This is a genomic window from Cognatazoarcus halotolerans (genome assembly GCF_009800965.1).
In the GTDB taxonomy this organism is placed as follows: Bacteria; Pseudomonadota; Gammaproteobacteria; order Burkholderiales; family Rhodocyclaceae; genus Cognatazoarcus; species Cognatazoarcus halotolerans.
In genome coordinates, this window is sequence record NZ_WUAF01000007.1 from 1 (window position 1) to 57671 (window position 57671).

Annotated in this window: 47 protein-coding genes; 17 read left to right on the forward strand and 30 right to left on the reverse strand. The window is 67.1% G+C overall.

The features are described from left to right. Positions 1-195: 195 nt before the first annotated feature. The 6 genes from GQB03_RS10455 to GQB03_RS10480 all read right to left on the reverse strand — a co-directional run bounded on the left by GQB03_RS10455 (position 196) and on the right by GQB03_RS10480 (position 9795). Positions 196-1932, reverse strand: a complete 1737-nt coding sequence (locus GQB03_RS10455) for a CHAT domain-containing protein (RefSeq protein WP_159688546.1) — start codon at positions 1930-1932, stop codon at positions 196-198. 353 nt (positions 1933-2285) lie between these two features. Then, positions 2286-5720 (reverse strand): DUF7379 domain-containing protein, encoded by a 3435-nt coding sequence (locus GQB03_RS10460; protein ID WP_159688549.1) that lies wholly within the window; start codon positions 5718-5720, stop codon positions 2286-2288. After that, entirely contained in the window at positions 5713-6675 is a 963-nt protein-coding gene (locus GQB03_RS10465; protein ID WP_159688551.1) for a hypothetical protein, read from the reverse strand. The genes GQB03_RS10460 and GQB03_RS10465 overlap by 8 nt, the downstream gene beginning before the upstream one ends. Further along, positions 6672-7742 carry an AAA family ATPase gene (locus GQB03_RS10470; protein WP_159688554.1) on the reverse strand — a complete coding sequence of 357 codons (1071 nt, stop codon included), beginning with the start codon at positions 7740-7742 and terminating at the stop codon, positions 6672-6674. Before GQB03_RS10470 ends, GQB03_RS10465 begins: the two co-directional genes overlap by 4 nt. Continuing rightward, positions 7732-9048 (reverse strand): toll/interleukin-1 receptor domain-containing protein, encoded by a 1317-nt coding sequence (locus tag GQB03_RS10475; protein WP_159688556.1) that lies wholly within the window; start codon positions 9046-9048, stop codon positions 7732-7734. The genes GQB03_RS10470 and GQB03_RS10475 overlap by 11 nt, the downstream gene beginning before the upstream one ends. A gap of 84 nt (positions 9049-9132) precedes the next feature. Continuing rightward, positions 9133-9795 carry an ankyrin repeat domain-containing protein gene (locus GQB03_RS10480; RefSeq protein WP_159688559.1) on the reverse strand — a complete coding sequence of 221 codons (663 nt, stop codon included), beginning with the start codon at positions 9793-9795 and terminating at the stop codon, positions 9133-9135. Positions 9796-10038: 243 nt separating this feature from the next. On the opposite strand from GQB03_RS10480, the gene GQB03_RS10485 reads away from it, so the two are divergent. The 6 genes from GQB03_RS10485 to GQB03_RS10510 are packed head-to-tail and all read left to right on the forward strand — an operon-like array spanning position 10039 to position 17166. Continuing rightward, the gene (locus tag GQB03_RS10485) at positions 10039-11772 is read left to right on the forward strand and encodes a pyrroloquinoline quinone-dependent dehydrogenase (RefSeq protein WP_159688561.1); all 1734 of its coding nucleotides are present in this window, start codon (positions 10039-10041) and stop codon (positions 11770-11772) included. Further along, positions 11769-12359, forward strand: coding sequence for a c-type cytochrome (locus tag GQB03_RS10490; protein ID WP_159688564.1), 591 nt, complete (start codon positions 11769-11771; stop codon positions 12357-12359). Before GQB03_RS10485 ends, GQB03_RS10490 begins: the two co-directional genes overlap by 4 nt. A gap of 57 nt (positions 12360-12416) precedes the next feature. Then, positions 12417-13754: a hypothetical protein gene (locus tag GQB03_RS10495; RefSeq protein ID WP_159688566.1), complete on the forward strand. Its 1338-nt coding sequence runs from the start codon at positions 12417-12419 to the stop codon at positions 13752-13754. 36 nt (positions 13755-13790) lie between these two features. After that, the gene (locus GQB03_RS10500; RefSeq protein WP_159688569.1) at positions 13791-14525 is read left to right on the forward strand and encodes a toll/interleukin-1 receptor domain-containing protein; all 735 of its coding nucleotides are present in this window, start codon (positions 13791-13793) and stop codon (positions 14523-14525) included. 41 nt (positions 14526-14566) lie between these two features. Next, complete coding sequence (locus GQB03_RS10505; protein ID WP_159688572.1) at positions 14567-16045, forward strand: glutamate--cysteine ligase family protein; 1479 nt, start codon at positions 14567-14569, stop codon at positions 16043-16045. 5 nt (positions 16046-16050) lie between these two features. Next, positions 16051-17166, forward strand: coding sequence for a M14 family metallopeptidase (locus GQB03_RS10510; protein WP_159688574.1), 1116 nt, complete (start codon positions 16051-16053; stop codon positions 17164-17166). Positions 17167-17203: 37 nt separating this feature from the next. Here GQB03_RS10510 and GQB03_RS10515 read toward each other — a convergent pair whose 3' ends face one another. Beyond that, on the reverse strand, positions 17204-18109 hold the full coding sequence (locus GQB03_RS10515) for a LysR family transcriptional regulator (RefSeq protein ID WP_159688577.1): 906 nt from the start codon (positions 18107-18109) through the stop codon (positions 17204-17206). A 161-nt stretch (positions 18110-18270) separates the two neighbouring features. Here GQB03_RS10515 and GQB03_RS10520 point away from each other — a divergent pair, with 161 nt between their 5' ends. Both GQB03_RS10520 and GQB03_RS10525 read left to right on the forward strand, forming a co-directional pair. Beyond that, on the forward strand, positions 18271-18492 hold the full coding sequence (locus GQB03_RS10520) for a DUF1127 domain-containing protein (RefSeq protein WP_159688579.1): 222 nt from the start codon (positions 18271-18273) through the stop codon (positions 18490-18492). Between the two features lie 88 nt (positions 18493-18580). Then, on the forward strand, positions 18581-19492 hold the full coding sequence (locus GQB03_RS10525) for a glutaminase (RefSeq protein WP_159688582.1): 912 nt from the start codon (positions 18581-18583) through the stop codon (positions 19490-19492). Between the two features lie 9 nt (positions 19493-19501). On the opposite strand, the gene GQB03_RS10530 is transcribed toward GQB03_RS10525, so the two are convergent. From GQB03_RS10530 to GQB03_RS10570, 9 genes are all read right to left on the reverse strand, one after another. Further along, positions 19502-19648, reverse strand: a complete 147-nt coding sequence (locus tag GQB03_RS10530) for a hypothetical protein (protein WP_159688585.1) — start codon at positions 19646-19648, stop codon at positions 19502-19504. Next, complete coding sequence (locus GQB03_RS10535) at positions 19645-20307, reverse strand: tetratricopeptide repeat protein (protein WP_159688587.1); 663 nt, start codon at positions 20305-20307, stop codon at positions 19645-19647. Before GQB03_RS10535 ends, GQB03_RS10530 begins: the two co-directional genes overlap by 4 nt. 11 nt (positions 20308-20318) lie before the next feature. Further along, positions 20319-21134 carry an SDR family oxidoreductase gene (locus tag GQB03_RS10540; protein WP_159688589.1) on the reverse strand — a complete coding sequence of 272 codons (816 nt, stop codon included), beginning with the start codon at positions 21132-21134 and terminating at the stop codon, positions 20319-20321. Beyond that, positions 21131-21790 carry a TenA family transcriptional regulator gene (locus GQB03_RS10545; RefSeq protein ID WP_159688592.1) on the reverse strand — a complete coding sequence of 220 codons (660 nt, stop codon included), beginning with the start codon at positions 21788-21790 and terminating at the stop codon, positions 21131-21133. Before GQB03_RS10545 ends, GQB03_RS10540 begins: the two co-directional genes overlap by 4 nt. Continuing rightward, positions 21777-23264 (reverse strand): AMP-binding protein, encoded by a 1488-nt coding sequence (locus GQB03_RS10550; RefSeq protein WP_159688595.1) that lies wholly within the window; start codon positions 23262-23264, stop codon positions 21777-21779. The genes GQB03_RS10545 and GQB03_RS10550 overlap by 14 nt, the downstream gene beginning before the upstream one ends. Then, on the reverse strand, positions 23261-23950 hold the full coding sequence (locus tag GQB03_RS10555) for a thermostable hemolysin (RefSeq protein ID WP_159688597.1): 690 nt from the start codon (positions 23948-23950) through the stop codon (positions 23261-23263). The genes GQB03_RS10550 and GQB03_RS10555 overlap by 4 nt, the downstream gene beginning before the upstream one ends. A gap of 227 nt (positions 23951-24177) precedes the next feature. Next, entirely contained in the window at positions 24178-26766 is a 2589-nt protein-coding gene (locus tag GQB03_RS10560) for a tetratricopeptide repeat protein (RefSeq protein WP_159688600.1), read from the reverse strand. A gap of 119 nt (positions 26767-26885) precedes the next feature. Beyond that, on the reverse strand, positions 26886-27359 hold the full coding sequence (locus GQB03_RS10565) for a type 2 periplasmic-binding domain-containing protein (protein WP_159688603.1): 474 nt from the start codon (positions 27357-27359) through the stop codon (positions 26886-26888). 10 nt (positions 27360-27369) lie between these two features. After that, positions 27370-28422, reverse strand: a complete 1053-nt coding sequence (locus GQB03_RS10570) for a hypothetical protein (protein WP_159688606.1) — start codon at positions 28420-28422, stop codon at positions 27370-27372. A 39-nt stretch (positions 28423-28461) separates the two neighbouring features. Between GQB03_RS10570 and GQB03_RS10575 the strand changes: the two genes are divergently transcribed. Then, on the forward strand, positions 28462-30234 hold the full coding sequence (locus GQB03_RS10575) for a sensor histidine kinase (RefSeq protein WP_159688609.1): 1773 nt from the start codon (positions 28462-28464) through the stop codon (positions 30232-30234). A 10-nt stretch (positions 30235-30244) separates the two neighbouring features. Continuing rightward, positions 30245-31609 carry a sigma-54-dependent transcriptional regulator gene (locus GQB03_RS10580; RefSeq protein ID WP_159688612.1) on the forward strand — a complete coding sequence of 455 codons (1365 nt, stop codon included), beginning with the start codon at positions 30245-30247 and terminating at the stop codon, positions 31607-31609. Between the two features lie 36 nt (positions 31610-31645). Here GQB03_RS10580 and GQB03_RS10585 read toward each other — a convergent pair whose 3' ends face one another. Then, positions 31646-33382, reverse strand: a complete 1737-nt coding sequence (locus GQB03_RS10585) for a diguanylate cyclase (protein ID WP_159688614.1) — start codon at positions 33380-33382, stop codon at positions 31646-31648. 175 nt (positions 33383-33557) lie between these two features. After that, complete coding sequence (locus GQB03_RS10590) at positions 33558-34841, reverse strand: cation:proton antiporter (protein WP_159688617.1); 1284 nt, start codon at positions 34839-34841, stop codon at positions 33558-33560. Positions 34842-35066: 225 nt separating this feature from the next. On the opposite strand from GQB03_RS10590, the gene GQB03_RS10595 reads away from it, so the two are divergent. Beyond that, complete coding sequence (locus tag GQB03_RS10595) at positions 35067-35699, forward strand: MarC family protein (protein WP_159688620.1); 633 nt, start codon at positions 35067-35069, stop codon at positions 35697-35699. Positions 35700-35733: 34 nt separating this feature from the next. On the opposite strand, the gene GQB03_RS10600 is transcribed toward GQB03_RS10595, so the two are convergent. From GQB03_RS10600 to GQB03_RS10615, 4 genes are all read right to left on the reverse strand, one after another. Continuing rightward, a complete protein-coding gene (locus GQB03_RS10600) occupies positions 35734-37167 on the reverse strand; it encodes a TolC family protein (RefSeq protein WP_159688623.1) in 1434 nt (477 codons plus the stop codon). Beyond that, positions 37164-39320, reverse strand: coding sequence for a peptidase domain-containing ABC transporter (locus GQB03_RS10605; protein WP_159688625.1), 2157 nt, complete (start codon positions 39318-39320; stop codon positions 37164-37166). The genes GQB03_RS10600 and GQB03_RS10605 overlap by 4 nt, the downstream gene beginning before the upstream one ends. 11 nt (positions 39321-39331) lie before the next feature. After that, a complete protein-coding gene (locus tag GQB03_RS10610) occupies positions 39332-40594 on the reverse strand; it encodes an HlyD family secretion protein (protein ID WP_159688628.1) in 1263 nt (420 codons plus the stop codon). A gap of 82 nt (positions 40595-40676) precedes the next feature. Further along, positions 40677-40895 (reverse strand): hypothetical protein, encoded by a 219-nt coding sequence (locus GQB03_RS10615; RefSeq protein WP_159688631.1) that lies wholly within the window; start codon positions 40893-40895, stop codon positions 40677-40679. 353 nt (positions 40896-41248) lie between these two features. Between GQB03_RS10615 and GQB03_RS10620 the strand changes: the two genes are divergently transcribed. Then, the gene (locus tag GQB03_RS10620; protein ID WP_159688634.1) at positions 41249-41476 is read left to right on the forward strand and encodes a DUF3079 domain-containing protein; all 228 of its coding nucleotides are present in this window, start codon (positions 41249-41251) and stop codon (positions 41474-41476) included. Here GQB03_RS10620 and GQB03_RS10625 read toward each other — a convergent pair. Further along, entirely contained in the window at positions 41457-42371 is a 915-nt protein-coding gene (locus tag GQB03_RS10625) for a pirin family protein (protein ID WP_159688637.1), read from the reverse strand. The genes GQB03_RS10620 and GQB03_RS10625 overlap by 20 nt on opposite strands. Before the next feature lie 239 nt (positions 42372-42610). Here GQB03_RS10625 and GQB03_RS10630 point away from each other — a divergent pair, with 239 nt between their 5' ends. Then, the gene (locus GQB03_RS10630) at positions 42611-43213 is read left to right on the forward strand and encodes a 2-hydroxychromene-2-carboxylate isomerase (RefSeq protein ID WP_159688640.1); all 603 of its coding nucleotides are present in this window, start codon (positions 42611-42613) and stop codon (positions 43211-43213) included. Between the two features lie 52 nt (positions 43214-43265). Here the strand turns inward: GQB03_RS10630 and GQB03_RS10635 are convergent, their stop codons facing one another. The 3 genes from GQB03_RS10635 to GQB03_RS10645 all read right to left on the reverse strand — a co-directional run bounded on the left by GQB03_RS10635 (position 43266) and on the right by GQB03_RS10645 (position 48452). Next, positions 43266-43826 carry a hypothetical protein gene (locus GQB03_RS10635; RefSeq protein ID WP_159688643.1) on the reverse strand — a complete coding sequence of 187 codons (561 nt, stop codon included), beginning with the start codon at positions 43824-43826 and terminating at the stop codon, positions 43266-43268. A gap of 169 nt (positions 43827-43995) precedes the next feature. Beyond that, positions 43996-45954, reverse strand: a complete 1959-nt coding sequence (locus GQB03_RS10640) for a GMC family oxidoreductase (protein WP_200832178.1) — start codon at positions 45952-45954, stop codon at positions 43996-43998. Next, positions 45951-48452 (reverse strand): hypothetical protein, encoded by a 2502-nt coding sequence (locus GQB03_RS10645; RefSeq protein WP_159688646.1) that lies wholly within the window; start codon positions 48450-48452, stop codon positions 45951-45953. The genes GQB03_RS10640 and GQB03_RS10645 overlap by 4 nt, the downstream gene beginning before the upstream one ends. Positions 48453-48876: 424 nt before the next feature. Here GQB03_RS10645 and GQB03_RS10650 point away from each other — a divergent pair, with 424 nt between their 5' ends. After that, positions 48877-49260 carry a hypothetical protein gene (locus GQB03_RS10650; protein ID WP_159688649.1) on the forward strand — a complete coding sequence of 128 codons (384 nt, stop codon included), beginning with the start codon at positions 48877-48879 and terminating at the stop codon, positions 49258-49260. Between the two features lie 76 nt (positions 49261-49336). Here GQB03_RS10650 and GQB03_RS10655 read toward each other — a convergent pair whose 3' ends face one another. Continuing rightward, positions 49337-50677: a Fic family protein gene (locus tag GQB03_RS10655; RefSeq protein WP_235027022.1), complete on the reverse strand. Its 1341-nt coding sequence runs from the start codon at positions 50675-50677 to the stop codon at positions 49337-49339. Between the two features lie 228 nt (positions 50678-50905). Here GQB03_RS10655 and GQB03_RS10660 point away from each other — a divergent pair, with 228 nt between their 5' ends. Continuing rightward, the gene (locus tag GQB03_RS10660) at positions 50906-51742 is read left to right on the forward strand and encodes a transposase (RefSeq protein ID WP_159688655.1); all 837 of its coding nucleotides are present in this window, start codon (positions 50906-50908) and stop codon (positions 51740-51742) included. Positions 51743-51896: 154 nt separating this feature from the next. Beyond that, positions 51897-52373 carry a hypothetical protein gene (locus tag GQB03_RS10665; RefSeq protein WP_159688658.1) on the forward strand — a complete coding sequence of 159 codons (477 nt, stop codon included), beginning with the start codon at positions 51897-51899 and terminating at the stop codon, positions 52371-52373. Positions 52374-52614: 241 nt separating this feature from the next. Here GQB03_RS10665 and GQB03_RS10670 read toward each other — a convergent pair whose 3' ends face one another. From GQB03_RS10670 to GQB03_RS10680, 3 genes are read right to left on the reverse strand one after another with little or no spacing between them, the layout of a single operon-like run. Continuing rightward, positions 52615-53502 carry a hypothetical protein gene (locus tag GQB03_RS10670; protein ID WP_159688661.1) on the reverse strand — a complete coding sequence of 296 codons (888 nt, stop codon included), beginning with the start codon at positions 53500-53502 and terminating at the stop codon, positions 52615-52617. Further along, positions 53499-54161, reverse strand: a complete 663-nt coding sequence (locus tag GQB03_RS10675; RefSeq protein ID WP_159688664.1) for an RNA polymerase sigma factor — start codon at positions 54159-54161, stop codon at positions 53499-53501. Before GQB03_RS10675 ends, GQB03_RS10670 begins: the two co-directional genes overlap by 4 nt. A gap of 16 nt (positions 54162-54177) precedes the next feature. Continuing rightward, on the reverse strand, positions 54178-55962 hold the full coding sequence (locus GQB03_RS10680; RefSeq protein WP_159688667.1) for a vWA domain-containing protein: 1785 nt from the start codon (positions 55960-55962) through the stop codon (positions 54178-54180). 205 nt (positions 55963-56167) lie between these two features. On the opposite strand from GQB03_RS10680, the gene GQB03_RS10685 reads away from it, so the two are divergent. Further along, complete coding sequence (locus tag GQB03_RS10685; protein ID WP_159688670.1) at positions 56168-57577, forward strand: TonB-dependent receptor; 1410 nt, start codon at positions 56168-56170, stop codon at positions 57575-57577. Positions 57578-57671 lie beyond the last annotated feature (94 nt).

The following is a 57671-nucleotide window of genomic DNA, read 5'->3' on the forward strand; positions in this document are numbered from 1 at the left end:
TAACGTCCTCTTCCCTTGTAGGACCTCCATCACCAATGCGCTCTTGCGCCTGGCCGTCCAACGCTTGATTTCGTCTTCCATTTCCGTACCCATGTGTCCTTCCTTTCAAGGCTAACACCTGAGCAGGCTTTTACTGGGTCAATACACCATCGCCTCCGGTCGCCAAATCGAAAAGCTGATGTTCAACGTACAAGCTCAGGGACACGCCGATTGCGGTGCTTCTCCAGGCGCATCCTTTTGGGCAATTCTCGAGATCCGGTAACCTCCGTCGCCGTAGCAGCGTACCCACAGTCCCGAAGCCATATTGAATGGTGACTCATGGGCTAAGGTACGGCGAGCTCCCACTAGTGATCTAAAGGTCGATTCTCCTGCACCAACCAAGCGATAGAACTCTGAAAAGAATTGCCGTATAGCGTCGTCATCTGCTGGTCCACCGAGCGTCAGAAAAACACTACAGCCTCCCTTGAGCGCGACCGGTGCCCAACTAGTTAGTTGCATCGCGCCAACCGACAGGAGCTCTGGAGCCATATCAGCGGCCATAACCTCATGAATCGATAGCGCTACCCCCTCGCCAATCATTAGACCAGTGAGTTGCAGGCTGGACTCCCCGTCTGTCTGCAGCGATACCTCGGGGCTCCAATGATCTACCCCATGTCCGACAAGATGCACAATGCACCAACTGGTAAGGGAAATCGCTAGCACTGCTTCTAAGGGACCGACGTCGGATACTCTCCGGACGCCAAAACCCGCTTGTTGAATCAGTGTGGCGACCTCATCTGCCTCCTTGCGTGCGCCTGGCAGATCAATGAAAGGAGCGTCCATCGCACCAACGAAGACCAAACACTCCTGTTCATCCCTAGACGCGCTGTGTCCCATTTTTTGATCAGTGTCTCTGAACTGACGTATAACGCCCTTCGACAGGCCAAACGGCAGAGCGTTACCCTTCGGTTTCAGGAACTCCCAAGGAATCTTGTCAGCTTCCGGATCAAGCTGTAGCAGCAAAGCTCTCGCGCTTTCCATAACCTGGCGAATAGGTTTCGGCACAACCAACTGGTACAGAAGTTCGCCCAATTTCATGACTGTCTCTGTGTCGCGTGGGTGTATCAGCTGGCCCAATATCTCATCAAGAACGGAATGGCCGACCACAGAGGTTCCTACTGTGGAAATTTCTCCGAAAAGCGTTTGACTATTGATTGCTTTGTGTTCGAAAGTCCAGCGGTCGCCAGTTCTTGTAATATCGACAACCGTTGGTGCTATTTTTTCCGCCGATTTTAGATCTAAGGCTATCGCATCAGCTAAAAGCGAACGAAGATCACCAAAAGCTGACGACCGATGATCTAAGGGGAAAGCTTCAAGAATGTTTAAATCGGATGGAGGGGGTCGATTACCCGATACGGATGCGTCTCTATGTGAGTGCTCATTCGATCCAGCGCCGCTCCCTAAATCTTCCTGTGCTTGGATGTTGTCTCGCTCAATAGTGAGACCACGTAGAGCCGTGATTAAGTCATCGAGGTCAGCCTCGAAATGCTTATCTGTAAGCACATAAGCTTGTCGTTTCGTTAAGGCCTGCAGCTTCTCCGGCAACTGGTTCTTTGTCGGTAGAGTCGCGTGCCCTACAAGCACGGGTACAAGCCAAAGACCTAGATCTATCGCACTCTCGATTTCTTGCCGCACGATGTCATCTTCTTCTAGTAACCGACGGCGGTGGCTTCGTCCACTAATCGCACTCCACATTTGCCCAATGACCACAAGGACGACGGTGCATTCAGACAACTTAGCCTTGAGTGTGTTAAGAAAGTCTGCGCCTGGAGGTATGCTTGGAATATCTCGAAAGACGTTGTCACGACCAAATACTTCAGTGAGTCTCTGATCTATGGTGCGGACCCAGCCCCCGCTGTCAGCGCGACGGTAACTCAGGAATATCTTAGGCACGACAAGAACTCCTAGAATTGTTTCGAGGCTGAACAACAGCCATCACAGGCGACAAATCGCGACACACCCAAGCGCTTAAATCGAGCCCATTTGTGGAATTCCTCACATGTCTCGGTACGGGCAAACGCTTGGAATCCGAAGGCTCTTGATGAAGTCGCTTCGTCGGCGGCTAGTGAACTGTCATTCTAGCCCTGTGACCGGCTGCTTTGTGGCAGGTTTGGTGTCGGTCTGCTTCTGGCCGAAGGCACTGGTTCACGAGTGGCAGCTTCGGGGAAAGCTGAATGACCGGATTGGGTCGCCAGCCGCCCAAACAGGGGTGTCGCAGGCCCCACTCCCGCTATACACGAAAGCCTCTACCGGGCCTGACGTCCTCCTCCCGCATCGAGCAGCCGCAACACCACGTCCCGCACCTCGTGCCATGTCGCGGGATCCTCCAGCGGCTCTGGACGCAGCCCCTGGACGTCCCGCAGACGGGCGAGCAGCCAGTCGGGCAGCGGGGTGCCGGTGCTCGGGTCCATCGCCTCGAACAGGTCTGGCACCATCCAGACCGGCAACAGTGAACAGCCGCCGTCGTCGAGCCGCCGCTGCAGGGTGCGCAGCGAGTATTGCAGGCCGGCGGAGCGCAGCAGGCCTGGGGTCAGCAGCAAGACCAACACGCGGGTGCGCGCGAGGGCCTCGGTGAGCGGTCCTCGCATCCCGTCGTTGCGCAGCATCGGGCCATCGTCGGGGGTGACTGCGAGGCGGATCCGGCCCTCGTTCTCGAGTGGCGCGAGGGCGGCGGCGCACTGCTCGAGCGCATCTGCGGGCTGCGAAGCATCGTGCACCACCAGCACGCGCGGCGCCGGGCTGCGCTGGTCCTGCACGATCTGCCAGGCCGACCCGGGTGAATCATGAATCAGGCGGTCGACCACGGTGCGGACCACCTCGCCCTGCTCGAGGTAGGAGAAATGATTGATGTCGCCACCCTCGAATCGCACGAAACGAGCCGGACGGGTGCGCGCAGCGCCCCCGAACATCGACGCGGTGGGCACCAGCAGGTCGTTGTCGTCATCCACCAGCAAGCCCAGCACACCGGCCTTGAGCCGCCCGGTCAGAGAGTCGGCGCGGAAGGTGCCGGCAACCACGGCAAGCGCGCTGTCCACCCGCACGCCCGGACGGTTGAGCATGCGGATCAACGGGGAGCTCGGGTCCATCGCCCGCAGGCCGGGCACCCGCGACGGGTCGACGATGGCATCGAGCAGCTGCAGGGGCAGGCCGCCGGCCACGCTGCCGACCCTGCTCATCAGCCGTGCGATGCCGCCGAACACCTGCTTCGCACGCACAGGGTAGGTGGTGCCGCGCACCGGGCAGGCGATGCGCACGAAGTCCGCCACACGCAGGGATCTGGCCATCATCTCCTTGGAAAGGCGCTCGAGCGTTTCGCGCGCGGCGCCGTCGAACAGCCCGAAATCGGCCTCGTCGAAAGGCGCCACCCTCTCGTTCCCTCGACCAGATCCGTCCCAGAAGTCATCGTCCTCCCATTCCGTCATGTCGGCGACGCGGCCAGCACGGCACAGCAGCTCACCAATCAGTCCTCCGTCGGACACGCTCAGCAGGGTGAGTTCGATACCGAAAGGCAAGGCCCTCACGAGCTCGAGCGCGTTCTCCAGCGGCGAACGCGACAGTCCCCAGTGTTCGAAGCACAGCATGCGGCCGGAATACGCCGAGGCGAGCTCCCGCCAGGCCGCAAGATTGTCGGGCGACCACATGCCGGCGAAGCTGCCGAGCATGCTCGAGCCCATGCCATGGATGAACAGCAGCGCCCGCCCGTGCACCGGAGCGGAGCCGTCCATGCCGTGCAACTGCGGCGGTACCGGCGAGGCGTCGAGCGCGTAAAGCCCAGGCTGTGGCACGCTGCGCTGCTCGAGCGCGCGGATCGCGCGCAACTCGTAGGGTTCGGTCGGCCTGGCCTTTGTGGCTTTGGTGGCGGCTTTCTTCCGCCGGGAAACCTGCGGCAGGCGGTATTCCCCGTCGCCATGTAGCTGGAAGGCTGCCCACGAGAGCGAATCGGGATAGCGGCGACGGGTCTCGAGACGGGCAATGAGGGCGGCTTCGGCCGCCGTGCTGCCCGCGGTGAGGGCTTCGTAAAAACTGTCGAAGAATGCGGAAGCAATGCTGTCGGTCACCTCCCAATCGTTTACCAGGACCGCCGACACAAGGCCTTTGCACAGGCTCTTGCCCCACGAGCCCCCGAATCCACCGCCAATCCGCGAACGGCCGCGAATCACCACGAGCTCGGGCATGACCAGAAGCTGCTCGAGATCGCCCGGCGTCAGGGCGGTTCCGTCACCGATCGGCAGCGCCGGAGCGCCATCACGGAAGTCCGGATTGCGCGCCGGATCGAGCTCGCTCTCGAGATGCAGCACCCGCCATGGGTGACGATGCAGATATGCGAGCAGCGCCTCTGCCGACGCGCCGGGGAGTGCTTCCACGTCGAACCGAGCCGCCCGGAAGATCCCTTCCAAGTTTGCAGGACTCGGCCGTCCGGGATCGCCAACGGCCGCCAGCAATACCGCGTGTCCCTCCGGCGCGCGCCCGCGCTGGCCAACACCGTCGCTTCCACCCCGCACCACCCTGCCGTTCACACCGAGTTCGCCGAGCATGTACTCCCACGGTAGCCTGGCTGCCTCATCCTCGAGGCGTAGTTCGATGTCGTCGTCGGGCCGTAGCGCGGTCAACACTCGGGAACTCAGGAGCGGGCTTTCGTGGCCCTTCTCAAATACCCTTGAAATCCAGTAGGCCAGGTCGGCCTCGTTGGTCAATTGCGCCAGACTCGGACCACGACGCGGTCCGAGTTCATCGATGGAGCCACCGATGAAGTCAAATTCTGTTCCGTGTCCATCCACGTCGCTGCGCTTCAAGGTCAGCATGTAACCTTCTCCCATGCCTTCGCGCTGCCCATGTTGCAAGTTGAGCCTGCAGTAGGCCGCACCACCCCCGGCCCAGCGCTCAAAGCCCGGAACTTCGAACGTTTCGCCGAGGGCATTGACTAGCTGCACCCGGGCGCGGCCGACCTCGATTTCCTGCGTCGCCCAGGCTCCAATTGCGTGTGGCATCCGCTGCAGCGCTCCATCGTCGTCCTGCAACAGCACTTCCACTAGGCGAGGCTCGCTATCCGGCACCGGGAGAGCGAATCCCGCACGCCACTCCGCCGCACCAAGGATGAGCACCGGGCCGCGACGGGCGATGCCGAGGCGGGCGGGTGGGAGGTCCGAAAGGATCTGCGCCGGCGATGCGGCTTCGGGTTGCGTGCCCGTTTCGCGTCCCGCCCACGCGGCGAGGCCGGGGCGGGAGGCATCCAGCACGCCCTTGACCGCGCTGGCGAGTGCCGCCTCGATCTCGTCGAGCTCGCCCATCACCGCAGCCCATGCAACCCGCTCCTCGAGCGCCAGCGCGGGCGAGAGCCCGGCGTGCGCCGAGGCCATGACTCCGCGTGCCTCGAGGATGCGCTCACGCTCGCCTGCGCCGTCCTGTTGCCAGGCCGCGGCAAGCTGACCGCGCAGACGCTCGCTCACCGCCGGCTCGAAGCGCAGGCCACTCGCGCTGCGGGCCTTGACCAGGGGGCTGTGCCACAGCTCGGCCTCGATCCAGGCGCCGCTGCCGGGCAGCAGGGCGAGCCGCATCGAGCGGATCAGCGCCGCATCCGCCGTGACTGCCGGTGCGAGCAGCCGGGCCAAGGTCAGCGCCTCGGGACAGCGCCGCGCCAGCGCGTCGAGTTGCGCATCGGCCCAAGCCTCGCGCTTACCCATCGTGGCGCTCCAGCAGGCGGCGCACTTGTGCGGCCGAGGTCGGCCGGTCCCATTCGACCAGGGCGATGCGTTCGGCCAGCGCCGCCGGCACGCGGGCGCGTGGCCACGGCGACAGTACCGTCAGCCGCGAGCCGCGGGCGGCCAGCTGGCCGGCCAACTCGAGCCACTCCTGCACGCTCGCGCGGGCGAGATGGTCGGCCGGTGCGCCGAGGCCCAGGTCGCTTACCGCGATCACCGGCACGCCCGGTTGCGGAGGCTGCCAGACCTCGGTATCGGCTTCGGCGAAGACACCGCGCAACGGACAGTCGGCGAACAGCCATTCCTCGACGTGCGCCTCGCCCACCGCCTCGGCAAAGTGCTCGGACAGCGCGATCTGGTCGGCCGCGAAGGGCTCCATGCCGGGCGCGACGTCGATCAGCAGTTGCACGCCGAGGCCGAGGGTCCAGCGGGGCAGCCGCGGAATCCGCTCGAGCGGATGGCCGCCGGCCAGATCCCGCACCAGCCGCACTTCGTCGATGGCCCTGCCCGGTTGAAGTCGGGCGGCCAGCGTGGTCACCAGGGTGCGGGCCCATTCGGGGCGGAACAGCTCGGGCGGCGACATCGCAGCGCGGGTCGCGGTGTCGGCGCGGGCCAGCGCTTCGACCGCCTGCCATTCACGTTGTGGGTCGCGCCCGTACAGCGGCTCGCTCGCGCGCGGTAGATCAGACACGAAGTATTGCTGTTTAGCCCCAGCGGGCGATACTTCCACCGGCGGTGGATGTCGGGCAGTCGTCTCCGGGGCCGGGGGCGCGGGGGGTGTGGCGGAGGGTGCGGCGGCCGGCGCCTCCGGCTGCACGGTCGCCAGCTCGAAGCCGAGCAGCCGCGCCATCGCGGCACGGGTCGCCTCGTCGCCGGGCGCGAGCGCCTGCCAGCTGCTCAGCAGATCGCCCAGCCAGATGTCGCCGCCGTGTTTCATGTCGCCTGCCAGTCGTCCTTGAGCAGGGTGGCGCGCTGCAGCGCCTCCCATGCCGGGCCGCCGCCAACGCCGATGCCGAGCGTGAGCGCGGCGCGCACCGCATCGAGGTATTCCGCGGTGCCGGGCAGGCGGCGCCGGCTCTCGGCGCGCTCCCCGCGCAGGGTGTCGAGACGCTTGGCGATTTCGCGCGCGAGTTTTTCCTGCTCCTCGCCAAAGGGTCGTTTGGGCGGACGGTTGAAATGCAGCCGCGCGATGTCGACGAGGCGTTCGATACCGGGGTGCTCGAGGCGGTGCACGATGCAGCGGCGCACGAAGGCGGGCGGCAGTTCGCGTTCCTCGTTGGTGGTGATGACCACCAGCAGGCGGCTCATCGGCTGGCCGCTCCTGCCTTCGGCCGGTGTCGCGCCGCCGGCCAGCGCCACCTTGACCGGCCGGTCGCGGATGTCGGTGACGTCGAAGGCCATCGAGCCGAGCGGCACCAGCAGGGCATTGGGCAGATCCGGGTCGGCCTTGTCGAGCTCGTCGATGAGCACCACCGCGTGGTCCGCGGCGCGGGTCGCGTTGAGTGCCGCGTTGGGCTCACCTGCCGGGGCCGGTTCGGGGCAGGTGCTGTCGGCCTGCCATCCGCGCCGTGTGGCCGATGCGCGGTCGAAGACCCACCACAGCACGCCGGGTTCGATGTAGTCGTAGTCGGACAGCGGCGTCGGGTCGTCCTGCGCGCCGCGGGTCTGGGCGTCGGCCAGACGGCGCACCAGGTCGTACTTCCAGAGCAGGTCCTGGGCGCTGCTCTGACTGGTGATCACCGTCTCGTAGTAACGGTAGCCGAGATTGCGCGCGATGAAGGCGGCCAGCGAGGACTTGCCCGAGCCCGGCTCGCCGCGCAGCAGCAGCGGCCGGCCGGTGGCCAGCGCCACCTCGACCGCCATCTGCAACTGCGGGTCGTAGTCGTAGAGGCGGCCGTCGCGGCGATCCGGCGCATCGAGCGCCTCGCCGCTGCCGGGCGGCAAGGCCTCGTTGGCGAGTGGAGCGATCAGGCCGGTATAGACCAGGGTGGTGTCAGTGCTCATCGGGAACTCCGGGGGCGAGATCGAGAATGGAGGACTTGCCGAGGTAGGCGGCATCCTCGCAGGCGTCGTCAAGGGCGGGCAGCAGCCGCACGATTTCGGCCAGCCCGGCGGGGGCACGGCCGAAATCGCGGCCGGCAAGCTGCAGGCAGGTGGCGGCGGCGAGCGCGGTGTCCATGGCGAGGCCATTGCAGAAGTGCTGTTCGAGCACCGCGTCCTCGCCGAAGACGACGAAGAAGGGGCGGTCGCGCACCCGTTCGGCGAGCAGGTGCATGCGCCGCGGCGGCACCCGCAGCCGGGTGGCGATGCCCGCCTTGAGGCTGGCGAGCGCCTCGGCGGCCTGGCCTTCGCCCAACGGCTCGTCGAACTCGAGGCGTCGGTTTGCAAGCCAGGGCGGGCAGCACCAGGCGCGCCGCAGGTAATCGTCGGCGACTTCGGGATCGTCGGTGTTGAGCGCATAGGCGTGCCAGTCGCCGCCGGGCAGCACGGCGAGCGAGGCGGCGGCGGCGGGATCGACCCACATCGGCAGGAGCTTGTCGGCGAGGCGCGCGAAGGCATCGGCGTTGTGGGCGCTGAGTACCGTGACGATGCGCTCGAGCGCCTTGCTGGTGCGCTGCAGCCCGGCCCGAAGCAGGTAGTGAGCAACGGTGCGGGCACGGTCGTCGAAATGGGCCCAGTCGTCGTCAGCGATGCCGAGCGGCTCGCGGGTGCGGGCGAGGATGTCGTCGCCGAGCGGCTCGAGGATGCGGGTCACCTCGGCGATCCACTGGCGCATCTCGTCGTCCTCGTCGGCAAGGACCATGTCCTCGAAGCGTGCGGCGATGCGCGCCGCAAGTGCGTCCGCCTCGGCACGCGAGAAATCGACCGTGCCTTCGACCTTCGCCGCCTGGATGTCGGAGATCTGCAGCGGCCCGAAACCGGCCTCTTTCAAGGCCTCGTCGGCAAGGCCGCCCAGACGCACCGGGATCAGCCGGAAACCGGCCCGCAGGTGGCGCCGCCAGGTCAGCACCGTGGCTTCCTGCAGCACCCATTTCGACTTGATCGCATCTTCGCTGAGCAGCAGCACCGCGCCATCGCAGTCGCCCAGCCAGCGCAGCAGCTTGATCGGCCAGCGGTCGCCGGGGTCGAGCAGCTTGCGGTCGAGCAGCACTTCGAAGTCGTCGCCAAGCAGGCGCTCGACCTCGTCGCGGATGTAGCGGGCGTACTTGAGGCGCTTCTTGCGCGGGTCGGCCTCGGCCTCGAAAGGTACGTCGTCGGCGATTTCGACGTCCTTGCAGCTGTGGCTGATGAAGATTCGTGTTCTGGTCATGAGGCCCGGGCGACGGAGCCCACCGGCGCTTGCGTGTGGCGCGCTGCGGCCGATCGGCCGCAGCGCATGGCGCGGTGGTGCGCGTCAATGCGCATCCAGCACCTCCGCTACCTCGGGGTGGCCCGCCTGGCGTGCGATCTCGGCCGCCGTCAGGCCGCGATCGTCGCGCAGCCCGGCCTCGGCGCCACGTGCTTTCAGCGTTTGTACGACGGTCAGGTGTCCCTGGCCGGCCGCCCACATCAAGGCGGTGAGCTGGTGTTCGTAGGGCTCATCGATCGCGACCCCGTTGTCGAGCAGTAGTTTGACCAGCTCGCCGTGGCCCTGTCCTGCCGCATAGACCATCGCGCTGCGGTGCAGGCGGTCGATCGGTTCGGTATGCGCGCCGGCCGCGATCAGCCGCCGCGCGATCTCCAGATGACCGCCGTAGCAGGCCGCCATGAGCGGCGTCACACCTTCGAGCGAGGCGAGGTTTACATCGGTACCGGCCTGCAGCATCGCTTCGGCGAGGGCCTGGTTGCCCTTCTCCGAGGCCATCAGCAGCACGGTCTTGCCGATACGGTTGCGTGAGTTCGGCGCCGCGCCGCGTGCAAGGGCCTGGCTCACCTGTGCCAGGTCGCCCTGCCGTCCGGCCACCAGCAACTGTGCGTTCAGGTTCGGATTGCTGGGCGCCTGCGCGGCGGCCACGCCCGACAGCAGGCACAGGCCGGTCAGCCAGCAGGCCGCGATCCATCGCAGCGTGATTGCCATGGCGAACGTCTCCTTGTGTTGCGGCGGCCCGATCGCGGCACCGCGAACGCGATTGCTTTGTCCAAAATTAGCACTAATCTGGGGTGAGAGGCGACGAGAGTGGCATGGCAGTGTCGCATCCACGACTCGCGCCCGGTAATCGCCCGGCCGCTCACCATGCGCCGATGTTCCCGGCACGGGAAGCGGGTTGACCTTGGGAATGGCCTCGACGATTCGATTACAAGAATGAACGAGGAGACAATCATGGCCCGAGTCAATCGGAGTGGCTGTTCACGCGTGCTCAGCATCGGCGCGGTGCTGGCCCTCGCAGCGCAGGGCGTGCACGCCCAGAGCGAAATACAAGGTGGCGCCGATACCGCCGGGTCGCCGGTTCCGAAGGCGGTTTCGGTCACCCAGGCGCAGCTCGATGGCGGTGATCGCGACGGTGCGAACTTCCTGCTCTCGAACATGAGCTACGCCCAGACGCGCTACTACCCGGCTTCGCAGATCAACAGCAAGAACGTCGCGCAGCTGCGACCGGTGTTCAACTTCCAGACCGCCGTGCTCGAATCGATGGAGACCGCGCCGATCGTGGTCGACGGGGTCATGTACATCACCACCTCCTACAACCACGTCTATGCGCTCGACGCGAAGACCGGCAAGGAGTTCTGGCACTACAAGCACAAGATGGGGCCGGTCACCACCTATTGCTGCGGGCCGAACAACCGTGGCGTGGCGATCATGGGCGATCGCGTCTTCATGGGCACGCTCGACGCGCGGCTGGTGGCGCTGGACGCCAGGACCGGCAAGGTGGTGTGGAACGTCGAGATCGCGGACCCGGAACTGGGGTACTCGGAGACCATGGCGCCGGTCGCGGTTGACGGCAAGATCCTGATCGGCACCAACGGCGGCGAGTACGGCATCCGCGGATTCGTGAAGGCTTTCGACGCTGCCGACGGCAAGCTGCTGTGGACCTTCAACACCATCCCGGAGCAGGGACACGAGGGTGTGTGGGCAGTCAATGACGCGACGGGCCGCAACATGCTCCGCGACATCGCGGCCGAGAAGGCTCAGCTCGCCAGCCACGGCGGCGATTTCTACAAGACCCTCGGCGGCGGCGTGTGGATGGCCCCGGCGGTGGATCGCGAGAGCGGCACGGTGTTCTTCGTGGTCGGCAACCCGAGTCCCGACCTCTACGGTGCGGAGCGGCCGGGGGACAACCTCTACACCGATTCGATCGTCGCCATCGACCTCAAGACCGGCGCCTACAAGTGGCACTACCAGTACGTCGCGCACGATGTCTGGGACCTCGACGCGGTCTCGCCGGTGATCCTCACCGAAGCCCGCGACAAGGCCGGCAAGATGCGCAAGGTGGCGATCCACGGCGGCAAGACCGGCCACGTCTATGTGCATGACCGTGCCACCGGCGAGCTGATCCGCTTCAGCGAGGCGATGGTGCCGCAGGAGAACATGTGGGTGCTGCCGACCAAGGACGGCTCGCGCATGCTGCCGGGTGCCAACGGCGGTGTCGAATGGAGTCCGATGGCGGTCAACCCGACGACCCGGCTTGCCTATGCCGCCAACCTGCACCAGCCGATGACCTACCACGTCGAGGAGGCCAAGTATCCGGGCGGCAAGCTGTGGCTCGGCGGCGCCTTCAAGGTGATCCCGGGCGAGAAGCAGTGGGGACGGCTGGCGGCGGTCAATATCGATACCGGCAAGATCGCCTGGAAGGTTGATACCGAACAGCCGCTTATCGGCGGCGTGCTGGCCACTGCCGGCAACCTGGTGTTCAACGGCGAGGGCAACGGCTACTTCCGCGCCTTCGATGCACACACCGGCAAGAAGCTGTGGCAATACCAGGCCGGGGCGGGCGTGAACGCGCCGGCGGTGTCCTACATGGTGGACGGCAAGCAGTATGTGGCGGTGGCGGCCGGCGGCAACACGCAGATCGACTTCAAGCGGGGCAATTCGGTGATCGTCTTCGCCCTGCCATGAGGGCGGGCCTGACGCGCCTGCTGGCGGCGGGCCTGTGGCTGATTCCGGTAGCGGCGGGTGCGCAATACACGGCCGAGACCTCGGCCACGGCGCCCGCCAAGGCCGCGCTCTGCACGCCCTGCCACGGTGAGGGCGGGCGCTCGAGCACGCCGTTGATCCCGATTCTTGCCGGGCAGACCGCCCGATATCTGTACCTCCAGCTGCGCGACTTCCAGGCCGGCCGGCGCAGCGATCCGCAGATGTCGCCGATGGCGGCCGGCCTCAGCCGCGACGAGATGCACGCGCTGACCGACTGGTTCTCGACGCAGAAGCCGCCGCCGCAGGATTTCGTCGCCGATCCCGAGAAGGCCCGGCTGGGCAAGCAGAAGGCCGAGGAGACGCTGTGCACCATGTGCCACCTCGGCGGCTTTTCCGGGCAGAACGAGATCCCCCGCGTCGCAGGCCAGAATCCGGCCTATGTGATCAAGCAGTTGCAGGACTTCAAGGCCGAGCGCCGCACCAATGACGCCGGCAACATGACCGCGGTTGCGCGCACCCTGTCGGATGCCGATATCGAGAACCTGGCGAACTACATCGCCGGGCTCTGAGCAGGCCCCGCCCTCGGCACGGTTTCGGCCGGCCGGCCGCGGGCGTAACATCGCGTCATGACAGTACGCTGCCTGCTTTCAATGATATGGGCATGTGCGTTGCTGCTTGTCCCTTCATCGGGCAGCGGGGCGCAGGCGCCATTACAGATCGACAGTGCGCTGTTGGCGGTGAATGCAAGCGTCAGCCTGAGCGCGATCGAGATGCGACTCAAGCGCAGCATCGACGATGGCCAGCGGGCCGGCTCGCGTCCGAGCGGCGTTGCCGGTCTCGAAATCAGCTACCGAACGGACGTGCCGCGCCTTGCGCTGGCGGCGCGTGGCGCGGAGCTGCTGGTGACTGTGCCGGTGCGGCTCGCACTGCTTGTCGGACGAACCGCTTCGCGATTCGACAGGCTGGCGCTCGACGCGATGCTCGGCATGATCGGTCGGTCGGGCTGTGCGTCGATGGTGGTGCACACCGAAACCTTCGTTCGCCTGTCGGTGCGGGACCACAAGCTGGCCGCGACGGTGCGTCAGGGCGAGGCCCGCGGGGACGGCTGTGCCGCCATGCTGGCGGGGCTTGGTGTGCCGGTGAATGCCTTGCTGCGCGACACGATCGGCGCGCCGGTACGCTCCGCGATCGAGTCGGCGCTCGCGCCGGCGCGGCTGGCCGCCCTGGTGGCAAGTTTCCAGGCGCAGGCCATCGCCCGCTTTTCCAGTCCCCAGGCACTGCCGCTGGAAGGCAGCGCACTGGCGCTCGATATCGACCCGACGATGCTGCTCGACAGCGTGGTGGTGGAGCCCGCGGCGCTGCGCATCGGCCTGCGTGCGGCCGTGTCGCCGCAGCTCGTCTTCGATGGCATTTCGCGGACCCCGGGTCCGGCGGCCGGCAGACGCGGTTTCGCCGTGCCGCTCGAACTCGTGATACCGCTCGGCGCCGAACCGGGGCGAGGCAAAGGCAAGGCGCTGGACATGACGATGCCCGGCGGTGCCGGACGCTTGCGGCTGTCGCGGGTCGATGTGCCCGCCGGGTTGGTGCGCCTCGATCTGCTGAACGGGACGGGCGAGCACGTCCTGCTTTACTTTGCGCTGCAGGATCAGCCGGCGGCCCGCCCGGTGCTCGATGGCACGCTCGACGAGCTGTTGTCGGAGGCCGCCGCGTGGCTGGCGGATCCGGCCAGCTGGCCGGCCGAGGCGCGGGGCGACAGTGCTCGCCTGGCACAGCAGGTGACGATGTTCAGAGGCGCGCTGACCGATGCGATGACGCAGCTCGACGACATCCCGCTGCGCCCGGGGCTGTCGTTCTCGCTGCGGCAGCCGCAGATCCGTCTCGGCAGCGGTCGCTACGAGAAGGGGATGATCCGCATCCCCGCGGAGCTGTCGGGTTTTGCCACGGTGGACATGGTCGTCGATTGATTGCCGGGATCTTTACCGGGATGGGGAGACAGGTACATGAAGGGGTTTCACTGGCTGGCCGACCTTCTGTTCGGCTTCGACTATTTCGTGTCCTATGCGCATGCGGACGGACAGAACTACGCGCGCGAGCTCACCCGTCGGCTCGAGGCGCTGGGCTTCTCGGTGTTCCTCGACGAACGCGTCTATGTGGCCGGCGACGATCTGCACAGTGCCACGCGGCGGCGCATCCGCATGAGCAAGAAGCTGGTGGTCATCGTCCGCGAGCATGCACTGCGGTCGGAATGGGTGGGCCGCGAGATCGAGGTGGCGCTGGCGGGGGGGCGTGCGCCGATCGCCATCGACATCAACGGCACGCTCGCCGCCGCACCGGCGGACAATCCGCTCAAGCGCGCGTTGAGCGACAAGATCTTCATCGCCGAGACACTCGAGGATTCCGACGGCGAACCGGCTGCCGAGGTCGTCATGAAACTCGCCCGCAGCTTCGAGGCCACCCGCCAGCAGACGCTGCGGGTCCGTGCGCTGGCATCCGCAACCGTCGTTTTCGCGGTGGTGGCGTTGTTGGCGCTCTGGCAGTATCGTGAAGCGAAGGCGAACGCGATCGAGTTCTACACCCTGTGCGTGGAAACCCGGAAGCAGGTCACCGACGGCATCGCCAAGCTTCAGAACCTCGGTCGGCAATCGGAGTTCGGGCGGCTCGTTTCGGGGATTGCCGAAAAGGTTGCCGCGCTGCCGGACCCGGCCACGCTCCAGTGTGGCAAGGACCCGCGCTGAATCGCATCGCCGCAGGTTCACAGGCGCAACGGGCATCGGCCATGGGCATCGAGATTTCCGAAGCGGGTTTCAGCCCGCAGATGTACAGCGCGTTTTCAGACAAGCTGCGCGACAATCTCGCGGCGCTCCGCCAGGTGCTGGCGCGGCCGGGCTTCGGCGTGGGAGCGGCCTCGCTCGGCGCCGAACTCGAGCTGTACATCATCGACGCCGACGGCCGGCCGCTGTCGGTCAATCAGCAGATCCTCGACGCCGCGGGCGACCCCCAGCTCACCCTCGAGCTCAACCGCTACAACCTCGAATACAACCTCTCGGCGCATCGCCTGTCGGCAGGGGCTTTCGACGCGACCGAGCGGGAGATCCTCGACAAGCTCGCCGAGCTGCGCACATGTGCCGCTGCCCTGGGTGGGCGCATCGTGACGATCGGCATCCTGCCCACACTTGGCCCCGACGATTTCGGTCCCGGCTCGGTCTCCGCGCGCAAGCGCTACCGGGTACTGGCCGACAGCCTCAGGCAGAGCCGTGGCGCGCAGTTCGAAGTGAACATCGACGGACGCGATCCGCTGCGGCTCAGCATGGACGACGTGACCCTCGAGGGGGCCAACACCTCGTTCCAGATTCACTACCGGGTGGCCCCGCAGGACTACGCCGCGACCTTCAACGCGGTGCAGCTGGTAACCCCGCTGGTGCTCGCGATCTCGGTCAACTCGCCGGGCCTGTTCGGCCACGAGTTGTGGCAGGAAACCCGGGTGCCGCTGTTCAAGCAGTCGATCGACACCCGCATCAAGGACCGCTATCGCTGGCACCAGAGCCCGCGCGTGGGCTTTGGCAACGGCTGGGTGCGTGAAGGGGCCTTCGAGCTGTTTGCCGAATCGGTGCTGCTCTACCCGCCCTTCTTCCCGATCTGCGGCGAGCACCTGCCGCTCGACGAAGTCGCGCAAGGACATGCCCCGGCGCTCGAAGAGCTGCGCCTGCACCAGAGCTCGGTATGGCTATGGAACCGTCCGGTCTACGACGCCGCCGACGGCGGCCATCTGCGCATCGAGATGCGTGCCCTGCCGGCCGGCCCCACGGCGGTCGACATGGTCGCAGGCGCGGCGCTGTTCATCGGCCTCGCCGAAGGACTGCGCCCGCGAATCGACAGCCTGCTGCCGGCGCTGCCCTTCGCGCTGGCCGAATACAACTTCTACCGCGCCGCCCAGGACGGACTTGCCGCCCGGCTGGTGTGGCCTGACCCCGCGCAGACCGGCTGCGGCGAGTGCGCGGTGACCGAGCTGCTGGCGCGGATGCTGCCACTCGCGCATGACGGGCTGTGCTCGATCGGGGTCGGCGCGGCCGAGGCAGACCGCCATCTCGCCATCATCGAACGGCGTCTCGTCGCGCGCCAGACCGGGGCGAGCTGGCAGCGCGACATGCTGCGCCGGCTCGGTACACGCCTCGACCGCAACCGGGCCGCTCATGCAATGCTGGACCGCTATTACAATCTGAGCCTGTCGAACCTTCCGGTCGGCGAATGGAACTGAACACCATGCAGTCATCTGCAAGCATCGAGGGCGAGGCCGCCCACCTCGTCGCCGGCTTTCACTACCTCGAAGACCCCGCGCCCGAATCGCTCGGCGAAACCCCCGAAGCCTTGCTGGCTGCGCTACCCGGGCCGACGCTCATCTACCTGAATGGCGAGGATCCCCGTCGCACCCGTGCCCTGGTGACCCTGCTGCACGGCAACGAGCCTTCGGGTCTGCGTGCGCTGCACCGCTGGCTGCGCGGCGGCGTGCGCCCGCAGGTCAATATCGTGTGCCTCATCGCGTCGACCGAAGCGGCACGGATGACGCCGCTGTTCAGCCATCGTGTGGTGCCCGGGCGACGTGACCTGAACCGCTGCTTCCGCGCACCTTTCGACATCGACGCCGAGGGCCTGCTGGCGCAGCGCATCCTCGCGGTGCTGACCCGATACCAGCCCGAGTCGGTGATCGACATCCACAATACCTCGGGCTCGGGCCCCTCCTTCGCGGTGTCGATCAACGCCGACGCCCGTCATCTCGCGCTGACCACCCTGTTTACCCGCCGCATGGTGCTCACCGACCTGCGCCTCGGTTCGCTCATGGAGATCAGCGAGCACATGGTGCCGATGGTCACCATCGAGTGCGGCGGGCGCCTCGACGATGCCGCTCACAGCCTGGCCTGGGCAGGCATCGACCACTATTTCCGCCGCGCCGAGGTGCTGCACGACGAGCGCGCCGAGATACCGGTCGAGGTCATGCAGAACCCGGTGCGCCTGGAGCTCACCGCTTGCTGCACGCTGGCCTATGCCGACGCGCCGCAGGACGACGTGCACCTGACGCTGCGGCCGGGCATTGAGCACTACAACTTCGGCGTCACCCCGGCAGGCACCGAGCTCGGCTGGGTACGCGGCGCGGCGCTCGGCGAGCTGTTCGTGGCCCGCAACAATGCCCGCACCTGCCTGCTGCGGGATCTGCTGGTGCTCGACCAGGGGGTCCTGCGGACCCGCCAGCCGCTCAAGCTGTTCATGATCACCGGCAATGCCGACATCGCGAAATCCGACTGCCTGTTCTACGCGGTGCAGGCCGATGGCCGCGAGCTGGTGCCGGGCGATAGCGCCGATGGACCCGACAACGCGCCCTGATTCCGCTACGGGCCGTGGCGCGCCGGGCCGCGGATGCTCAGACCGCCTGCTCCTGCACGGGTAGCGCGAGCGACCAGACCCGCGACAGCTCGGCCACCGCAGCGCGGATGACGGGATCGTTCGCGCGGGTCCTGAGGTGTGCGAAGCGCAGGCTCACGGTTGGCAGTTCGAGCGGCAGCGCGTAGATCGGTGCCGATTTTGCGGCCTCCTCGATATCGACCCGGCGCAGGATGCCCAGGCCCACCCCGCCAGCCACCATGGTCCGCAGTGCGTCGTCCTGGTTGGCCATCACGGTTTTCACCGGTGCGCAGTCGTGGGCCTCGAACAAGGCGCGCATGACCCCGTAGTATGCGCAGTCCGGCGAGGTGAATACCCAGGGGTGACGCGCCAACGCATGGATGTCCGCCGGACCGATGCTCTCGCGCATGCGCTCCGGGACGGCCACCGCAAGTTCCTCTTCGCACAGTACGTAGGATTCGAGGAGGGGATCGTCGCACTCGCCGCTGACGAAGGACGCGTCGAGCTTGCCCACCCGCAGGGCCGGGATGTTGGCACCGGTGCTGCCCGCGTGGAACTCGATCTCGAGCCGTGGATGGCGCTCGCTGAGCCCACCCTGCAGCTCGAGCAGGCGCAGGAAGCAGGCATCGGTGTTGAGACCGATGCGCAGCGTGCCGATCAGTTCGTCCTTGATCGACCGGGCGTGCTGCAGAAAATCGCCCGCCGCGGCCAGCGCCTGACGAGCGCGATCGAGCAGCAGGGCGCCGGCGGGGGTGAGCTGCATGCCGCGCGGCGTGCGCTCGAACAGCGTCACGCCGAGTTCTTCCTCGAGCGCCTTGATGTGCGCGCTGATCGCCGGCTGGCTGGTGAACAGGCGCTCCGATGCGCGGGTGAGGTGTTGCTCCTCGGCCACCGTGACGAAGGTTCTGAGGTGATACAGCTCCATGGCGAATTCTCCGCTTGCGCTTCCCGGTGATCAGTAAAGCGCAGATGCGCGAACGACGCCATCACAATTCCTGAACGCTCGAATCCGCTAAAACGATTGGAAGGATTCGCCGCCGGCAGCCAGTCTTCAGCCATCGAACCGCTGACTGAAGGAGACGCACCATGGCCCAGTTCATCCACTCCGTACACCATCCCGTCCCGGCCCTGCGCAGCCTGCGCCCGGCCCGCCTGGGCAGCGCGATCGCCTCGATGGTCCGCACCTGGCTGGCGCGTGACCGCCAGCGCCGCGAGCTGCGCGAGCTCGACGATGCGATCCTGCGCGACGTAGGCATCAGTCGTGCCCAGGCCAGTTTTTCCGCCGACAAGCCCTTCTGGCGGCCATGAAGCTTCGCGCCGGTACGGGCTCCGCGCGCAAACGTGGCACCATCGCTGCGGGCCGGCGAGAGCCGCAACGACGCGAGGGAGCGCAAGAATGGATTTTCAGGCAGTACTCGACGAGATCGTCGCGACACTCGAACCCGAACTCGGCGCCGGCACGGTGGCCAGCTACATCCCCGCGCTGGCGCGAGTCTCGCCGCGCCAGCTGGGCATTGCCCTGCGCACCCGCGCGGGCGAGGAGTTCTGTGCCGGTGATGCCGCCACCCGGTTCTCGATCCAGAGCATCTCCAAGCTCTTTTCGCTGACCCTGGCAATGCGCCACGTCGGCGATGACCTGTGGCAGCGCATCGGCCGCGAGCCCTCGGGCAACCCCTTCAACTCACTGGTGCAGCTCGAATCCGAGCAGGGCAAGCCGCGCAACCCCTTCATCAACGCCGGCGCGATCGCGGTGGCCGACCGGCTGGTGACGCATTGTGCGAATGCCCGCGCGGATGTGCTGACGCTGCTCTCCGGTCTGTGTGGCGAGGCAGTGGGTTTCGACGAGGAAGTGGCCGCCTCGGAAGCTGCCACCGGCTTTCGCAACGTCGCGCTGGCCAACTTCATGAAGAGCTTCGGCAAGATCGACAACGACGTGGCGGCGGTGCTGGACCTCTATTTTCACCAGTGCTCGGCGGCGATGAGCTGCGTCCAGCTGGCCCGCGCCACCGGCTACCTGTGCCGCGACGGCGCGCATCCGCTCGGCGGCGCCGAGGTGGTCAGCGAGCGGCAGGCGCGCCGACTCAACGCACTGATGCTGACCTGCGGCACCTACGACGCGGCCGGCGAGTTCGCCTTTCGAATCGGCATGCCGTGCAAGAGCGGCGTCGGCGGCGGCATCGTCGCGGTGGTGCCGGACACCCTCAGCCTGTGCGTGTGGTCGCCAGGTCTGGACGAAACAGGCAACTCGCTGCTCGGCATGAAGGCGCTGGAGCTGTTCGTCGCGCGCACCGGGCTGTCAGTGTTCTGAGTCGCTGCCTCAGAACGACATGCCGGTCAGCGTGCTGTAATACATCAGGTAGCCGGCAACGGCACACAACGCCGCCACCGCACAGAGCAACGCGTCGACCAGGTCGGCGGCGGCCGGCAGTTGCCGCGAAGACCGCCCCTCGTTCACCGCGCTCATTGTGCCGCCACCTGTTCCGGATGGCGGTTGTGCAAGGTGTCGAGCAAGGCACGCGCCTCGGCACGACGGCCGGCATCGGCATCCTCGCGGCCGGGGCGCGGCGGCGCCTCGAGCGCCCGGCGCAGATGCTCGGCGGCCTTGGCGTATTCGCCCTGGTCGGCCAGCAGGTCACCGTAGAAGTAGTTGGCGTCGATGCCGTTGGGATTCTTGGCGAGGGCCGTCTCGAGATAGCCGCGGGCCTTGTCCTTGCTGCCGAAGCCGATTGGCCAGCCCGGCACCTTGGCGTAGAGGCTGCCGAGGCTGGTGTAAACCGAGCCGTTGAGGGTGTCAGGGTCGATCTTCTCCGCGGCGAGCAGCAGGTCGCGCGCCTGCTTGACCGCCGACAGCGCGCCGAGGCCGCCGTTGGCCTTGGCGTAGCTGGCCAGCACGATTGCTTCCCACACCTTCGGCTGCGCCGCATCCGGCGCGCCGGCGGCCAGCCTGGCGGCATCGTCGGCGAGGGCCTTGAAGGCGGCCTCCTGCTCGCCGCCCGGCGTCTGGTAGGTGATCTTTGCCCAGCGGTGCGCAATCCCGGCGACCTCCGGGCTCATCGGCGCGCTGGCGGCAAAGGCGCCGGCGCTCAGCGCGGTGCAGAAAATGGCTGCGAACAGACGTCTCATTGCAGGGTCTCCTAGTTGGATTCGATGGACTCGACAAGCGGGCCACGGGTGAAAGGCCGCATCCGGCGGGCCTGGCGGACCAGCGCGCCATCGATCAGCCGGGGCAGGACGGCATTGATGCGGACGAAGAGCTTTTCCGGCCAGCCGAGGTAGGTATCGGCGCGCTTGCCGCGTACCGCGGCGAGCACCTGCTCGGCGACGCGCTCGGGGTTGTCCTGGTTCATCCCCAGCGCCTCGGCCATGCGTGCCACGGGGGCACGGTTGAAGCCGGTCCGGGTGTAGCGCGGTGCCACGTAGTGGACTTTGACCGGACCGTCGGCGAGCTCGCGCCGCAGCGCTTCCGAGTAGCCACGCAGCGCGAACTTGCTTGCCGAATAGCTGGCGAAGCAGGGAAAACCGATCGAACCGAAGATCGAGCCGACATTGACGATGCGGGCCTCGGGACGCGATTTCAGATGGGGCAGCAAAGCCTGGATCAGCTGGATGGGCGCCACCACGTTGGTTGCGAACAGCTGCGCGGTGCCGCCCGCCGTCTCGGCTTCGGCGTCGCCGAAGTACTGCACGCCGGCACAGTTGACCAGCATGTCCACCGCGCCGAAGGCTGCGATCGCCTGCCCCGCGATGCGTGCCGGATCGTCCTTGACGAGGTCTGCGAGCAGCACCACGGCCGCGCCGCCCGCGCCTTCCACGGCCTTGGCCACCCCGGCCATGGCCGTGGCGTTGCGACCGACGAGGATCAGCCGCGCACCCTGGCGGGCGAAAGCGGTGGCGATGGCGCTGCCGATGCCACCGCTCGCTCCGGTAACCAGAACCACCGGCGCGCTCATGCCACACCTCCTGCCGGCACGCTGCGGATCACGTCACCGTAGAGTCGGAAGAAGCGTCCGGCCGCGTGGATCAGCGCGTCGCGATCGGCCGGGTCGTCCAGGCGGTTGATCAGGTCGCGGAAATGGCCCATGTGGGAGACATCGAGGCTGCCGTGGCTGCTCAGGTAGCTGAAGGCCCGCGGCGGCAGGTCGAGGCAGTTCTGCAGGGTTTGGGCCACCTCGGTGGCGAGCGCCACGCTGGTCCCTTCGAGCACGTACACCATGCCGAAGAAGCCAACCGGGTTGCCGCGCTGGACCACGTCGTAGGCGTAGGCCACCATCACTTCGGTCTCGAAATTCGGTGTGCCGTCGCGCACCGCCGCGGCGTCGCCGCCAGCCGCGGCGATATCGTTGAGGATCCACTCCTGGTGACCGAGCTCCTCTTCGATGTAATGCGCCACCGCCTCGCGCAGCCACTCCAGGCGCGGTGGCAGGCGGGCGCCGCAGGCCATCAGCAGCGGCACGGTGTGGCGTACGTGGTGGTAGGCGCGTTCGAGGAAGGCGCGGTACTGGCCGCGATTCACCTTGCCGGCGAGCGCGTCGACGATGATCGGCGCTTCCAGCAGGCGGGCTCGCGCCCCGGCGCTGGTGTGCACCAGTTGGTCAAAGAATTCCATGGGATTCCCTTTCGTGGCGTTGTTCAATCCGTGTTCGATAGGCGGCGGCAATCGCTTCGCGGCGCAGTCGGCCGTTCTGGGTGAGCTGTCCGTTGGCCGGCGTGAACGGCGTCCCCGCGCGCAGCCATGCGCCGACGCGGGCGTAGTCGGGCAAACCACGGTTGGCTGCGGCAACCGCCTCCGCCAGCGCCGCATCGTCGGCCCCCGGGCGCGCCACCAGCACGGCGGTATTGACCGCGCTGGCCTCGCCGAACACCGCGGCCTGGGCAATCGCAGGTTCGAGCAGCAGTTCGCCCTCGACCCATTCCGGCGAGACGTTGCGACCGAAGGCGGTGATGAAGACGTTGCGCCGACGACCCCTCAGGTAGAGCCTGCCATCCGCATCGAGTCGCCCGATGTCGCCGGTGTCGACCCACGCGTCGCTGGTGCGCGGCGCCTCGCCGAGGTAGCCGAGGAAGCCCGCACCGCGCACGCTGACCCCGCCGTCACTGGCGATTCTCAGCTCGGCATGCGGCAGGACGCGGCCGACGCTGCCGGGCTGCGCATCGCCGGGACGATTGAGCGCCACCACCGAGGCGCACTCCGACAGGCCGTAGCCTTCGCAGGCTGGCAGCCCGAGCGCCTGTGCGGCAGCGAGCAGGCGTGGCGAGACCCGCGCACCGCCGACTGCCAGGTAGCGCAATTGCGCCGGCAGCGCCGCACCGGCACGCCGCGCTGCGACCAGCGCCAGCAGCAGTTGCGGCACCAGGATGGCACTGCTGGCGCGCGCCGCGGCGAGGGCGCCGAGCATGCGGATCGGGTCGCCCCCGGAGCTGCCCTGCAGCCCCACCTCCGCGGACGGCAGCAGCACCGTGGTCGCGCCGGCCAGCAGCGGCACATACAGACCGCCGACGTTCTCGAGCAAGGTGGACAAGGGCAGCAGCGCGAGGTGACGGTCGTCTGTCGTCGCCGCGCAGGCCTCGCACAATGACACCGCCACCGCCTCGATCGCCTCTCGCCCGAGGCAGACACCCTTGGGCGCGCCGGTGCTGCCCGAGGTGAAGGTGATCTTGAGGGTACCGGGCGGAAGCGCCACCGCCGCACCAGCCAGGCGGATGACGCTCAGGCTGTCGAGGAAGGGCGTGGCAGCGCCTGCGCCGGGCAGCCCGGCAAGCAGCGCAGGCCGGTCGGTGAGCAGCAGATCCACCCCGGCACGTTCTATCGCGTGGCCAAGCTGGGTAGCGCTGAAAAAGGTCGGCAATGGCACGATCGGCACGCCGGCCGACAAGGCCGCGAGATCGGCCAGCGCCCAGTCGATGCCGTTGTCGGCGAGCAGGCCGATGGTGCGGGCACCGCTGTTGCGGAGGCTTGCGGCCAGCGAGGCGACGCGGGTGGCGAGTTCGCGGTAGGCGATACGCCGGGTCCGATCCTCGAGGGCCGGCGTGTCGGGCCTCTGCGCGGCATGGCGGGCGATGGCGGAGATCACGCGGCTCATGCCGGCAGGTCTCTTGTGGCCCGCGAGGTCAGCGCCAGGAAGCCCTCGCCGACGTTGCCGCACAGCACTCGCGGCGAGTGTGCGTAGTAGCTGCCCCAGTGCTCTCGCTCGGCCTCGTCGAGGCGGGTCGGCTCGGCCGGGCCAAGCTCGCGCGGCGCCAGCCCGAGGCGCGAGAAGGCATTGCGTAGCGCGATCGTGCCGGTGAACACTACCCAGGCCTGACCTTCCCGGTGCAGCATTGCGGTGAGCCGGACGATCAGGTTGCGAAACGCACCTGCACCGCTGCCCGCGAACTGTCCTACCTCGATGATTTGCCTGCGCGTGACCGACGCGTCGCAGGCCGCGCCGATCGCTGCTTCGACCGGCACATCGAGGTAGCGCTCGAGAAACAGGGGGTGGGATTCGGCGTGGCGCAGTCCGCAGGCGGCCAGCGGCACGCCGTCATCGCCCTGCAGCGCAAGCAGCCGCGGCATGAACTGCACCACCCGTGCCTGGTAGGCACGCTCGAAACGTTCGCGGATCATCGCCTCGACCGTGCCGCGGGCTGCACCATGGCGTTCCACCAGGCTCAGCGCATTGTGGCCGGGATCGTCAGGCCCGCGGGCGCGCCCTTCAAAGGGCGGAAAGGGGTACCGATCGAGTTGCGATCGCAGCAGCGATCCGAGTGGCAGTGGATTGAGCGACACGGTGGTGCCTCCGGGGAAACGGGGTCAGGCGGCATGAAAGACCGCAATGACGTCCCCTTAGGCAAGCGCGATGCCAGCTCCCCGGAGTGCCGCGATATTTATCGCATCATGTTGATAACAAAAGACAAGGCAGGAATCCGTGCGGCAGCCGCACCGCTTGCGGGAGACTGCAAGGATTTGCAGTGCTGCAAGAATGGTGGACAGTTTCTGCAGCCTGGCGGCTGCGCTCATTCCTGCGTCGGAGCCTGTCCGTCGGGGACTTGCGGCTCGCCGGTACGCGCGGCGAGCTCGCGGATCAGCTCGCCCAGTCTGATCGTGCGCGGGTCGTCGTCACCGTGATTTGCCACGCGGATGTCGTGGGCGGTCCGCAGGTAGGGAATTGCCAGGGCATCGGCGCCCCGCAGCATGAACAGCGTGGCAAGGCAGAAGGCCAGATCGCCGCGCTCGGGATGTCCGGCAGGCAGACCGGATTCAAGCACTTGTGCGATCCCGCGAAGCATTTCCGCCGCCGGATCGGGTTTGCCGACGAGGGTCAGCATCAGCAGGCAGTAGCGCAGTTTCTGGCGTGCGCCGGGAAGGGCCGGTGGCCTGGCCGTGGTCCACACCGCGAGTGCCTTGCCGAGCAGCGCTTCCGCGCCCGCACGGTCCCGTAGACGGCCTCGCAGCACGGCGAGATCGCAATACACCTCGCCCTCGAGAGCACTGCGCTGCGCAAGCGCGAGCTCCGCGGGCAGTCGTGCCAAGGTCTCGCGCAGCATCGCTTCCGACTCTTCGGCGTGCCCTTCGTCTGCCAGCTGCGAGGCAGCGGCCCGCATCTGGACCGCCTGCATCCAGCTGAACACCTGCCGATCGACCGGCGCCGCGTCCGTTGGTGGCAGCACCCCTGCCTCGTACATCCGGGTGAACATGTGCCTGGCCGCGGCGAGCGCTGCCTGATCGACCGTCTTCTGAAGAAAATGCACCTCGATCAGTTTGAGCAATGCGCGTGCGCGGTGATTGGCGCGCGTGCGCAGCGGCGAGTTCACGAGGCACCGCCCCTCAGCCTCCGACCAGTGCTCGGAGAGCCTGAAGAGGCGTGTCAGGAAGGAGGCATGCAGTTCCCCGGCAATGCCGACCTCGAGATGGATTACATATTCGAGTTCGAGGAAGAACACCGCGAAGACATCGATCGGCAGCAGATGTGCTTCGTGTAGCCGGAAGATCTGTCGCATGCCTTGTGCATAGGCATCGATGTGACGCAGTGACAGTGCCGCGAAGCCGCCGGCGGTGGCGCGCGCCAGCCGCAGCGTGTGCATCCTCCAGATGGTCTGCTGGTAGCGCTCGGTCGCGCCCGCATTGCGTGCCAGCAGCGCGATCAGCGCGCGCTCGAGCTGGTCGTGGAGGCGGTAGTGTTCGCCATCGCCGGCCCGCACGAAGAGGGCGTCGCGCGCCACCAGGCTGTCGAAATCGGAAATCGCGAATCCGCTCACGAGATGTTCGGTGACCAGCGCTTCGAACAGCCGGCGGTCGAACCAGCCGGTCAGTGCGATGACGTGGATCGCCTGTTTCAGTGCCGGTGGGACGCTGCGCAGGAAGGTTTCGAAGATGTTCTTCGCGTGGCGCGCGGCCGATCGCTCGTTCAACGGTCGCCTGCGCTCGCGTATTTCCTCGATGCACAGGCGCAGGCGCAGCGGCGAGTAGCGATCCGCGCCGGGGCTCGCCGCATCGTCCCGCGAGACGGTCAGAATCTGCGCGGCCGAGGCCCGCAGGGCCTGCGCTGCGGCAGTCTCGCCGGCGGCGTCGAGCAGGCTGTCCGCCTGCCTGACGAGCGCCTGCGCCGCGGCAGCGTCCAGCCCGGTCAGGGGCACCTGGCGGATCAGCTCATCCCACGAACCGGTCGCATCCTCATCGTCGAACAGCTCGTGCCAGCGCAGGCGCTCGCGGCCGAAGGTGACGAAGCGGATTGCCGCACCAGGCGCCGGATCGGCAAACATCAGGAAGCGCAGCAGGGTCTCGAGCGCCCGTTCTGCCGGCGTCGCTTCGGCGATCGCCTGCGGGTCGGCCTGAATTCGGTCGAGCGCGTCGATCGCGATCAGCAGCGGCACCCCCTTTCCGGCAAAAGCGATCAGATCGGCGGCGAGAACCTCCGGGGCGATCGCGAGCATCGTCTCCAGGTTCGCCTTGGCCGGATCGAAGCCCTCGCGCTTGAGCCGCTTGCGTGCGGCGTGCTTCTTGAACGCCTGGGCCAGCTTGATCAGTAGCTGGGCGCTCTTGAGCGATCTTGCGAGATCGGCGGCCCCTTCGGCGAGATCCTTGAATACCTCTGCATCGAAGGTCGCATCGAGGTATTCGGCGAGTCCCTTGTCGCTGCCGATCCCGGCAAGCCGCTCGATCGGCTCCGCGCGGGCGCCCAGGGAGCTGAGCAGGGTCGGGAGCGAGATCACCACGCCGGGCATGACGAAGCGGGTGAAATAGCTCACGTAGTACAGATCGAAGAGCGGTGTCGGCACCGTCGCCCGCCGCAACGCGAAGCGCAGCGACCAGAGCGCATCCGGTGCGCTGGTCCGCGGATCGAAGCTGTCGACGTCGAAGCTGGCGGTCGCCAGCCGCGAGGACTCCTTCGGTGCCGCCGTGGCGGCAAACTGCGCCAGCAGCGAGGACTTGCCGATGCCGGGCGGTCCGACGAAATGCAGCAGCCATGTCCTGTCGGGTGCTGACCCGAGTGCTGCACGGTAGTCGCGCAGCTGCCCCAACGCATCCGCGTAACCGGCAAACAGCGCCAGGCCCCGGCTTGGGGCCTGGCCTGCATCGACCGGGCGGTGAGGGTTGATCGGCATCGGCTGTTCGGCTCAGCTGTCAGGGCGACGCGGGTGTGTCGGGTTCATGCCGGCGAGCCATGTCGGGCAGGGCCGCCGCCGTGCTTTCAAGATAGTCCATCCCGCGGCCCGCCGCGCCCTCACGGCGTGGCTGCCTGCCGCGGGCAGGGCGGGCCGTCGTCGAGGCGCATCACTTCGCTGACACGCCGGTCGAGCAGGCAGCTCGACACATAGCCGATGGCGCCCGGCGTGGCGCTGACGAAGCGGATCATCGCTTCCTGCGAAGCCACCACGTAGGGCGGCAGTTCGCCATGGAAATACTGATCGCGCCAGTAGTCGTCGAGCTCTTCCGGGGTGTTGCGCAGGACCGCACCGGAAAATGCCCGCCGCAAGGGGTCGCCGGCCGGCAGGTTGACCGGGGCAATGCGCGTGCCGTCCGGCCAGAAGTGTTTCTTGCGCTTGAAGATCGCCGCCAGCTCGCGTCGGTCGACCGTTCCGCCATGGGCATTGCGGGCGACGATCACGGCGATGCCGTCGCCGCTGTCGGCATGTCCGGCGCCGTGCCAGCAAAACAGCAACATGGCGGCGGCACGGAGCACGATGGCGAGGCGCACCGGCGGCACCTCAGAACAGCACGCTGACCGAAGCCAGCACGCCCTGCGACACGCCGTCGGGCAGACGGCTGCCACGCAGCCATTCGGCCTTGAGCGAGATCGCGCGGGCGTAGCGGTAGTTGAGCCCGAGCACCGCGATGCGGCTGGCCGCTCCGCTGCCGGCAACCCGCAGGCTCTCGATGCGCCCCACTCCATAGAGGCGCCCGCCGAGCGGCATCACCGCCTGCAGGAAGCCGCCCTTCTCAACCTGCTCCGCCCCCTCGCTGGAGTCGCGATAGACCGCTTCGCCGCTCAGCTCCCGGCCTGCCCGGCGCCACATGAAATCGAGCCCGAAGAGGTGTTTCCGCTCATCGCGGCGGCCTTCCTGCTCGAAACCGGCGAGCGACAGCCCGATCTGCAATGCCGAATCGAGCGGAACGTTGAGGCGCAGCCCGCGGGCCTCGCTGAACGGATCCTCGGCGGGCTTGCGGCGCCACTCCGTCCCGAGTGCCTGGAACACCGCGTATTCCACCTCGCGGTCCGCGATCGGCAGCGTGCCGAACAGCATCGCGCCGGTGGCGGTGCCGGGGAATACCGCATCGGTGACCAGCGGGCGCGAAGTGGTCCACACCAGCGGATCGGCGTGGATCTGGTTCCAGCGTCCGATCGGCGTCAGGAACTTGCCGGCCCGCACGGTGATGGCGTCGCTGAAGGCATAGTCGCCGTAGAAGCGCTCGAGGGCCAGGAAGCGCTCGTCCTCGACCCGTGGGCGCCGGGTCGCGAAGGCATCCTCGAGGTCGGCCTCGGTGAAGAACCTGAAGCGTCCGCTGCCCTGCCACCACAGCATCAGGCTCAGGTGGCTGAAGGCCGCGCGCGGGTCGGCCCTGTCGGTGTCCTCGGCACGCGCCGTGGCATAGCCGCCCAGCGTGAAGCCGCTGTCGCCGAGCGCCAGGCCGCGGCCCAGCTCGTAGCCGCCGAGGCGCAGCACGTCGTCGGGCTGGCCGGCGATCGCCGGCCGCAAGACGCAGGCGAGCAGCAGCAGGCACGGCAGCGCCAGGCGTTTTGCGTATACTCGAAAGCCCATCTGAGTGCAGCCCCCTTACTTGATGCGTCGCCTTCCATCGTGACGATCCGCAAGACCCTGCTCGGCGCCTTCCTGCTGGTCGCGCTGGCGCCCGCCATCCTTCTGGCGGGGCTCGCATTTGTCAAGGCACGCGCGGCGCTGCAGTCGGAAATCGAACACAGCCTCGCCACCCAGGCGGAGGCGATCTCGGCGGAAATGGACAGGGTCCTGTTCGAGCGGCTGCAGAACGCGGTGGTGTGGAGCCAGCTCGACGTGATGCAGGATCTGCAGGTGCAGGACGTCGATCGGCGTCTGTCGAGCTTTCTGTCGCGGGTCGCCGAAGGCTATGGTGGCGTCTATCGCGACCTCTCGGCGCTCGACGCGGCTGGTGAGGTGGTGGCCAGCAGCGCGCCGGCAGCGCTCGGGACGCGGTTTGCCCCGGCCGTGCCGTGGCAGCGTTTCAGCGTTGCGGGCGTGCGGGTCAGTCTTGCGCTGCCGGAGTTTTCGGCCGACGGCGAATCCGGCAGCGTGGTGTTGCGCACGCCGGTGCGTTCGCATTTCGGCGACGCGACGCTTGGCGAGCTGCTGCTGCGGGTGGACTGGAAGCAGTTCGACGCTTTGCTGGACAGGGCCGCGGGCGGCGGTCGGAGTGCCGCGGTGGTGGACGCGGAGGGCCGCATGGTGGCGGCCTCGCGCAGTCTGCGCGAGCGCGGCATGTTGCTCGGTCGCGACCTTGCCGGCTGGCCGCTGCCGCGCGCGGCCGGCGGGGCCTTCACCCTCGACGGAACCCCGCTCGGTACCGACCGGGTGCTGGTCGGCGTGGGTCGCGCCGCTGCCTTTGCGGGCTTCGAGGGGCCGGGCTGGCGCACGCTCGTCATCCAGCCGCTCGACCTGGCGCTGGCGCCTGTGCGTCGCATGGCGGCGATCTCGCTGCTGCTGGTGGCGGCGCTGATCCTCGTGACGCTGGCAATGGCGACCTGGGTCAGTGGCAAGATCGCCCGGCCGGTGGTGGCGCTCACCGAATTCACCCGCCACTACCGGCGTGACCGCAGCCTCGGCAACCGGCCGCCTGCGGCGGACGGCGAGGTTGGCGAGCTGGCCGGGGCCTTCGTCGACCTGGTGGAGGACATCGATGCCTCGCAGCGCAAGCTGGTGCGTGCCTCCAAGCTCGCCGTGGTGGGCGAGATGTCATCGCTGATCGCCCACGAGGTGCGTACCCCGCTGGGCATCATGCGGTCCTCGGCGCAGATGCTCAAGCGCGAGCCCGGGCTGAGCGAGGACGGGCGCGAGCTGACCGGCTTCATCGAGAGCGAGACCGAGCGGCTCAACCGCCTGGTGACGACCATGCTCGATGCCGCGCGTCCGCGTGCGCCGCGCTTCGTTTCGCTTGATGCGCACCGGCAGATCCGCCAGACGCTCGCCCTGCTCGCGGGCCAGGCCTCGGCCCGCGGCCTATCCCTGCAGGAGACGCTCGAGGCCGCCGATCCGGTGGTCGAGGCCGACGAAGAGCAGCTCACCCAGGCGCTGCTCAACCTGGTGATGAACGCTCTGCAGGTGCTTCAGCCGGGCGGCGAGGTGCGGGTGTCGAGCGCCGATGCGGACGGGGCGCTGGCGATCACCATCGAGGACAACGGCCCGGGCATTCCCGAGGACGAGCGTGAGCGCATCTTCGAGGCCTTCTTCTTCCGTCGCGAGGGCGGCGTGGGTCTCGGGCTGGCGATCGTCCAGCAGATCGTCCAGGCGCACGGCGGCAGCATCGTCGCGGGAGTCAGCCGGTCGGGCGGCGCGGCCTTCGCGCTGCGCCTGCCGCGCCGGCACGAGGCGCCGCAGTGAGGAGAACGCAATGAGCAGCAAGTACATCCTGATTGCCGACGACGAGCCGAACATGCGTCGCGTGCTCGAGATCATGCTGCGCAAGATGGGCCATACCGTGTTTGCCGCGGCGGACGGCCAGGAGGCTTTCGAGCTTGCCCGCGGCAACGCCATCGACCTGGTGATCACCGATCTGCGCATGCCGCGCATGGACGGCATCACCCTGCTGTCGACGCTGCGCGAAGCGGGCATCGATGCGCCGGTGATCGTCATCACCGCGCATGGCACGGTGGAGTCGGCGGTGGACGCGATGAAGCGCGGCGCCAGCGACTACCTGCTGCGACCTTTCGACCTCGATGCGCTGGAGCTGGCGATCGAGCGGGTGCTCGGCGGGGTCGAGGTGGCGCGACAGAACAGCTTCCTGCGCGAAGAACTCGATCGTGGCTGGCAGGGCTTCATCGGCACCAGCGCGGCGATGCAGGCAGTCTACGAGCAGATCCGCCAGGTCGCGCCGAGCCGCGCGACGGTGATGATCACCGGCGAGACCGGCAGCGGCAAGGAGGTCGCCGCGCGGGCGATCCATGCCGCCTCGCCGCGCAAGGACAAGCTCTTCGTGCCGATCAACTGCGCTGCGATCCCGGCAGAGATGCTCGAAAGCGAGCTGTTCGGCCATGAAAAGGGCGCCTTCACCGGTGCTGTGCGCGAGCGCGTCGGCAAGTTCGAGCTCGCCGATGGCGGCACCCTCTTTCTCGACGAGATCACCGAGATGCCGCTGGCGCTGCAGGCCAAGCTGCTGCGCGTACTGCAGGAAGGCAGCATCGAGCGGCTGGGCTCGAACCGCACGCTGCAGCTCGATCTGCGCCTGATCGCCGCCACCAACCGCGATCCGCGCACTTCGATCGCCGAGGGCCATCTGCGCGAAGACCTCTTCTACCGGCTCAACGTTTTCGCGCTCGAACTGCCCGCGCTGCGCCAGCGCAAGGAGGACATCGCGGCGCTGGTCCGGCACTTCGCGGACAAGCATCGCCACGCCGGTTTGACCGGCCAGGGCTTCGAGACCGGCCTTTTCGAACATCTCGAGGCCTACGACTGGCCCGGCAACGTGCGCGAACTCGAGAACACCGTCGAGCGCGCGCTGGTGCTGGCGGGCGGCGCGAAGCTCGGCAAACGGCATTTCCCGCTGGCCGCGACGGCGCCTGCGGAAATTTCCCCGATCGACGCCGAGACCTTGCCGGAAGGCCCGCTGAGCGAGGTCGTGGAAGCGCTCGAGCAGCGCTTGATCGAACGCGCGCTGCTGCGTAGCGAGGGCAACAAGACGCGCGCCGCGGCGCTGCTCGGCATCAGCGAGCGCACGCTCTGGTACAAGCTCAAGAAGCTCCGCGGCGATCAGGCCTGAAGCGGTAACGGCCCGCCCGGCGGGCCGCGGTCGGGCTCATTGCTCGGCGCCGTCGAGCAGCGCTTCGGCTCCGATGCCGCTCCGCGGGGGGCTGCAGACCCGGTTCCGGCCTGCCGCCTTGGCACGGTAGAGCTGGGCGTCGGCGGCCCTGATCAGCACTTCGAGCGAATCGCCGGGGTTGCGCCCGGCCAGCCCGAAGCTGGCTGAGAGCGGGTGTGGATAGGATGCGGTGATGTGTGCCCTGCCGAGCGCGACGCGCAGGCGTTCGCCGAGCGCGTGCGCCTGCGACAGCCCGGTCTCAGGAAGCAGCAGGATGAACTCCTCGCCGCCCCAGCGTGCGACGAGATCGCCTTCGCGGCGGGCCCCGAAGAGAAACTTGCCGAAGGCCGCGAGCACATCGTCGCCCACGGCGTGCCCGAATCGGTCGTTGATCGACTTGAAGTGATCGATATCGACCATCAGCAGCGACAGTGGCCGGTCATTGCGCAGGGCGGTGCTCCACAGCGGCGCGGCGCGTTCGAGAAATGCGCGCCGGTTGAGCAGGCCGGTCAGTGAATCGATGCTGGCGAGATGTTCTGCGCTTTCACGCGCGCGGCGATGTTCCCGCACCCGGTGCGCGAGGCCGAGCGCCAGCAGAATGCCCTCGAGCGCCACGCCGAGTTCGGCCACATGCAGGGTCGCGAGCGAATAGGGCAGCCCGCGCCACACGCCGAGCGCGGTGGCAGCGGCACCGGTCATCGCGGCGAGTGCCGCGGCGAGCAGGTAACGGCCGGCGGCCACGCCGCGTCTGACCGCGTCGAGGCCGAGCGTGACCATGATCAGTGAGGTCGACAGTACGAACAGGAAGGCCACCAGTGCCGCCATCCCCTGAGAGCGCAACACGACCGCGGCACCGATCGCGACGAGCCCGGCCTGGGCATAGCGCTGCACCGACCGGTCCAGTCGCGGCGCGGAGTCCTCGAGGCGCAGGAAACCTCGCGCGAAGCGCAGGCCCAGGGCGCAGAAGACCACCATCATCACCAGGATGACGAAGCGCTGCAGGCCGGCCTGCGCGGGCCACAGCAGGGCATAGCCGTGGCCGGTGTAGGCCAGGTCGGTGAGGATGAAAGCGCCGAGGTAAAGCGCGTAGTCGAGGTAGCTGCGTTCGCGCAGGCCGGCATACAGCATCGCGTTGTAGGCCACCAGTGCAAGCAGGAAGCCGTACAGGGCGCCGTAACCGTAGGCCCTCAGGGTACGCTCGTGCAGCAGGCTCGCGGGCGTGAGCAGGCGCACCGGGAGCGGCAGCGGATCGGCGGTTTCGGCGCGGATCAGGACATCGGTAAGACCCGGCGCAAAGCTGGACTCGAAGACGTAGCCCAGCCCGGCTTCGGGGTGCTGCAGGGCCGCATCGCCGTCGCCCGCGGCAATGCGGACGTGCCGACCCGATTCATGGCGCAAATGGACGTCGAGCCGATCGATCCAGCTCACGCCGACGATCAGGGCCCGCAGCGCCGGCAGATCGTCGGTGTTTCTGAGGGCGATGTGAAACCACACCGGCGCGGCACCGATGCCGAACTTGGGTACCGCCTCGGATAACGGCCGGAACTCGCCGGCATGCAGGGCGGCGAGTGCCTCCTCGAAGTCGAGCGGCCGCTTTCCCTCGACGAGGATCTGGCCGGATCGACCGACGAATTCGTCGGTCAGCGCCTGCAGTTCGACCGCGTCGCGCGCACCCGCGTGCGCCACGCCCGCGAAGCACGCGCACAGCAGGAAGAGTGCAAGGCACCCGAGCATCCGGCCGAAGCTGTCGGATGCTCGGGATGGAAAGACCCTGCGGGCAATGAGGTTAGGCCACATTGCGCCGAGAATACCGTACTTTCAGGGTGTTTCGTCCGCTTCCTGTCGGGCGCAGAACGCCGCTGGCCGGGCAATCCGGGCCGGTGAACAGGCAATTCCGCGCTCGCCGCCGCTACGGGCTGCGGGGCGGTGGCGGCGCGGTGGCCGCCGGCTGACGCAGCGGTGCGGTGCCGAACACCCGTCGCGCGATGCGGCCGATGGTGAGCCCTTGGGCGAGGATCGAGAACACCACCACGCAGTAGGTCAGTGCCAGCACGATCTCGCGGCTTGGCCCGGCGGGCAGGGACAGCGCCAGCGCGACCGAGATGCCCCCGCGCAGGCCGGCCCAGGTGAGCAGGCGCCAGCTGCCGCGCGGCAGCTCCAGCAGCCGGCCCATCAGGCTGAGCGGTGTGGCGACGCTCACCGCGCGCGCGAGCAAGGTGATGAGGATGGTCAGGACCGCCCCCAGCAGCATCCCGAAACTGAAGCTGACGCGTACCACCTCGAGTCCGATGAGCACGAACAGGACGGTGTTGAGCAGACCGTCGATCAGGTCCCAGAAGCGCCCGAGATGATCGCGCGTGCTGTCCGGCAGTGCGCCGCTGCGGCTCTTCGTGCCGACCACCAGGCCGACCACCACCATGGCCAGCGGGCCGGACACGTTGAGTCCGTGGGCGAGTTCGTAGCCGCCCATCACCACTGCCAGGGTGAGCAGTACTTCCACCTGGTAATTCTCCACGTCGCGGAGCAGCCGGAACAGGATATGGCCGAGCAGCAGCCCCAGGACGATGCCACCGCCGCCTTCGCGCAGCAGCAGCCACAGCCCTTCGTGCAGGCCGGGCTGGCGGCCGGTTTCGACGAAGGACAGGGCCAGCGAGAACAGCACCACGCCGACCGCGTCGTTGAACAGCGATTCGCCCGAGATGATCGCCTCGAGCTGCTTCGGTGCCTCCGCCGACTTGAGCACGCCGGCCACCGCCACCGCATCGGTGGGCGAGATCAGCGCCCCGAACACCAGGCAGTAGGCCAGCGGCAGCGGGATATTCACCAGCGGCAGGAGTTTCCACAGCGCGGCACCGACGAGCAGTGCGGTCATCGTCGTGCCGAACACCGCGAACACGCCGATCGGCCAGCGATACAGGCGCAGCCGCTCGATCTCGACCTGCAGCCCGCCGGCGAACAGCAGCAGCGCGAGCATGCCGCGCATGAGCATGTCCGGGAAATCGACCGAGGCCATCATCGCCGCTTCGTAGTCCCGCGGGGCACTCCAGCCGAGCTGGTCGAGGCCGATCAGCGCCACCGAAATCGCCAGTGCGATGGTCATCACGCCGACGCTGGTCGGCAGGCCGACGAAACGATAGTTGATATACGCCAGCGCGGCGCTGACGATCAGGCACCAGATTGCGATTTGCAGCATGGTCGAGGAAGTGCGAAAACGGGCGGAAGGGATCGAGGTCGAGTGGCCGGGTGCGAGCCGCCCGAAGCGCCCCGCCGCCACGGCGATACTGTGCCTGAGCCGCCCTTGCGTTGCCAGTGCCACGATTCACCCGGCATCCGGCTTGCGCGATCCATGCTAGGCTCGGACGCTTTTCGGCATGCGCCGCCACGTCTTGCTGAGCGGGCGGCGCCGGGGAGGCGCAAGGTGTCGGGTTGGTACGCGTGGCTGAACATGTTCATTGGCCTGGTGGTGATCGTCAATCCGCTGCTGGCGGCCTCGTCGATCGCCACGCTGGCCATCGACGAGGGACCGGCCGAGCGCAGGAACACCGCGCGCATGGCGGCGCTCACCGTGGCGACGGTCATGACCATCTCCGCCGTCGCCGGGCAGGCGGTGCTTGCGCTGTTCGGCATCGGCATTCCCGAGTTTCATGTCGGTGGCGGCATCCTGTTGCTGCTGATCGCCATCTCCATGCTGCACGCCAAGGTTGGCGGCACCCGCCACACCGCTGAGGAGGCCGACGAAGCCCAGGGCCGCAGCCAGGTCGGGGTGGTGCCGATCGGCATCCCGCTGCTCGCCGGGCCGGGGGCGATCAGCACCGCGATTCTCTATGCACACAAGGGCAAGGGCTGGGTGGACCTGGTGGTGCTGGTCGGCGAGATCTGGCTGGTCGCCTGTCTGGTGTGGATCGCGCTGCTGGCCGGCGACCGCGTCATGAAGCTGCTCGGCCAGACCGGGCTCAACATTGCCAGCCGCATCATGGGTCTGCTGCTCGCGGCGATCTCGATCAGCTTCATCACCCAGGGCCTCAAGGTGCTGTTGCCCGGACTCGCCTGACTCCGCTGCGCCGCGGCCCGAGCCGTGGCGGCACTTAGGGGGACGGCGGGGCGACGCTCCAGAATCCGAGCTTGCCGAGGCTGGCGGCGAGCCGCAGGCGCGCCAGCCGCCAGTTGGCGAGCGTGCCGATGCGCTGCTGGGCGGCGTCGGCCATGACGCGCTGGGCGTCGAGCAGCTCGAGCGTGCTGCCTACCCCCGCCTTGTAGCGGCCCTGGGCGATCTCCAGTGACTTGGTGGCGAAATCGAGCAGCTTGCCGGTGTTCTCGACGGTCTGCGTCTCGGTCTGCAGCGCCTGCCAGCTTTGCCAGACTTCGCGCGCCACGCTCTGCTCGGCGTCGTCCAGCTCGGCGGTTGCCTGTTCCATCTCTGCCCGCGCGGCGCGCACCTGGTAGTGGCGGCCGAAGCCGTCGAACAGTGGTATGTCGATGCGCACGCCCAGCGTCTCTGCGTTCTTGTCCAGCGGGTCGGACTGTCCCTTGTAGTCGGTGCTGTTGCGCGTCGCGTTGGCCACCAGCGAGACGCTCGGTGCGTGGGCGCGCTCGGCGGCGGCGAGGCGCGCCCTGCTGGCATCGAGACGTGCCCGCGCGGCGCGCAGGCCGGGGTGTTTTTCGCGGGCCGCGTCGAGCATCTGGCCGACCTCGGTGATGAAGGCGAGGTCGGGCAGGCGGGCATCGTCGGGATCGACCGCCAGCGGCAGGGTCGGTGCCTCGCCGATGCGCAGCGCAAGCCGCCCCTGGGCGTCGCGCAGCGCGCCCTCCGCCTTGCTGCGGCTGAGAATCGCCTGCGCGAACGCGGTCTGCGTCTGGAGCTGCTCCGACAGCGCGCCGACGCCGGCGCCGTGCTTGGCCTCGGCGGCGAGGAAGCTCTGCAGGTTGATGCGCTCGACCTCCTGCGCTACCGACAGCGTGCCCTGGGCGAGCAGCAGGTCGTAGTAGCTGGTGGCCGCGTCGAGAAACACCTGCTGGAGGGTGGCGTCGCGGCTCGCGGTGGCGGCCAGCAGGGTGCGGCGGGCGCTGTCGACCGCGGCGCTGCGCTGGCCGAAATCGAAGAGCGTCCAGCTCAGGTCGAGCGACAGGTCGCGGCTGTGCTGGTCGCTGCGGCTTGCCGCGACGCCCTGGGAGAGGCGCTCGCCATAGCGGTAGGTCGTCGCGGTGGCGTCCACCCGCGGCAGCCAGGCCGCCCGGGCGATGCCGAGTTGCGCCGCCTGCAGGCGCACGGCAGCCCAGGTCTGGCGGGTCCGAGGGTCGGCGCACAGGGTCCGCAGTACCACCTCGTCGAGGCTGATGTTGCCCGCGTCGGGGGCGCGGGCGCCGGGGCATGCGGTGTCCCCGGCGAGTGAGGGGTCGAGCGGCGCGCCACCCATCGGCGGTGGCGGCGGCAGGCTGCGCACCGTGTCGAGCGGGTCGAACCCGAGCGCGGTGCCGGGCAGCACGTAGAGCGCCAGCAGGAAGGGCAGCGCGCGCTTCATGGGGCCGCGTTGTCGGCGCTCGCGGCCCGCGCGACGAGCGCCTCGATCGGCATATCCTCGGCGATCCTGCCGCCGTGCAGCACGATCACCCGCTCGGCGCTGCGGATCGTCTCGGGGCGGTGGGCGATCACGATCCGGGTCAGCGCGAGTTCGCCGATGGCCCGGTTCACCGCCTGCTCGCTGTCTACGTCGAGGTGGCTGGTGGCTTCGTCGAGGACCAGGATGCCCGGCCGCTTGTAGAGGGCGCGGGCGAGGAAGAGGCGTTGCTTCTGGCCGCCCGAAAGCACCGTCCCCATGTCGCCGACCAGGGTGTTGTAGCCCATCGGCAGCACCGAGATCTCCTCGTGGATGTAGGCGATGCGGGCGCACTCCTCGATGCGTTTGCGGTCCGGCGTGGGGTCGAAAAAGCTGATGTTGTCGGCGATCGAACCGGCAAACAGGGTGTCGTCCTGCATGACCGTACCGATGCCGTCGCGCACCACGTCGGCGCCGTTGCGTTTGAGGCTGGCCTGGCCGATGAAGATGTCGCCCTCATCGGGCGGAAAGACGCCGAGGATAAGGTTGATCAGCGTGGTCTTGCCGCAGCCCGAGGGGCCCACGATTGCCACCGACTGGCCGGGCGGGATCTCCAGGTCGATGCCGTCGACGATGTAGGGCTCGCCCTCCGCGTAGCGGAAGCGTACGCCCTCGAGACGCACCGCCTGCGGCGTCGCCGTGGCCTGCGTGAGCGGCAGTCCGCGCGCCGATTCGGGCTTGCTGAGCACGATGTCGGCGAGGCGCTCGCCCTGCAGTCGCAGCATGCGCAGCTCGAAGAAGCGCTCGATGAGGCCCGACAGGCGGCCGTCGAACTGGTCCTTGTAGGCCTTGAAGGCGATCAGTGCGCCGACCGAGAGCGCGCCATCGAGCACCTGCTTGGCGCCGAGCCAGATGATGGCGATGCCGACCAGCCCCGAGAGCAGGCCGCTGGCGGCCTGAAAGCCGATGTCGAGGCGTTGGGTGCGCACCGAGGCATTCATCTGGTCGGCAACCAGCGTCAGCCAGCTCGAGCGGCGTTCGTCCTGCCGCCGGAACAGCTTGACCGCCTTGATGCCGCGGATGGTCTCGAGAAAGTGCGATTGCTGCTTGGCATCCTGCACGATCTCTTCTTCGGTAGCGGTGCGCAGCGGCGAGAACCACAGCGTGCGCACCAGGGCGTAGCAGAGCATCGCGATGAGCGCCAGCCAGGCGAGCGCCTGGCTGTACATGAACATCATACCCAGCGTCACGATCGACATCAGGCCGTCGAGCAGGCCGGCGAAGAAGGCGGTGGTGAGGACGCGCTGGATCTCGTCCACCGCGCCGAAGCGCGACACCACGTCGCCGAGGTGGCGACGCTCGAAGTACTGCACCGGCAGCCGCACCAGATGCGAGAACACGTTGGCCCGCCACTGCAGCTTGAGGTTGGTGCCCAGGTGCAGCATGATCCAGCTGCGCAGCGCGGTGAAGAGGCGCTGCAGGATCAACAGCATGCCGAAGCCGAGCGCCAGCGTGGTGAGCAGGTCGCGATCGGCCGACACGAGCACGTGGTCGATGGTCCATTGCAGGTAGAACGGTGCGACCAGCGCGAACACCTCGAGCGCGAGGGCCAGCAGCAGAATCTGCGCAGCGGCGCCGCCGAGGCCGTCCACCCGGCCGATGAGGTCGCGGAAACGCACCGCCGGGGGCGGCGCGGCGCTGCGGAATTCGGCGGTCGGCCACAGCTCCAGGGCGACGCCGGTGAACGCCCTCCCGAGTTCGTCCATGCCGATCTTGCGCTGGCCGCCCGCCGGGTCGTGGATCACGATGCCGCGCGGCGTGACCTTCTGCAGCACCACGAAGTGGTTCATGTTCCAGTGCAGCACGCAGGGCAGGCGCAGCTGCGGCAGATCCTCGATATCGAGCCGCAGCGGCCGGCTTGCGAGGCCCAGCCCGTTGGCCACGGAAATCAGCTGGCCGAGGGTCGCGCCGTGCTGCGAGATGGTGTGCTGGCGCCGCAGCGACGGCAGGTCCATGCGGTTGCCGTGGTAGGAGGCCACCATCGCGAGACAGGCCAGGCCGCACTCGGTGGCCTCGGTCTGCAGGATGATCGGCAGGCGCCGGCCCAGGCCGAAGGAGAGATCGGGAATTCGTGACATGGATCGAGGGCTCAGAGCTTTCCGGTAATGCTGATGAGGGGCTCGAGAACCCATTCGTAGAGTTTGCGTGTTTCCTGCATCACGTCGGCCTCGATGAGCATGCCCACTTGCAGCGGCTGTGCTTCGCCGTAGGCCTTGATCGTCTGGGCAGGCAGGCTCACGGTGATGCGATAGAGCGGCTCGTTGGCGACCTCCTGCGCGTCGAGGCCGAGGGCAGAGAGTTCCTGGCTGGTCAGCGCAACCCGCGCCACCTGGCTGACACGGCCTTCGTGATGGCCGAACTTCTGGTAGGGGAAGGCGTCGTAGCGCACCATCACGCGGTCGCCGGCACGCACGAAACCGACTGCACGGCTCGGCGCGAACAGATGCGCCTCGAGTTTCGCGCCGCGCGGAATGATGGCCAGCAGGGGACGGTCGACCGGCGCGTTCTGCCCCAGCTCCGCATTCGCCGCGGTGGCGATGCCTTCGCGCGGCGCGGTCACCACGATGCGTCGGCGCAGCTCGCTCTCGGTGAATTCCTGGTCGGCGCTCGAGACCCGGCGTTGCAGCTCGGCGATCTGTTTCTCGAACTCGATGGGCAGGCGCTCGAGCTCGTCGCCGAGCGCGCCGATTTCGCGCTGCAGGCCGACGCGCTCGCGCTGCAGACCCTGGAGCCGCGAGCGCTGGTCGATCAGATCGGCCTCGCGCAGCTGTACCTGCTCGCCGGCAATGTAGTCATGCGCGAGCAGGCCCTTGTATCGTTCCAGCGTATCCTCGGCGAGGCTTACGCGGGTCTTCTGGCCCTCGATGGAGCGTTCGATGACGGCGATCTCCGCGCGGTAGGCCCGGCGCTTGCTCTCCAGCGAGGCGAGCTGTTCGGCAAGCAGCTCGCGGGTGTGGGCGATTTCGCCATCGAGGCTCTGGCGCCGCCGCTCGACGAGCCGTCCGATGCCGGCGATGCTGCTGTTATCCGCCGTTTCGCGATCGAGGCTCAGGACGTAGAGCAGCTGTCCCGCACGGACCGCCTGGCCTTCCTTGACGTGTTTCTCGATGACGATGCCGCCCTGCTGCGGATAGACCTTGGCCCAGCCGCTCTCGGGCAACAGCTGCCCGCGCACGGTGACCCGCTTGGTGTAGCTCGCGAAGCTCAGGAAGAGAATCAGCGCACAGGCGCTCAGCACCGCAATGGCGGTGAACAGGCGGAACGAGAACGGCTGGGTGAGCGTGACCGTACCCAGCCAGCTCGTTCGTTGCGCATCGATTGCCTCGCGGCGGAACAGCTCTTCATCGCTCATGGGACCTGAATATCAAAATGGGCCACCTTGAAGAAGGTGACCCATCACGATCCGTCAGAAACGGATCAAGAACGCTGCGGAATTAGCGGCAACCGGAGTAGCTGGTCGAACCGCAGGTGCTCAGTGCCGGTTCGCAGGTGGTCGGCGCCGGTGCGCAGGTGGTGGTGGTCGAGCAGGACGAGCCCCAGGAGAACAGGCTCTTGATCAGGCTCAGCTTGAAGCTGAAGAGACCGCCGAGCAGGCAGAAGGTACCGCCGGAAACGGCTTGGACTTCGTTGGACGAAAGTTCGCGAATAGCCATGACATTGACCTCGATATTTTTGATGGTATTGGTGACATCGGCATGAAGTTTCTCGTGCCGAGGCTGCCCGATCTGATCGAACAGCGGACCGAGTGTAGGTAGCCGGGCACCGTACGTCCATGGCAAAGAGCGGGGCTTGCGCCACCCGTAACAATTGGTGACAGTCCGCGGCGATTGGCCGCACGGGTGATATCCAGATCGCATCGATGAGCCATCCCGGGACGCTTCACGGCAGCGCCTCAAGCCGCGCCGGGATCATCCGGGAAGGTTGAGCGGGATCAAGTCGTCCCGCTCATACCTGAGTAAAATACTCGGCCATGGCCCGATTGGTGCATTCCCGACAGAGCCCAAGAATGCAAACCGCAAAGCGATTCCCACTCCATCCCAGACATCCCGAGCGAATATGCTGGGGCTGCGACAAATACTGCGCAGCCGATTCCCTGCAATGCGGGAACGGCTCGGGCCGCACCATGCATCCGGCCGAGATGCTTGGCGAGGACTGGTACGAATACGGCGATTGGGGACTGGACCTGCCCGACGACGGGACGCTGCCCGCAGCGATCATTCCGGCAGGGGAATGAACTCGGTCTCGTCTCCCGGCACCTTCGGGAAGCGCCCCGCCGTCCAGTCGGCCTTGGCCTGCTCGATGCGTTCCTTGCGGCTCGACACGAAGTTCCATTCGATGAAGCGCGGCCCCAGGCGTTCGCCGCCGATGATCGCAATGCGCGATTCGGTCAGGGCTTCGACGATGACCCCGGGTGCATCCGAGAACACTGCCATGGCATGCTCGGGAATGGTCGTTCCGGCTGCCTTGAGGTTGCCCTGGGCGACGTACACCGCGCGCTCGTCCGCGTCCGGCAGCACGAGGGTCTGACCGGCCTGCAGATGCGCTTCGACATAGAGCGTGTCGGCAAAGACCCGGACCGGCGAGCTCACGCCAAAGGCCGACCCCATCATCACGCGCACCGCGACACCGGCGACCGATGCGGATGGAATCGTCGCGGCGGGATAGTGGTAAAAGGCCGGTTCCGCTTCTTCATCCTTTTCAGGCAGCGCCAGCCACAGCTGCAGGCCGTGGAGGCGGTGGGGTGCAGCGGTTACCTCGGGGCGCTCGCGCTCCGAATGGACGATGCCGTGGCCGGCCAGCATCAGGTTGATGTCACCGGGCCGGATCGCCTGCAGGCTGCCGAGTGAGTCGCGGTGCAGGATCTCGCCCTCGAAGAGATATGTGACGGTAGCGATGTTCACATGGGGGTGCGGGCGCACGTTGATGCCTTGCCCGGCCGGAAAGGACGCAGGCCCCATGTGATCGAAGAATATCCACGGTCCGACCATCCTGCGCTGCAGCGTCGGCAACAGACGCCGAACCGAAAAGCCGCCCAGATCCTTGTCGCGTGGCCGGATCAGGAGCTCGATGGCGTCGCATGCGCCCGGTGCCTGACAATCCTGCTCGAGTTCCGCTGAAAGCATGCTCATTCGTATCGACTCCTGTCCATTCGATCGACAACCGGATCCGCTTGGGCGCTCGCGCGCTGCGGCCGGGTTCATTACCGCGGTCATTGCAGCACAAGCTTGCGGCGATTGCGAGGCTGCGCCCGGGGAGCCGGACGAGGCGCCCGCTGGCGCGTTGCCGCGGCCTTGTGCAAGCATGCGGGCTGCGGGGCGGCGGGCCCCGGTAGCGAAGTGCGCCCCCGCCCGTAAAGGAGGATCAAGTCATGAGCCGAAAGTTCGATTACTACTTTTCTCTCAACTCCCCGTGGAGCTATCTTGCCGCGCGGCAGCTCGGAGGGCTCCTCGCCCGTACCGGCGCAACGGTTCAGCTCAGGCCGGTCCGGGTGGCGGATCTGTTCGCGGCGACCGGCGGTCTGATGCTGCGTGACCGGCCCCCTGCCCGGCAGGCCTACCGGCTCCAGGAACTCGCCCGCTGGAGCAAGTGGCTGGGCGTGCCGATGCATCCGCTGCCGGCGCATTTTCCGGTCGATGAAAGCCTGGCTGTTGGCACCGTGCTGGCGGCGATGGAGGCTGGATTCGATGCCCTGCCGCTGACCGCCACGCTTGGCCGGACACTGTGGACCGACAATCTCGACCTCGCCGACGAAGCCGTGCTTGCCGGGGTGCTTGCGGAACGGGGGCTGCCTGCCACCCTGCTGGACGACGCCCGCCAGCCGCGGCACGCTGCGAAGCTGAAGGCCAACACCGAGGCGGCGATTGCCGCCGGGGTATTCGGTGTGCCGACCTGTGTCGTGGACGGCGAAGTGTTCTGGGGGCAGGATCGGCTCGATTTCGTCGAGCGTGCCCTGCGGGAGGCGACGCTCTGAGGCGGTGGGCACGGCACCGGACGCAAAGCCGTCAGTCTCCGGCCAGCGGCAGTCAATCGATCTCGGAACAGCCCAGCGCGTACATGCGATCGCGGGCGTGGCGACGCTGCTCGGTCAGCGCCTGTGTCGAGCGTTGGCGCGCTGCTGCATTGATCTGTCTCACCTGGCCGCGCAGTTGCGGACACGCCGCCGGTTCTGCCGGTCGTGCATCGGGGTTGGCAAGCACCGTCACGCGGGCGCCGTGCCCGGCCGCCATTCGGTTGGGCGGGATGGTCAGGATTCGCGGCGCATCGACCACGGACAAAGTGCCGCCATCGAGCGGTTCGGCTGCGTTGCCGGCACAGGCTTCGTCCTGATAGACGAGTCGGTCCCCGACCCGGCACTTGTGGACAGCGCCGGTGGAGGCCGGCGCCGCCGGGCCGGCACCATGCCGCAGTGAAGGGCGCCCGCTTGCCCGGGATGCTTCGATCGCCGACGCATCCATCGCCGTCGGCCGTGTCGGTGCGGCCGTCTGCGTGTTCTGGTGATCGCGCCATCCGAGGTAGGCGAGTGCCCCGAAAAGAGCGGTGGTCAGCACGACGGAAATGATGACGGATCGGGTGGAAGAAGACATGCCGTGAAAGCTTCGGGAATCGGCTCGAGTCGTCCCGTATGGACGATGTCGATTCCATGATGTTGGAATGAGCGGCCGATGTTACGTTCGACCGCTCTCGAAGCGCAACGGCCACGGTTTCCGAAACGGCAGGCCGACCCCCGTGTTACATCGTCGCTTCCAGCTGCGGTCACGCGAGCGGAGCGCCGCCGGCATCGGCAACGATCACCTCGGACGCCTTCTCGCTGATCATGTACACCGCCGAGACGATGAAGAAACCCGGTATGCGCGGGAAGACCGAGGCATCGACGATTCTCAGCCCCTGGCAGCCGAATACCCGAAAGCGGCTGTCGACCACGGCCATCGGATCGCCGGCCGGACCCATGCGGCAGCTGCATGAGGCGTGATGGCCCCAGGCGTTGTCGCGGATGAAGGCCTCGACCGCCTCCCCACCCGCCACCTCGCGCCCCGGGTAGACCTCCTCGGCGATCACCTTGCCGGCACGGTCGGCCATGCGGCGCACCGTCTCGACGCCCTCGACCACCGCGGCCATGTCGTCGCCGCCCGGCGTGCCTTCGTCGAAGTAATGGAAGTCGATGTCGGGCGTATCGCGCGGGTCGGCGGAGCGCAGCGTGACGCGGCCGGCGCTGTTGTGAGTGTGGGCCTTGAGCACCGCCCAGGTGAAGTGGTCGCGGTCCTGCGCGATGTCCTTCGAATAGCCGGGGTAGTAGCCGCGGAAGTTGCCGAGCAGGCCGAACAGGAACAGGTCCGGCGCCGGCTTGTCCGGCGTCGAGCGCTTGAGCAGCGCGACCACCGCGCCATTGGTGGTGTATGGACCCTTGCCGTCCAGCCACTCGCTGAAGGCCGGATCAGGCGTCTCGCCCGGCTCGGGCGGACGGTACTTCATGCCCTTCATGAGCGCGAAGTCGCCGCGCATGCGATTGACCACGGTGACCTCGTAACGGTCCTGCAGGTTCTCGCCGACGCCCGGCAGGTCCACGCGCACCGCGATGCCGTGTTTTTCCAGCTCCGCGCGCGGGCCGATGCCGGAGAGCTTGAGCAGTTGCGGGGTGTTGAAGGCGCCGGCGCAGAGGATCACCTCGCGCCGGGCGTGCAGCCGGATGCGCTCGCCCGCGCCCTTGCTGCCGGCGGCCGGGTCGGCCCGGTATAGATGCGCGCCGGCCAAGCATTCCACGCCGGTGGCGCGCTGCTGCTCGTCGAGCAGCACCCGGCTCACCAGGGTGTGGGTGCGCACCGTGAGTCTGCCGGAGCAGGCCGCGGCCACCGCCTGCACGTATTCGCGGCTACCCACCCGGCGGCCGTTGTGGGTGGTGAGCGGCGTCATGCACACGCCTTCCACGTCGTCCTTCACCAGTCGCCAGTCGTTGGGATCGAGGTCGCTGCGCAGCTTGCGCCAGATCCGCGTGAGCGGGTTGCTCAGGGTGCGCAGGGATTCTCGTACCGCGCCCCTGACCAGCCGCACCACGAAGATGTCGCGCAGCATCAGGCCGGGGTCGGCGACGTTGGTGTTGAGCCAGCCGCGGTAGCCATGGCGGCTGGCCGGGTTGCGGTCGCCGTATTCGCAGCGCTCGAGGCGTTCGAAGTAGCTGCGCATGTTGTCGCTGTGCCAGCTTGCATCGCCGGTCAGTTCGGCGATGTGGTCCCAGTCGCTGTTGTGCGGGTAGATCAGGATCATCGCGTTGTGGGCGGTGCAGCCGCCCAGCGTGGCGGCACGTGGATAGAGCACGCCGCCCTGTTTGGCGCGGTATTTGTGGTCGCGCTGCTGGCGGGCCTCGTCCTTGTAATGGCGCACGAAGAAGTTCCACGCGTAGCGCGGGTCTTCCGAGGCGCGCGGGTGGAAGGCCGGTACCTGGTAGTCGTAGGAGTCCTCGTCGCCACCGGCCTCGATCAGCAGCACCCGGAAGCCGCTGCGCGCCAGGTTGGCTGCCAGCGGGCCGCCACCGGCCCCCGAGCCGACGACGATGTAATCGTAGGCGTCGTCCGCTCCGCCGGGACAGGCGGGCGCTTCGGGCTCAGGCAGCTTCGGTCGAAACAGGCTGGCGCAGCCCGACAGCAGCGCACCGAGCACCGACAGGCCCGCCGCGCAGGCGCGCAGGAAGCGCCGCCGCGGCGAAAGCGGCGGACTCACATGGTCTTGAGGAATTCGATCAGTGCCCACTTGTCGGCGTCGGAGAGCCCCGGTTCATCGGTGGAGTAGTCGGTGCCGAAATAGTGGCCGCGATTGACCACGAAGTCCGGGCACTTGCTGATGTCGAGCAGCGGATCGACAAGGTTTGCGAAAGCGCCGCGTGCCTGCTCGTCGGTCGCGCCCCTTGGCAGCGCATTGAGATCGCCGCGGATCTTGAGCAGCACATCGAGCGCCTTGCCGCGCTGGTCGAGATCCATGTTGCTGACCAGGTTGATCGGCGTGCCGCTGGGGATCGGGCCGATCTCCACCCCGTCCTCGCCGAACAGTGGCGAACCCAGCTTGGCCAGCGGGGTGACCAGTGGCTGCAGGAAGCCCGGCAAATAGCCCTTGGGTACGCGCAGGAAGGTCTGCGCCGAGGTCACGTCGATGACCCCCGGCACGAGCTTGCCCGAGGCGGTCAGGTACTTGCGGTCGCCCTTGCGCTTCTCGGGCCACAGCAGTTGCTGGATGCCGCTGTCGAAGGACTTCATGCGGTCGGCCACCGAGCCGGACCAGTAGAAATCGCCGAGCGTGTTGTTGAGCAGGAAGGGCGCGGTCGACCACACGCTCACCAGCGAGGCCGGGCGAATGTAGCCGCGCCCGCCGGCCGGCATCTCGTACTTGTGCGGCTCGCCGCTGAAGGGCTGATGCACGGTGATGCTGCCCACCGAGGGCAGGTTCTTGTATGAGTCCGACGAGAAGTTGTCCCAGATGTCGCCGCGGATCGCATTGGTCGCCAGCGAGGCGCAGGCGTTGGTCTCCAGCAGGGTTTCCGGCACGCGCAGCTCGTTGGAGAGGTAGTTGTCGTCGAGGAAATCCTTCGATGCGACGATGCGGGTCATCTCGTGCTTGAACTCCGGCGTCCTGGTCCACGCCCAGTAGTTGTTCCAGCACTTGAGGTAGTCCGGGCCGACGCAGCCGTGATTGGGGAAGAAGTCCGGCGTCTTCTCGGGCATCTTGCTCGAATGGCAGCGCGCGCAGTTCTCGGCGAACACCACCTTGCCGCGCTCGAGTTTGGCCTTGTCCTTGGTCAGATACGCGGCACCGCCCGGCGCCCTGGCAAGCAGGTCCGGCTTTGCGGTGGCGAGGAAGAACAGCGCCACGTCGGGCGTCTGCGCCTGGGTGGCGTTCCAGTAGCTGGAGTTGCGGTTGGCGGTGGCGATCGGGAAGGGCGTGAACTTCTGTCCGCCGACGAAGGGCCGGAAATGTTCCAGCCACTCCTCGCTGAACAGGCCGATGTTGACGAACACCCGGTTGAGCGCCCCCAGCGCCCCGACCGAGTCGGAGCCATCCTTGAGCACGCGCGGCGTCCACACCTTGTCCGGCGCCTGGTAGAACTGCGCCAGCGGCGAGCCGGCCGGCACGTACTTGTTGAGATGCTCGTTGTCCAGCTCGCCGCCGGCGAGCTTCTCCTCACCCAGCAGCCGGGCGAGCCTGAGCCGTGCGCCGAGGTTGTACACCGCGTTCATGGTGCGCGGGTTGTTGATGTAGTCGGTCGAGATGAAGGAGGTATCCAGCGCCCCCGGCCGCGAGGTGTGGAAGAGCTGGTAGGGGAAGCTCGACTTGTCGACGTTCCACACGAAGATCCGATCCACCCAGAAATACTGGGCGCCCGGGTTGGAGTTGAGGTTCTCCCACTTTGGATGCTCCGGATCCTTCGGCGGATTGCTCGGGTTGGGGCCGACGTGGCAGAAGCCGCAGGACATGCCGACGCGATAGGGCCGCACCAGCTTCTTGTCGTTGTAGTAGCTCGGGTCGCTGTAGAAACGCACCGGGTCCCACCTGGCTGCCGCCTTCTCGTCGAAATCAGGGTTGGGGAACAGCCGCAGGCCGACGATGCCGGTGGCGTAACCATAGTAGGAACCGACCGGCACCGTCTTGCCGCGCGCGCCGATCTCGACGCCGGGATACTTCTGTGCGTTCTCGAACGGGTCGGCCGCGCAGCCCGGGCTGCGCACGTCGAGCCACAGGCCAAAGCGGTCGGCACGCGGGCCGCTGCCCTTCTCGAAGCAGGGTTCGTTTACCAGCCCGAGGTATTTCCAGCGGTTGTCGCGGCTGTAGTTGAGGCTTGGGTGGTTGGAGAGGATCTTGAGGAAATCGAGCAGGCCGACGCTCTTGGTGGCCAGGGTGTCCCACATGCGGTCGTTGCCGCCGGTCCACACGATCCAGTTGTTGCGCCCCTTGACCGCCGCCGCGGTAGCGTCGGTCGGGCTGATGCCCGGCAGATAGGGATCGAGCGCGGCCGCCACCGCCTTCGGATTACGTGTGACGCCGTAGTCCATGTCGGCGAAGTAGTCCTCGTCCGCCGCCGGAAAGCTCTGCGCGCTGCGGCCGACACACAACGCCTCGTCCTTCACCGAACCCGCCCCACCGCCACAGGGCTGGCTGGAAGGCAGCAACGCACAGGCGGCGAGCACAAGGCTGAAACCCAGCGCGGTGTGGAGTGTGGTCTTGTTCATCGTCGCCTCCCCGGTGAGATTCACACATCCGGCGGGTCCACCGCGCGCGTTGCTGATCACGAAGGGCCGGTGGATGCGTGCCCGGTCCGGAGCCGCATCCGGACTTCAGTATAGACAGGCGTGGGCGGACGGCAGGGACGGATCGCAGAGGTTTCGAATCGGCCGGGGCACCAATGCCGGTTGTTGCGTAGAGCAGGCTGGCTGTCGTGGAGATCCGATGACCAAGTCGCAGTTCACACCCGCCTCGCGCCCACGGGGAAAGTGCCACATTGCTAAACCGGTCCCCGTGGATTTTCTTCGACTACGCTCACTCCCAGACCATGACTTGGTTGGCTTTTTCCATGACGCAGACCTATGTTTAATGGGTAGTCATTCCTTGGGTTCGCCTCCGGCGCGCCTGAATCGATATCCCGGGAGTCGCGCCATGAAACTGAAATTCGATCACACAGTCCTGTTTTGCTGCACGTTGCTGCTCGTACCCGCATCAACCTTGGCGAGCGAGCTCCCTGCAGAACTCAGTGGGCGCTGGACCTGGGTAGAGCGGAGTCTCTCCCAGACCTTCAAACTGGAAGACATCAAACCGAAAGGCGACGACGCTTTCGTGGCCGAGTTGACGTGGTGGACCATCAAGAGCGAATGCGCCATTCGCGGGGAGTCCGTCGAAGGCTCCTTCAAGGACGGCGTCCTGGCCTTTTCGGCGGAAACCAAATGCGGGACCCGCTTCGACGCATCGATGAAAAAGCAGGGGGATGGATGGATCGGGTCGGCGATTGCGGGAAAGGTGACGGTGGAGATGAAGGCCGATTAAGGGCCACGGGATTCTTCACAGCGTCCGGGAGGTCGAATGTCCCGGATTCCGCTGCGCGGCATCCGGGCTGCACCGGCTACTCGATTTCGCCCGAAAACGTCTCGATTCGCTGATGCAGATCGTCGGGGGCAAAGAAGACAAAGGCGTTGCCTTGCTTCATCTTGTCGAGAAAACCCATGCGTTCGAGTTCCAGCAAATCGCTGCGTGCCGTCTGGTAGGCAACGTTATGGGTCGCCTGATGTGTGGCGACACGATACAGCTCGCCGGGGTGCTTGAGCGCGTAGGTGAGCAGGGCGAGTTGGCGGTGGTTAAGCCGACCGCGAATGCCCGGTGAGCGGATCAGCAGATTTTCGGCATCCCTTTGTTCGTCGATTTTGCGGGCCAGATATTCATGCAGGCTCGCGATGGCTTTCTGAATGATTGCCAGCTGGTGCAGAACAAAGTAGGTAGTGTCGTTCTTGTCGGTTTCGGTGTGCAGATAGGCTTGAACGTAGGCGGCAGGCGCTTTCTTCAGAAACTGGGATATGGACAGAAATTCCATCAACCAATAACCGCTGCGGGCCATGGACCAGTAGAAAAGCGCCCGCGCGGTACGGCCATTGCCGTCGACGAAGGGGTGGTCGTAGCCGATCATGAAGTGCAACAGGATCGCGCGGATCACCGGATGGACGAAGGGCGTGCTGTGTTCGTCGGCATTGGCAAAGGCAGACAGGCGCGCAAGGCGTTCGGGCAATTCCTCGAAGTGAGGCGGGGCGTGCAGCACGGTGCCATAGCGATTGTCGACCACGTTAACGTCATTGGTCCGCCTCAGGCGCCCTGCGTCGGCATGGTTTTCGAGGGTGTCGAGTGTCAGCATCCGATGCAACTCGAGGATGAGCTCCGGTGTCAGGGGTTCGCCTCGTAGCGAACGCAACTGCTCCATGGTGCGGTAGTTGTTGAAGATCATTGTCTCGCCATGATCGCGGGGTTTGCGTCCCTCCTTCAGCATGGCTTCGGCAACGCGCCGGGTCGTCGAGGCCCCCTCGAGCTGACTGGAGGTGATCGACTCCTCGATGAGCGAGTGCAGCAAGTAGCGATCCCGGTTTTCATGGATCGGGGTCGCAAACTCGGTCCGTATCTGTCCGGCAGCCTCACGGTCGATGTGGTGTAGCGCAATGAGTGCAGGCTCGGGCGTTGCAAGCCGGAAAGCGTGGCCATGTTTGTCCACTAGCGGAAGAGACTTGAGAGCCGGGTTGCGGCTTAGCCAGATGGCAAGCCACCATTGTTCGAGCGTGAGCGAGTCTGGCGGTGTTCTGTGGCGCAGTTCATCCCAGTGGAGGTATTTTCCGCTCACCAAAGGGGTGCTGTGCGTCATGAGCGTGGGAAAGTCCATACGGCTCATCTCAGCCAGCAGTTTGGCTTCGGCGGGTGGCGACATCGGGATTCTCATGTCTACTAATACTTAAAGTTTTAGTAGACATTAGTACCTTGTGTTTACCAGTGTCTACTAATTTATGGGTAATTTAGTAGTAGCAAGTAAGCTTCCGGGGCATAGTGCAGCGAGCTGAAAGCCGTTCACGTAGATCTTGGCAAGCGCTAATTGAGCACCAATTGGGGTCAGGTCTAGTTTTATTGCAATCCGTACATCCTGATCTACACTCAAGCTATGAGTAGACCTTTACGACTGGAATTCTGCGGTGCCCTGTACCACGTGACTTCGCGTGGAGATCGGGGCGAGACGATCTACGAGGACGACGAGGACCGCGAGCGGTTTCTGGAGATCCTCGGGCGGGTGGTTCGGGACTTCAACTGGATCTGCCATGCCTACTGCCTGATGGACAACCACTATCACCTGTTGATCGAGACGCGGGACGGCAATCTCTCGAGGGGCATGCGGCAGTTGAACGGCGTTTTCACTCAGGCGAGCAATCGCCGTCACGGGTGCGGCGGCCATCTGTTCCAGGGGCGCTACAAGGCGATCCTGGCCGATGCGGATGCCTACCTTCTCGAGCTCGCGCGCTACATCGTGCTCAATCCGGTCAGGGCCGGGATGGTTGCCGATCCGGGTGAGTGGCGCTGGAGCAGCTATCGGGCGATGCGGGGTGAGGCGCCACCTCCGCCGTGGCTGGCCGTCGATGGCCTGCTGTCCCTGTTCGCCAAGCGTCGCTCTACGGCGGTACAGCGCTACCTGCGCTTCGTCGCCGAAGGACAGGGGCTGCCGTCGATCTGGGCGCAGTTGAACCGTCAGGTATTCCTCGGCGACGACGCATTCATACAGCGAACCCGCGCGGTGCTGGCGGGAGCGATCGAGGATGTGAACATCCCCCGTGCGCAGCGTCGCCCGCCAGCGCTGCCGTTGGCCGATTTTGTCGGCCATGGCGACCGCGACGCCGCGATGGCAGCCGCCCATGCGACCGGCGAATACAGCTACCAGCAGATTGCCAAGGCGTTCGGCGTGCACTTCACGACCGTCGGCCGCGTGGTGCGGGCACGAGCGGTTTGAACGGGAATGTCGTGGTCCGCCCGCGTGCGAATGGCTGCTTGTCGGATCGATCCATCCTTTACGATTCGAGGCCGCTGCCCGCAGGGCGGTGTTGATCGGCGGCGTACACCGCCGCCCGAACCCGGGCATTGGCCGTCGAGACACTGGAGCGCGCATGAGTACAGAGCTTGATCCGACGGTGCGTATCTTCAAGCAAGGTTCCAGGGCGGAGCGTATCTCGCACAGGGTCGTCGCGATCTCGATCGTCCTCTTTGTCGCCACCCTCGCATTGTGCGTTGTCGCTATCGCGAAAGGCCCCTCTTGGGGCCCGGTTGTCGCGGCACTCGCCTTTTTCTGGGGTGTGGGCGCGCCTGCATGGTTCTGGTACGAGTTCTTTTTCCTCTATCGAGAAGATGGAGAAAAGGGAAGTTTCGAGCTTTACAAGCATGGCCACCAAGTCTCGATCGCGATATGGGCCGGTCTGGCCGTTTCGCTCGCTGCACTCGCAAGCAGTGATTCGTTCAAGGAAACCGATCGATCGGGCAAGCCTGCCGGCACGGCTGAGCGGACAGTGCAAAGTGTCACGTCCCAGGACGCCCGGCACGCTGGCCCGTCGGGCGCTCGGCCAGCCCGGCCGGCTGCCGTCCGGTGACTATCAAGCTTGAAGCGGTCAAAAAGTCCGCTATGCCGTGCAGATATCCCGGTACCCTGAAACGGTTCGGTGTTCCACGCTGGATTGCCCGCGCCGCCCTTCAAAACGCCCAGGTACGGCTTGAAGACAATCACGCTGGAACTCGCCGCCGCTGCGTTTCTCCAGATCTTTGCGTCAGTGTTCTCACGTAGCGCCCTGAGGTTTCAGGCGGGTTTCGACGATGTGCCAGCCATGCGGGGCCTTAAGGCAGCAGTGGCGCCGCCTCTTGCAACAGTGTGCGGGCCCAATCCGGCAGCCTTTCCTGCGGGTGCGCGGCCACCCACTCTTTCAGCGCGCGGGTTGCCGCTTCGCGTTCGCCGCGCTCGGCCATGGCCTGAATCCTTGCCAACGCCACCTTGCTGTCCGCACGCCCGGCCTCGGTTGGATCTGCTGCGCCCGGGGTGGGCACCACCCGGGGCGATGACAGCGTCGAAAACGCGCGCTGTTTCATGACGGCGGTGGGCGCGGCTCGGCGCGGCTCGGCGACTGCCGAATCGGGTGCCGGCGCGGGTGGCGCAGCTGGAATGGCAGCTTTCGAAGCGCTGTCGGCGAGGGCCGGCATCGTCTTGGACATCGCGGGTGCGACAGCCCGCGGGGCCTCGGTTGCCGGCACTTCGCGACGTTGAACGGCTTCGGCGCGCGGCACGACACGCGCGCTCGTGGCCTCGCTGGACGGCTTTGCCGGAGCGGGTACCGGGGCGTGTGCCGCGATGCCGGCCGTGGCGGGTGCGGTGGCCTCGGGCGGGGCTGCGTCACTTTCGATCTGCGCAGCGGGTGCCGGTGCGGCCCGTTCGTGTTCGACCGGCGTCGGTGGCGTCATCACGGTCGGGAACATGATCCTGATCGCGCCGAATGAGAGCAGTACGGTGGCGGCGAGCGCCAGCGGGATGCGCAGGCGCTGCCAGCGTGCCGGCCGGACCACGGTGGCGCTGCGCGCGGGCTGATCGGCGGCCATCTGCGCCTCGACCGCGGCGCGGATGCGCGCGTCCAGTCTTGCATCCGGTTGCGGTGGCGTGTCTGCCTGCCAGGCGGCACGCAGGGCGCGCTCGTCGTCGGGCGCGGGCGAATCGTCGAAGCGGCGCTCGCTCATGATTGCGGCTCCTTGTACGGCATCAACAGGCTGCGCAGCTTGCCCAGCGCGTAGCGCAGCCGGCTCTTGGCGGTTTCGGCATTCACGCCGGTGATCCGCGCGATGTCCTCCAGTGAATGCTCCCCATACTCGCGCAGCAGGATGGCCTCGCGCTGCACCGCGGGCAGGCTGGCGAGCGCGTCGTGCAGGCGCTGGTTCATGCGTGCCCCATCGATCGCCTCGCCCGGCGTGGGGCGCGCGTCATCGGCGATCGCTTCGAGCGGATCGCCAGCGTCGTCATTGTGCTGTAGCTCGCTGGCGAGCAGCGGCTGGTGGCGGCGGATCAGGTCGATGGCGAGGTTGCGGGCGATGGTGAACAGCCAGGTGCGAAACGCCGCCTCGGGCTTGTAGCGGGCGCGCTCGCGGGTGACCCGTACCCACACCTCCTGGAAGAGGTCGTCCACGTTGCCGGCCGAGCTTGGGAGCAGGCGGGCGAGATAGGCGTAGAGCGCGCCGCGATGGCGCGCATACAGCGCATCGAAGGCCGCCATCTCGCCCGCGGCGAAGGCGGCCATCAGCGCCGCATCGCTGCGGGCCTCGGCGGGTTTGTCGGGCTCGGCGCTCATCGGCCGGGAGTATAAGCGCCCCCGCCGAACGTCGGTCGCCGCCAAGGCAGTCACGCGGTGCCCTCCGGGCTCAGTCGGCGCATGCGCCGTCTTCCCGGGTGGCGTTGCAGGGTTGCGGCGAGGGCGTCTGCAAGGCCCCGGAAAGCCTGACCAGGCGCAGGAACTCGCCACGGTAGCCGAAACGGTCTTCGCCCCGCGCGCCGGCCGCGAGCTGTTCGATCTGCGCCGGGCCGAAGCTGCCGAGGTATTTGCCGCCGCGCAGATGCTGGCCGAAGGCCGCCACCGCGGCGGTAAAGCGCAGGTCGGTGCTGGCTGCCGTGGCCGGTCTGATCTGCGCGCGCTGCACCGCGACCTCGATCTCGCGCGACGCGCCACCGGCCGGCTGCTTGTAGCGCAGGCGCAGCATGCCCAGCTCGTCGCCATAGCCGGAGACGGGCGCCGGCCTCGCATAGCGGCTGTCGCCGAGCTGGCCAGGCGTGCCGACCAGGCTCAGTTCATACAGCGCGGTGACGCCGTGACCGGCGCCGACCTCGCCCGCGTCGACCTTGTCATTGCGGAAATCCTCGCGCGCCAGGGCGCGGTTCTCGTAGCCGATGAGGCGGTACTCCGACACCACCGCAGGGTTGAACTCCATCTGGATCTTGACGTCGCGGGCAACGATCGAGAGCGTCGAGGCGGCCTCCTCGACCAACACCTTGTGCGCCTCGTTGAGGGTGTCGATGTAGGCGTAGTTGCCGTCGCCCGCATCGGCGAGCTGTTCCATGAGGTCCTCGCGGTAGTTGCCGGTACCGAAGCCCAGCGTGGTCAGCGAGACGCCGCTGCGGCGACGGTCCTCGACCAGCGCCTTGAGCGCCTCGAAATCCGACAGGCCGACGTTGAAGTCGCCATCGGTGGCGAGCAGGATGCGGTTGATGCCGCCCTTGCGGAAGCCTTGCCGCGCCATCTCGTAGGCCAGCCGGATGCCGGCCTCGCCGGCCGTCGAGCCGCCGGGCTGAAGCGCCTCGAGGGCAGCGCGGATGGTGCCGCGTTCGCTACCCGGGGTGGGCGGCAGCACCACCTGGGTGCCGCTGGCGTAGGTCACCAGCGAGACGCGGTCCTGCGGACGCAGGGTGTCGGTGAGCAGCCGCAGCGCGTTCTTGAGCAGGGGCAGCTTGTTGGCGCTACTCATCGAGCCGGACACATCGACCAGGAACACCAGGTTGGCGGGCGGCAGCTCGGCCTGTCGGGCATCCATGGCGCGGATGCCGACGCGCAGCAGCAGGCGATTTGTGTTCCACGGCGCGGGTGCCACCTCGGTCTGCACTGCGAAGGGCTCGCCGCGGCGTGCCACCGGGCGGCTCTCCCACGGGAAGTAGTTGATCAGCTCCTCGATGCGCACCGCGTCGTCGGGCGGCAACTGGCCGGCCATGAGCATGCGCCGCACATTGGCATAGGCGCCAGTATCGACATCGATCGAGAAGGTCGAGAATGGCTGCACCGCGGTGGCCGTCACCCCGCCCTGCTCCAGCGCGGCGTAGCGTTCGTGCGAAGCCTCCTGCATCGGCACGGGTTGATACCCGGGCGCCGCCATGACCGCGGCCTGGGGCATCACCAGCCGCCTGGCAAAGTCCTGGTCGTGCATCGGCGCCGCCGGGCGGGGCGCCGGCGCGGCCTTGCCAAGCACCGCCTCCTGCTCGCGCACGATCCGTGCAGGCTGCGAAATGGCATGCGAATCGGCGCCGGCTTCGGTCCGCGTCGCCGCTTGATCGGGCGCTGCCGCGACCGGGCGGCGTTCGCTCTCAGGCGAGGTGCCGCAGGCGGCGAGGGAAAGTATCAGCAGGATGCAGGCAAGCGGGCGAAGTCGGGTGTCGAGCATGGTGATTCTCCGTCGATGGATGCCCGGCGAGCCCGGGCCATGATCTCTTCAACGGATGAGCGCAGCGAACGGGGTTAAACCCGCCAAGACATTGCTTCGACGCGGATTCACAAGCGCCCCCGGTGTCGCAACCGCGCGCTTTCACGCTACAGTGGACCCGCCCCCGGCCAGTGCCGCCCAGCTCTTCACATACGGAACGGATTCGATGCGCAAACGTGACAACAGCCTCTCCACCGACCAGAAGGCCCTGATCCTCAATCTGGACAAGCACAAGTACGGTTCTATCGTCGAAATCGGGGCCGGGCAGGAAGTGGCGCGGCGCTTCTTCCACGTCGGCGCGGCTGCCGGCACGGTGGCCAAGACCATGTCGGCCTACGACATGGCGGTGAGCGACGACATCTACGGCCATGTGGACCGCTATGTGAGCCGCGCGCGCCTGCTGCAGATGCTCGACAAGGAATTCACCCAGGTGGTGCAGCGGCTCGCCGACAAGCGGCCGCGCAACACCACCTTCTTCGCCTATGCAGCGACTGTCACCGCGCGCAGCTTCAAGCAGAAGAACGAGTGCCACGGCTGGATCGGCGTGCGCCTGCAGCTGCATCCGGGCGCGGCGCCGAGCGACATCATCCTGCACGTGCGCATGCTCGACAACGACAACGCGCTGCAGTCCGAGGCGCTCGGCATCCTCGGCGTGAACCTCATCCACGGTGCCTTCTTCCACTACCAGCAGCCGGAATGGATCATCGAGAGCCTGGCCGACGGGCTGTCATCCGACCGCATCGAGGTGGACCTGATCCACTTCTCGGGGCCGTACTTCGAGGAGGTCGAAAACCGGCTGATGAACCTGCACCTGATCACCAGTTGGCTGACCCGCGCGGTCATCTTCAACCCGGCCGGCGAGGTGGTGGTGCCCGGCGAGCTGCTCTATCGCAAGCCGATGCTGGTGATCCGTGGCAGCTTCAAGCCGGTGACCTGCGTGAACATCGACATGATGCAGGGCGGCCAGAAGCAGTTCAGCCAGGTCGCCGCGGTCAATGAGAGCGAGATCCTCTCGCTCGCCGAAATCACCACCAATTCGCTGGTCAGCGGCGACAACATCGATGGCGCCGACTTCCTCGCCCGCATCGATCTGCTCGGCTCGCAGGGCTATACGGTGATGATCTCCGACTACCTGCGCTTCTTCCGCCTGCGAGCCTACCTGCGGCGGTACACGCAAAAGCCGATCGGCATCGTCATGAGCGTGCGCGACCTCGAGGCGCTGTTCGACGAGAAATACTACGAGGGCCTCGAAGGCGGCATCCTTGAAGCCTTCGGCAAACTCTTTCCCGACAATACCCACGTCTATGTCTATCCCTCGCGCCGCCAGGGGGAGAGCGAGATGGTCACCCTCGACAACGTACCGGTGCCCGGCCATCTGCGTCACCTGCTCGCCTTCCTCAAGGAAAACGGAAAGCTGGTCGCCATCGAACCGCAGGATGTGGAGCACCTCGAGATCGATGCCAGCGAAACGCTGGCCGCCCTGCGCCGGGGTCCTGGCGCCTGGGAGAAGGACGTGCCCGAGGGCGTCGCCCAGCGCATCATCGAAGGACGTCTGCTCGGTTACGACTCGGAGTAGTCCGCTGCGCGGCAGGATCGGTTTCGGGCTGGCGCACCGGGCAGCATCCGGCCGATTTTCTGCCCTCATTTGGTGCGAAAACGCCGTCAAATCT

Bases quoted from the DNA above. Each gene is read 5' to 3' on its own strand.
- GQB03_RS10460 (WP_159688549.1), bottom strand. From the start codon at position 5,720: ATGGGTAAGCGCGAGGCTTGGGCCGATGCGCAACTCGACGCGCTGGCG.
- GQB03_RS10465 (WP_159688551.1), bottom strand. From the start codon at position 6,675: ATGAAACACGGCGGCGACATCTGGCTGGGCGATCTGCTGAGCAGCTGG.
- GQB03_RS10470 (WP_159688554.1), bottom strand. From the start codon at position 7,742: ATGAGCACTGACACCACCCTGGTCTATACCGGCCTGATCGCTCCACTC.
- GQB03_RS10475 (WP_159688556.1), bottom strand. From the start codon at position 9,048: ATGACCAGAACACGAATCTTCATCAGCCACAGCTGCAAGGACGTCGAA.
- GQB03_RS10480 (WP_159688559.1), bottom strand. From the start codon at position 9,795: ATGGCAATCACGCTGCGATGGATCGCGGCCTGCTGGCTGACCGGCCTG.
- GQB03_RS10485 (WP_159688561.1), top strand. From the start codon at position 10,039: ATGGCCCGAGTCAATCGGAGTGGCTGTTCACGCGTGCTCAGCATCGGC.
- GQB03_RS10490 (WP_159688564.1), top strand. From the start codon at position 11,769: ATGAGGGCGGGCCTGACGCGCCTGCTGGCGGCGGGCCTGTGGCTGATT.
- GQB03_RS10495 (WP_159688566.1), top strand. From the start codon at position 12,417: ATGACAGTACGCTGCCTGCTTTCAATGATATGGGCATGTGCGTTGCTG.
- GQB03_RS10500 (WP_159688569.1), top strand. From the start codon at position 13,791: ATGAAGGGGTTTCACTGGCTGGCCGACCTTCTGTTCGGCTTCGACTAT.
- GQB03_RS10505 (WP_159688572.1), top strand. From the start codon at position 14,567: ATGGGCATCGAGATTTCCGAAGCGGGTTTCAGCCCGCAGATGTACAGC.
- GQB03_RS10510 (WP_159688574.1), top strand. From the start codon at position 16,051: ATGCAGTCATCTGCAAGCATCGAGGGCGAGGCCGCCCACCTCGTCGCC.
- GQB03_RS10515 (WP_159688577.1), bottom strand. From the start codon at position 18,109: ATGGAGCTGTATCACCTCAGAACCTTCGTCACGGTGGCCGAGGAGCAA.
- GQB03_RS10520 (WP_159688579.1), top strand. From the start codon at position 18,271: ATGGCCCAGTTCATCCACTCCGTACACCATCCCGTCCCGGCCCTGCGC.
- GQB03_RS10525 (WP_159688582.1), top strand. From the start codon at position 18,581: ATGGATTTTCAGGCAGTACTCGACGAGATCGTCGCGACACTCGAACCC.
- GQB03_RS10530 (WP_159688585.1), bottom strand. From the start codon at position 19,648: ATGAGCGCGGTGAACGAGGGGCGGTCTTCGCGGCAACTGCCGGCCGCC.
- GQB03_RS10535 (WP_159688587.1), bottom strand. From the start codon at position 20,307: ATGAGACGTCTGTTCGCAGCCATTTTCTGCACCGCGCTGAGCGCCGGC.
- GQB03_RS10540 (WP_159688589.1), bottom strand. From the start codon at position 21,134: ATGAGCGCGCCGGTGGTTCTGGTTACCGGAGCGAGCGGTGGCATCGGC.
- GQB03_RS10545 (WP_159688592.1), bottom strand. From the start codon at position 21,790: ATGGAATTCTTTGACCAACTGGTGCACACCAGCGCCGGGGCGCGAGCC.
- GQB03_RS10550 (WP_159688595.1), bottom strand. From the start codon at position 23,264: ATGAGCCGCGTGATCTCCGCCATCGCCCGCCATGCCGCGCAGAGGCCC.
- GQB03_RS10560 (WP_159688600.1), bottom strand. From the start codon at position 26,766: ATGCCGATCAACCCTCACCGCCCGGTCGATGCAGGCCAGGCCCCAAGC.
- GQB03_RS10570 (WP_159688606.1), bottom strand. From the start codon at position 28,422: ATGGGCTTTCGAGTATACGCAAAACGCCTGGCGCTGCCGTGCCTGCTG.
- GQB03_RS10580 (WP_159688612.1), top strand. From the start codon at position 30,245: ATGAGCAGCAAGTACATCCTGATTGCCGACGACGAGCCGAACATGCGT.
- GQB03_RS10585 (WP_159688614.1), bottom strand. From the start codon at position 33,382: ATGCTCGGGTGCCTTGCACTCTTCCTGCTGTGCGCGTGCTTCGCGGGC.
- GQB03_RS10590 (WP_159688617.1), bottom strand. From the start codon at position 34,841: ATGCTGCAAATCGCAATCTGGTGCCTGATCGTCAGCGCCGCGCTGGCG.
- GQB03_RS10600 (WP_159688623.1), bottom strand. From the start codon at position 37,167: ATGAAGCGCGCGCTGCCCTTCCTGCTGGCGCTCTACGTGCTGCCCGGC.
- GQB03_RS10605 (WP_159688625.1), bottom strand. From the start codon at position 39,320: ATGTCACGAATTCCCGATCTCTCCTTCGGCCTGGGCCGGCGCCTGCCG.
- GQB03_RS10610 (WP_159688628.1), bottom strand. From the start codon at position 40,594: ATGAGCGATGAAGAGCTGTTCCGCCGCGAGGCAATCGATGCGCAACGA.
- GQB03_RS10615 (WP_159688631.1), bottom strand. From the start codon at position 40,895: ATGGCTATTCGCGAACTTTCGTCCAACGAAGTCCAAGCCGTTTCCGGC.
- GQB03_RS10620 (WP_159688634.1), top strand. From the start codon at position 41,249: ATGCAAACCGCAAAGCGATTCCCACTCCATCCCAGACATCCCGAGCGA.
- GQB03_RS10625 (WP_159688637.1), bottom strand. From the start codon at position 42,371: ATGAGCATGCTTTCAGCGGAACTCGAGCAGGATTGTCAGGCACCGGGC.
- GQB03_RS10630 (WP_159688640.1), top strand. From the start codon at position 42,611: ATGAGCCGAAAGTTCGATTACTACTTTTCTCTCAACTCCCCGTGGAGC.
- GQB03_RS10635 (WP_159688643.1), bottom strand. From the start codon at position 43,826: ATGTCTTCTTCCACCCGATCCGTCATCATTTCCGTCGTGCTGACCACC.
- GQB03_RS10645 (WP_159688646.1), bottom strand. From the start codon at position 48,452: ATGAACAAGACCACACTCCACACCGCGCTGGGTTTCAGCCTTGTGCTC.
- GQB03_RS10650 (WP_159688649.1), top strand. From the start codon at position 48,877: ATGAAACTGAAATTCGATCACACAGTCCTGTTTTGCTGCACGTTGCTG.
- GQB03_RS10655 (WP_235027022.1), bottom strand. From the start codon at position 50,677: ATGTCGCCACCCGCCGAAGCCAAACTGCTGGCTGAGATGAGCCGTATG.
- GQB03_RS10660 (WP_159688655.1), top strand. From the start codon at position 50,906: ATGAGTAGACCTTTACGACTGGAATTCTGCGGTGCCCTGTACCACGTG.
- GQB03_RS10665 (WP_159688658.1), top strand. From the start codon at position 51,897: ATGAGTACAGAGCTTGATCCGACGGTGCGTATCTTCAAGCAAGGTTCC.
- GQB03_RS10670 (WP_159688661.1), bottom strand. From the start codon at position 53,502: ATGAGCGAGCGCCGCTTCGACGATTCGCCCGCGCCCGACGACGAGCGC.
- GQB03_RS10680 (WP_159688667.1), bottom strand. From the start codon at position 55,962: ATGCTCGACACCCGACTTCGCCCGCTTGCCTGCATCCTGCTGATACTT.
- GQB03_RS10685 (WP_159688670.1), top strand. From the start codon at position 56,168: ATGCGCAAACGTGACAACAGCCTCTCCACCGACCAGAAGGCCCTGATC.